Raw genomic sequence first — 57,671 nt, forward strand, 5'->3', positions numbered from 1 at the left:
CTTCGCTACCATCTTCAAGGTGCTCTACGACCGGCCCAACTGGGCGGGCAACCGCCCTGAACACCCACGACGGGTTCAGCCTTCCTGGCCCGCTGTCCGCAGCAGGACGGCGAGCGACCGCGCGCCGACCACCAGCGAGCCGCCGCCCGGGACCGTGCGGGGCGTCGTCAGCTGGTCGCCCGCCACGCCGCCCACGAGGACGTCGCCCACCGACCGGTGGAACACCTCGCCCGTGGTGGAGTCGAGCACCACCGCCCACTCCTCGCCGTACCCACCGCCCGGGACGGTCATCGTGATGTCGTCCTCGTGGGCGTTGAAGCAGAGCAGGAACGAGTCGTCCACGACGCGCTCGCCGCGGGCGTCGAGGTCGGGGATCGCGGTGCCGTTGAGGAAGACCACGATGCTGCGGCCGAAGCCGGCTTCCCAGTCCTGGTCGGTCATCTCGTCGCCGCCCGGGGTGAACCAGGCGATGTCGCGCAGCTCGTCGCCGCGGCGGATCGGCCGGCCGGCGAAGAACCGGCGGCGGCGGAACACCGGGTGCTGCCGCCGGAGGCCGATCACCGCCGAGGTGAACTCGAACAGCTCGCGGTTGTGCTCCAGCAGCGACCAGTCCACCCACGACAGCTCGTTGTCCTGGCAGTAGGCGTTGTTGTTGCCCTGCTGGGTGCGGCCGAGCTCGTCGCCGTGCAGCAGCATCGGCACGCCCTGCGACAGCAGCATCGTGGCGATCATGTTGCGGCGCTGGCGGGCCCGCAGGTCGAGGACCTTCTCGTCTTCGGTCGGGCCCTCCGCGCCGCAGTTCCACGACCGGTTGTCGTCGGCGCCGTCGCGGCCGTCCTCGCCGTTGGCCTCGTTGTGCTTCTCGTTGTAGGACACCAGGTCGTCGAGGGTGAAGCCGTCGTGCGCGGTGACGAAGTTGATCGACGCGAACGGGCGGCGGCCGTCGTTCTGGTAGAGGTCCGACGAGCCGGTGATGCGCGAGGCGAATTCGCCCAGCGTCGCCGGTTCGCCGCGCCAGAAGTCGCGGACGGTGTCGCGGTAGGCGCCGTTCCACTCCGTCCACAGCGGCGGGAAGTTGCCGACCTGGTAGCCGCCCGGGCCGACGTCCCACGGCTCCGCGATCAGCTTCACCTGGCTCACCACGGGGTCCTGCTGCACCAGGTCGAAGAACGTGGCCAGCCGGTCGACGTCGTAGAACTCGCGGGCGAGCGTGGCGGCGAGGTCGAAGCGGAAGCCGTCGACGTGCATCTCGGTCACCCAGTACCGCAGCGAGTCCATGATCAGCTGCAGGGTGTGCGGCTGGCGGACGTTGAGGGAGTTCCCGGTGCCGGTGTAGTCCATGTAGTACTGCGGGTCGTTCTCGACCAGCCGGTAGTAGGCCTGGTTGTCGATGCCGCGCATCGACAGCGTCGGCCCGAGGTGGTTGCCTTCGGCGGTGTGGTTGTAGACGACGTCGAGGATGACTTCGATGCCGGCTTCGTGCAGCGTCCGCACCATCGCCTTGAACTCGTGCACCTCGCTGCCCGGTGTGGCGGGCATGATCGAGGCGGCGTACTCGTTGTGCGGCGCGAAGTAGGCGATCGTGTTGTAGCCCCAGTAGTTCGCGAGGCCGCGCTCGGTGAGGGCGTGGTCGTGCAGGAAGTGGTGGACCGGCATCAGCTCGACGGCCGTGACGCCGAGGGACTTGAGGTACTCGACCATCACCGGGTGCGCCAGCCCGGAGTAGGTGCCCCGCAGCTCCTCGGGGATGTCCGGGTGGAGCTTGGTCAGCCCGCGGACGTGGGCTTCGTAGACCACCGTCTCGTTGTAGGGCACCTTCGGCGGCCGGTCGTTGGCCCAGTCGAAGTACGGGTTGACGACGACCGCGCGGACGGTGTGCGCCGCGGAGTCGTCGTCGTTGCGCTCGCCGGGGCGGTCGAAGCGGTAGCCGAACACGGACTCGTCCCAGTCGACGCGGCCGGTGACGGCCTTGGCGTACGGGTCGAGCAGCAGCTTGGCGGGGTTGCACCGCAGGCCGCGCGCCGGGTCGTGCGGTCCGTGGATCCGGTAGCCGTACTCCTGGCCCGGACCGATCCCGGTCAGGTAGCCGTGGTGGACGAAGCCGTCGACCTCCGGCAGCCGGACCCGGGTCTCGGTTCCGTCCGGGGCGAACAGGCAGAGGTCGACGCGGTCGGCGACCTCCGAGAAGAGCGCGAAGTTGGTGCCGACGCCGTCGTAGTCGGCGCCGAGCGGGTAGGGGGTACCGGGCCAAGGCTGCACAGGGCCTCCACAGTGCGCGAATGAACTCCGCCCGGATACCCGGCCGGCGCTGCTCGTACCCGTGACGTGCCTCTCCTCACCCGGACGGCCGCCCGGCCCGGGACCGCCGTCGCGCGCGGCGGTCCCGGGCCCCGGGTCAGCTCAGCTTCTTCTTGGCGGCCTTCGCCTTCCCCTTGACGGTGCCTTTCGCGTCCTGCAGCGGCGCGTACGTGCTGTAGAGCGCGGGGTCGGGTTTGGGTGCGGTGCCCGGGCCGCCGAGGGGCTCGGGTTCCATCAGGTACTCGATGCCGGCGTCGGTGGTCCAGCTGGAGCCCTTGGCGCCGTCGGGCCCGTCGGAGAGGTGCCAGATGGTGTGGTTGTGGGTCTGGTCCTCCTCGTCGAGCAGCGCATTGGGGGCGATCTCGTCCTCGAGGCCGTCGGCCTTGAGCTCCTCGATCGCGGCCAGCCACTGCTTCTGGTGCACGGTGTCGCGGGCGAGGTTGAACTGCAGCATCGCCTTGACGCCGGGGTCGTCGGTCATGTTGTAGAGCCGGGCGGTCTGCAGCCGGCCCTGCGCTTCGGCGGCGACGTTGGCGCGGAAGTCGGCCAGGAGGTTGCCCGAGGCGATGATGTACTTGCCGTTCCACGGGGTGCCGTTGCTGTCGGCGGGCAGGGCGCCGCCGCCGGCGACGATGGCCTGCTGGACGTCCATGCCGCCGATCATCGCGGCCATCACCGGGTCCTTGACGGCTTCGGCGGTGACGGTCGAGGGGGCGCCTTTGAGCAGCCGCGCGACCATCGTGGCCAGCATTTCGACGTGCCCGATCTCCTCGGTCGCGGTGTCCATGATCAGGTCCTTGTACTTGCCTTCGATGCGGCAGTTCCAGCCCTGGAACAGGTACTGCATCGTCACGGTCATCTCGCCGAAGGCGCCGCCGATGAGCTCCTGGAGCTTGTGGGCGTAGACCGGGTCGGGCTTTTCGGGCTTGGCTTCGAACTGCAGCAGCTTCGTGTGACGGAACACGGGTGTTCCCTTTCGTCCGGGGTGGTGGTCGGACCGGGCTTTCCCGGTAAGGGGACGGTTAACCGCGGAAGGTCCGGCGCGTCGCCCGAGGCGGCGTACGCTCGTCTCGTGCAGATGCCGACCCACGGGCCTCCTCCGGCGGCCTTCGACCACGTGTGCTGGGGCTACCGCGACGTCGGCGAGTTCGTGACGCGCGCCCGGGACTTCCTCGCCGACGGCGTCGCCGCGGGGGAGCGGATCCTCTACGTCGCGTCCGGCGACGAGACGGCCCTGGCCGGGCAGCTGCGCGTGGACGCGCGGCTCGACGAGGCCTTCCGGCGGGGCGCGGTGTAGGTGGTCCCGGTCGAGGCGGCCTACCGCACGGGGACCGCGGTCGACCCCGTCACCCAGGTCGAGCGCTACGCCGCGGCGACGGCCGAGGCGCTGGCCGCCGGGTACACCGGGCTGCGGGTCGCCGCCGACGTGACGTCGCTGGTGCGCACCCCGGCCCAGCTGGACGCCTTCGCCCGCTACGAGCACCGCGTCGACCACTTCATGGCCGCCAACCCGATGTCGGCGCTGTGCGGTTACGACCTCGAGGAGCTGGGCGAGGACGTCGTGGCCCAGCTCGCCTGCCTGCACCCCGCCGCCCACGCGGGCGCGACCCCGTTCCACCTGCACGGCCACGGCCGGCCCGAGAGCAGCGCCGCGCTGGCCGGCGACGTCGACCCGGCGGCCCGGCGGTTGTGGCCGCTGGCGCTGGAGCGCGCCGACCTGCGGGCCGCCGGGGGGACGATCGCGATCGACGCCGCCGGCCTGACCTTCATCGACCACCGCGGCCTGCTCGCCGTGGCCGCCTACGCCGACCGGCGCGACACCACGGTCACCCTGCGGACGCGCCTGGCCGGTCCCGCCCGCCTGCTGGAGCTGCTGGACCTGTCCAGCGTCCGGGTGGAGGCGGCGTGGTGAGCACCGGAACCGCCGCCAGGGGCTACGACCACGCCGCCGTCCACTACGCGTCCGACGACGAACTGCTCGCCGTCGGCGTGCCGTTCCTGACCGGCGGCATCGCCGCGGGCGAGCCGACCGTCGTCTCGCTGGAGCCGGACCGCGCCGAGCTGCTGCGCGCGGCGCTCCCCGCGGACTCGGGCACGCACTTCCTGGCGACCGGCGAGCTCTACGCGCGGCCCCCCGCGGCGATCCGGTCCTACCGCGAGCTGATGGCCGGGTTCGTCGCCGGCGGGGCGGCGGGCATCCGCATCTTCGGCGAGATCCCGCGCGCCGCGATCGACACGTCCTGGGACTGGTGGGCGCGCTACGAGTCCGCGGTCAACCACGCCTACGACGAGTTCCCGCTGCGCAGCATCTGCGCCTACGACACCCGCACGACCCCGCGCCACGTGCTCGACGACGTCGCCCGCACCCACCCGTTCGTCGCCACCCCCGGCGGGCGCCGCGCGAACGACGGCTACGTCGACCCGCTCGCCTTCCTGGCCGGTCCGCGGCCGATGGTGCTTTACCCGATCCAGCGCACCCCGCCGCTGGTCGAGCTCGCCGACCCGCAGCCCCGCGAGGCGCGGCAGGCGGTGCTGGCCGTGAACAAGACCGAGCTGCCCGCCGCGGAGATCGACGACCTCGTCCTCGCGGTCAGCGAGATCGCCGACAACGCCCTGCGCCACGGCCGCCCGCCGGTCACCCTGCGGATCTGGGCCGACCCGGCGTGCATGGTGGTGACCGTGCACGACGCCGGCGACGGCCCCGGCGACCCGTTCGCCGGCCTGCTGCCGGCCGAGCGCGAGGTCGGCGGCCGCGGCCTGTGGATCACGCACCAGGTGTGCAGCCAGGTCACGCTCCACCGCGACCACACGGGGTTCACGGCCCGGCTCACCGCCGGGAACCCCTGGCCGGCCCGCTGACCCGTTCGGGGCAACGGCCGCGCGGTCAGCGGTTCGCGGCACCCACACGATGGTGGCCTGAAGTGGAAAGCGCCCGGAAGGCGAAAGTAGGTTCTGCCGTGCGGGACGGAAACCGCAATTCGCCGATTCGAGGAGTTTTCCCATGCTGAAGAAGGTTGGTTTCGTCGTGGCCACGATGGCCGCCGGCGCGTTCCTGGCCGGCGGGGTCGCCGCCGCCGGCACCCCGGACGGCCACGGGCACCACGGTTACGACCAGAACGACCAGCTCGGCTTGCTGAACCTGAACAACACCGACGCGCTGCACAACGTCAACGCCACGCTCGGCGTGTGCGACAACGACGTCAACGTGCTGGGCGTCCAGGTCCCGGTGCGCAACGCGCTCAACGGAATCGGTGTGCCGATCCTTTCCCCGGGTTCGCACGAGGCCAGTGGCGAATCCCCGTACAACTGCGCGGCGGGCGCCATCGCCGACGGCGGAACGAGCCAGGGCAACTGATTCCCCGGGCCGGCGACGTCCGGCTCGAGCGGGACCGGCCGGAAACGAAAGCCGGTCCCGCTCGAACGCATTCACCCCCCGCCGGAAAAGGCGGGGGGTTTTTGTTTTCCCGCGGCCGCCGCCGGGACCCCCGCCGCTGAGTGCTGCGCGGGCCGCCGACGCGGCATACGCTGTTCGCGCCCGATCCCGATCCGAGGAGTCCGCCCCCGCTTCTGTGTGCCTCGCGAAAGGTCCCCGCCATGTCGCAGCAGGTCAGTCACGAAACCACGGCCGCGGACGGGGTGAACCGGCGCAGCGTGCTCGCCGGGCTCGCCGGCGGCGTCGCCTCGATGGGGCTGCTCGCCCCCGCCGCCACGGCCGCCGCCGCCGAGAACGGCGGGCGGCCGCAGCACGACGAACGCGTCGAAGCGCTGCTCAAGAAGATGACCTTGGCCGAAAAGGTCGGTCAGCTCCAGCTCGTCGGGGACGAGACCACGGCTCGCGCGGCGCTCGCGGACGGGCGGCTCGGCGGCGTCTTCTCCGTCGTCGGCGCGGCCGAGCTCAACGCCCTGCAGCACCTCGCCGTCGAGCGGACGCGGCTGAAGATCCCGCTGATCTTCGGCCTCGACGTGATCCACGGGTACACCACCAACTTCCCGATCCCGCTGGCCCAGGGCGCGAGCTTCGACCCCGCCGTCGCCGGCGCCGACGCGACGGTCTCGGCGAAGGAAGCCCGTGGCAGCGGCATCCACTGGACGTACGCGCCGATGATGGACGTCACCCACGAGCCGCGGTGGGGGCGGATCGCCGAGGGGTACGGCGAAGACCCCTACCTCGCCACGCAGCTCGCCGTCTCGAAGGTGCGCGGCTACCAGGGGCGCGACTACTCCGCGCCGGACCGGCTCGCCGCCTGCGCCAAGCACTTCGTGGCCTACGGCGGGGCCGAAGGCGGGCGCGACTACAACACCGTCGACGTCTCGCTGCAGCGGCTGCACAACTTCTACCTGCCGCCGTTCAAGGCCAGCGTCGAAGCCGGCGTGGCGACCGTGATGGCAAGCTTCAACACCATCAGCGGCGTGCCGGCGCACGGCAACGGTTACGTCCTGCACGACGTCCTCAAGGGCCGCTACGGCTTCGGCGGCTTCGTCGTCAGCGACTACACGGGCATCCAGGAGCTGATCCTGCACGGCCTGGCCGGCGACGGCGCGGACGCCGCGGCGGCCGCCCTGCCCGCCGGTGTCGACATGGAGATGGTCAGCACGAACTACGCCGAGTTCGCGCAGCGGCTGCTGGACCAGCGCCGGATCACCCGCGACCAGATCGACGACGCCGTCCGCCGGATCCTGCTGGTCAAGTTCCGGCTCGGCTTGTTCGACCACCCCTACGTCGACGAGTCCACCGAGGTGAAAGCGCCTTCACCGGCCGCGCTCGCGGCGTCGCGGCAGGCCGCCGGGCGGTGCATGGTGCTGCTCAAGAACGACGGGCCGGTGCTGCCGCTGGCGAAGTCGGTCGGCTCGGTGGCGGTCGTCGGCCCGCTCGGCGCGGCGACCTACGACCTCAACGGCACGTGGTCGGGCCTGGGCACCGGCGCTTCGACGACACCGCCGGTGACGGTGGTCGACGGGATCAAGGCCGCGGCGCCGGGAGCCACGGTGACCTACACCGCCGGCTGCACCGTCGACGGCACCGACACCGGCGGGTTCGCCGCGGCGCAGCAGGCGGCGCGCGCGGCCGACGTGACCGTCGTGGTGGTCGGCGAAACCGCCGCGATGAGCGGCGAAGCGGCGGCGCGCAGCACCATCGACCTCCCGGGTGTGCAGCAGCAGCTGGTGGCCGCGATCAAGGAGACCGGCAAGCCGTTCGTGGTCGTGCTCGTCAACGGCCGGCCGCTGACCATCCCGTACCTGCACGACAACGCGCCCGCCGTGCTCGAGGCGTGGGCGCCGGGCGTGCAGGGCGGCCACGCGATCGCCGACGTCCTGTTCGGCACGGTCAACCCGGGCGGCAAGCTGCCGGTCAGCTTCCCCCGCGCGGTCGGGCAGATCCCGATCTACTACAACCACGAGAACACCGGCCGCCCGGCCGATCCGGCCAACAAGTACACGTCGAAGTACCTCGACCTGGAGTCCGGCCCGCTCTACGAGTTCGGCCACGGCCTGTCGTACACGACGTTCCGCATCGACGGCCTCCGGCTTTCGGACACGCGCCTGCCGGCCCGCGGCGGGCGGATCCAGGTGAGCGTCCGGGTCGCCAACACCGGTTCCCGCGCCGGCGACGAGGTCGTGCAACTTTACTTGCGCGACCCGGTCGCGAGCATCGTCCAGCCGGTCCGCCGGCTGCGCGGCTTCCAGCGGGTGACCCTCGCCGCGGGCGCGTCGACCACGGTGTCGTTCACGCTCACCCCGGACGACGTCGGGTTCTACGACAACGCGGCCGCGTTCCGCGTGGAGCCGGGCAAGATCGAGGTCTACGTCGGCAACAGCTCCGCGGCGACGCTGTCGTCGAGCTTCACCGTCGTCTAGGAGCGGCTCGCCTCAGGAGGAGGCGGCGGAATGTCTACGTCATGTCCGGCCACCGCCCCGCCGATGTGGATAGTGCCGTGGACGGCGCCGGCCTGCATGACTGTTCCGACGACGTCGCCGGTGACCCTGTTGACGACGGATTGCTCGGTCGGTCGTGTCGCGTTGAGTGCTGGGCGGAAGCACGGGTGAATGCAGAACTCGCTCTCCTGCGGCCGGATCGAGGTCTCCGCTGTTCCGGCGTAGACATAACCCTCGCGACGGCGAACTCCGAGGAAGCCGACCGAGAAGAGCAACTCGATGACCGAGTCGGGATCGAGCAAGTGAGTGTAGGCGGGATGCCGGTCCGCCAGCCCTTGCCGGAACGGGCCGAACATCCGCGCTATGGAGGTGCGGGTGAGCTCGTACCCGATGTCCCTGAAAATCGGCAGCAAGGAGCTCAGGAACGGAAACCGCACCCGGTACTCCTTCGCGAGGTCGAGGATCTTCCAGCGCGAGAACACGAGGGTCGCGTCCAGGACGTCGGTCGCGGTGATGAGGTGGTGGCCGTTGCCATGGGCCGTGTCCCGGCACTGGTTCAGGAACTGGATCGCGTCACGAGGCCTCGGCAGGGAACGGGAGAAGAGGTAGTCGGCGGTCGGCTCGCCGAGGATCCGGGGTGGGAAGACCTCGCCCCACAGCTCGTCCGGCGTCAGCCGCCTTCCCAAAGCCACGCCGGCCCGGGTGATCGCGAGCTCGTGGAGCTGGTGGCTGGTCCAGCTGATCCGGACTTCGTCGCTGTGGAACTTGTCGGCGTCGCTGAAGTCCAGGGCGTCGTAGATGTCCGATCGGACGAAGGAAGCACACCGAAGGGCTTTGCCGTACGTGAGTGCCACGTGTTTGCTGGCCAGCAGCAGGCCGATCACGAGTGCGGCGCTTTCCGGCTCGCTCGACCAGATCTGCTCCAGCTGATCGACCAGGATGAGCAGCGGCCCGGTGCGTTCCACCCAGTCGAGGTCGTCGAAAACCTGGCGTACGCCCGCTTCGACGATCTCGAGCTGGCGGGAAGCGCGCACGCCCGCCGGCGCATTGTTCGTGGTGACGGCCAGTTTCGCCCCGAACGCCTCGAGCGAGACGGAAGACACGAGACTGCGGCCCGCCCGCGTGACCCGGTGGTAGAGGCTTTGGTCGTCGAGTTCGCCGTTGTCGCGGAGGAAGCGTTCCAAAACTCCCACCGAAGCGGGTCGTCGTCGCTGCCGGCCCACCGCGCGCGGGTGCCGGACGAGCAACCGGGCAGCGTGGAGCGCGAACACGTATCGCCACAGGAGCGCCTTGGCCGCGGGTGCGGTGAGTCCCTCCAGGGTGAATTCCCGAAGGACCTCACCGGCGGCATCGTCCGGGGTGATCAGGTAGGACCGGTCGGGCCCTGGATCACTCGTCGCCATCCGCATGCAGATGGCGCTCTTCCCGGAACCCTTGCGCCCGACGATCAGGTTCTTGCGCCCGGCGAGGACTTCCTCGTAGACCGTGGTCGCCACGAACCCTTCGCGAAGCAGGCCGTCCGCCATGTCGTGTTCGGCGTCGTCGCGACCGAAGAACAGCGGTTTCACGACGTTGGGGGCGTCCGAGATGACAGCTTCCTCGCCCCGCTCGCCGATTGACGCTGTTACGAGTGCCGGTCGAATCGGCGCGATGCCGTTCGCTGGCGCGGCGAAGTCGTCCGATGGACCCATGGCCGCACGCAGCTCACGGCCGAACGAGGGGTTGCGTTCGGCTTCTTCCTCCAGTGCGAGCAGTGCCCGCGTGCGTGTCCGTTCCGTCACGGCGCCACCGGCTGCCTCCGATATCAGGAGCTGGATCGCCGGGTCGTCACCCAGCGCTCGGGTGACCAGTTCACCGACGCGCGCGTCGGCTGCTGCGGAATCGTGGATGAACTGGGAAGCCCACTGCTCCACCAGCCTGACGACGCGGTACACCGGTCGCCCTCCTCCGTGACGACGGACCTGGACGTGTGCTGAGTCGTCCGAGCGGCCGGGTTTGCTACACCATCGCCCTGATCCTGAGGTCAGGAGCGGCAGAGCAGCGCATCGGGCGTCCGGTTCGACCCGAGCCGGCCCGTATAGGCAACCCCGGCGACGTACTCGCCGGGGTTGCACTGCCCCTTGTAGTTGCCCGACGCGAAATCGCCGCCGAGGTCGCCCGCAGGGCGGTTGTCGCCGCGGTCGAACCAGACCGTGCGGCCGGTACGGCCGAGCGGGGTGGGGGAGCGGCCGCACAGGACCGCGGAAACCGCCGTGCCCTTGACGCTGTAGCCGACGACCGCGTGGTCCGGCGGGCACTGGGCCTTGGTGTAACCGGACGCCCAGTCGGTGTCCACAAAGGACTCGTCGCGGACGGCGGTGTACGCCGTGGGCGTGGGCAGCGTGCCGGTGCAGAGGCCGCGGTTGCCGGTGTGCGCCAGGCCGGTGAGGCGCTGGCCGTCCGGGCAGGAACCCTTGCGCGCGCCCGGATCCCAGTCCGGCTTCGCGCGCATCGTCCGTGACGCCGGGAAGTCGGCGTAGTCCAGGTCGAGCATCGACCAGTGCGCGGCCGGCGGGACCTGCCCGGTGCGCGCGGGCGCGTTCACCAGCCGCTGCCAGGCCGGGCCGCGCCAGTCGGACCCGTCGAGGACGTCGATGCGCCGGCCCGCCGCGTCCCACGCCAGCAGGGACCAGCCGTCGCCGGAGCCGTTGGTCTGGAAGCCGACCGCGGGCCAGTAGGCGAAATCGGTGTCGGTCTCGGCCAGGTAGTCCACGAAGTTCTCGAACCACGCGCGGGAAGCGGCGTCGGTGGTGCCGCGGCCTTCGCCGAACTCGCTGATCCACAGCGGGGCCGTGTAGTGCTTGCCGGTCTCGGCCTCGACGAAGAACGCCTGCCGGTACAGGGTGTCGCGCAGCTGCTGGGGCGTGAGGTCGCGGTAGCGCGGGTCGTGCGTCTCGCCGACGCCGGTGGCGCCGGAGTGGTTCGGCCCGGTGTAGCCGTAGAAGTGCGCCGAATAGACGAGTTTCCCGGAGTCGACGAGCGTGTGCGACAGGGTGCGCGCGGGCTCCAGCGTGGGACGGCCGTGGGCGAAGCCGTCGATGGGCAGACCGGTCCAGTTGATCCCCTCGACGATGATCAGCAGGTCGCGGTTGGCCTCGGTGAGGATCCGGTCGGCGACCTGCTGGCTCGCGCGCTGCCAGTCGGTTCCGTTGCCCCAGCCCCAGTTCGGGTCGTCGAAGGTGTTGCGGCGGACTTCGTTGTACAGGTCGGCGCCGACCACGCGCTTGTTCGCGGCGTAGCGGCGGGCCATGAACAGCCAGTCGTCCTGCCACTGCTGCTCGCTCTGCGCGGTGTTCCAGCGTTCGTTGCCGTCGAGCCCGCAGCACCAGCGCGCCGTCGTGGTGTGGTTGTTGAGGATGACGGCGAACCCGCGCGCGGTGAGCCGGTCGACGACGCGGTCGTACACCTGCAGCGGGGTGAGGCCGTGCAGGCCGGGGTTGGCCGGCAGGTCGGGAACCGCGTTCGGGTCGTGGATCATCGCGTTGGAGAACGGCAGCCGCACACTGTTGAGGCCCAGCTGCGCGAGTCCGTCGATGACGGTGTCGATCGGCGCGCGGTCCAGCCCGAGCGGGGTCTGGTAGGCGATCTCGCCGGCGTGGTGGTTGGCGGGGTCGTTCGTGTCGCCCGAACCGGTCCACGTCCCGCTCGCGCCGTGCCAGTTGGCGGCTTTGAGCTTGAACCGGTCGCCGTTGGCGTCGACGATGTAGCGCCCCCGGGTGCTCAGCGGTCCCACCCACGGCGCCGGCGCCGCGGCTTGCGCGGGCGGGGAAAGGGGAACGACGAAGCCGGCGGCCGACAGCACGGTGAGCGCGACACTGAGGAACCTCACCGGCGGAGGTTAACCAACCACGAGGCCGGGTGTATACGGCCATGCGGTGGCTCAGCGGGGAATCGCGGCCTCGATGTCGGCGAGCTGGGCGGCGATCAGTTCTTCGAACGCCGCGCCGCGCTCCGCGCCGAGGGGACGGACGTCGCGGGCGAAGTGGGCCAGCGCGGGGAAGCGTTCCGGGTCGGCGCCCAGCACCGCGACGCGGAACAGCTCCAGGCTCTGCTCGCGCTCCTCCGGCGTGATGGTGGTGACGCCGGCTTCGGCCGAGATCAGCGCGGCGATCAGGATCGCGAGCCGGTGGTAGCGCGCCGGGATCTCCTCCTCAGGGAGGCCCGCCTCGCGCAACGCCGCCAGGACCTGCTCCATGACCAGCCGGGACCCGTGGCCGCCCGAGGCGTAGCGGCCCCAGATCGCCGCGATCTGCGGTTGCGTGCCGAACGCTTCCCGCAGGCGCCGGGCGAGCGCGGTGAGACGTTCCTTCCAGTCGCCTTCGGGCCGGTAGCCGTCCACGGCGGACACCAGGATGCGGTCGGCGAGCGCGCGCAGCAGCTCCGTCTTGGTGCGGAAGTGCCGGTAGAGACTCGAGGAGTCCGTCCCGAGCGCCGCGGCCAGCTTGCGCACGCTGAACGACTCCGCGTCGCTCGTGCGCAGCAGTTCCGCGGCCGTGTCCAGGATTTCTTCGGTCGTCCAACGCCTGCGGCCCGCCATTTCGCCCCTTTCGACGTCTTCAGCATAGCCTATGCACTTGCTGTTGCACGCACCGCGTGCATAATGAGGACGCAAGGGGCCCGGTCGTCGGGCCCCGGCTCTGGGAGGACACAGTGCTGAATTCTTCCGCGCTCGACGCGGCTCTCGAAGACGTCCACTGCGCCGGCGTACCCGGCCTGTTCGCCGAAGTCCGCGCGGGCGACCACGTCTGGCGCGGCGCCGCCGGGGTCGCCGACGTCGATACCGGGCGGCCGGTCACCGCCGGAATGCGGCACCGCGTCGGCAGCATCACCAAGACCTTCACCGCCGCCGCGGTGCTGGCGCAGGTCGAGCAGGGCCGGATCGAGCTCGACAAGCCGGTGGGGCACTACCTGCCGAATCTGGTGCCCGGCGACGCGATCACGGTCCGGATGCTGATCAACCACACCAGCGGGCTCGCCGAGTACCTGCCCTGCGCTTATCCGTCGCTGCGGGCGTTCCCCGACCTGGCGAAGACGTCGCCGCAGAGCCTGGACGACCACCGGTTCACCCACTTCGACCCCGTCGAGCTGATCGCGCTGGGGGTCGGCGCCCCGGCCGCCGGCGCGCCGGGCAGCACGCCCGGGCTGTACTCGAACACCAATTACCTGCTGCTGTGCGAACTCCTCGAGCACGTGACCGGCACGGCGGCCGAGAAGGTCATCACCCGCGACGTCATCGAGCGCGCCGGGCTCCGCGACACCGAACTGCCCGGCGGCACGCACATCGACGGCCCGCACTCCCGGCTCTACGAGTCCTGGTTCGGGATGATCGACCCGCCGCGCGACTACAGCGTCTACGACATGTCGTGGGTCGGGCCGTCGGCGTCGCTGATCTCGACCGTCGCGGACCTCAACCGCTTCTACGCCCGGCTGCTGGCCGGCGAAGTCGTCAGCCGGGCGTCGCTGGCGGAGATGCAGCGAACCGTGCCGGTGATTTCCCAGGAGGGCAAGGTGATCCCGTACGGGCTCGGCCTGCACCCGGCGGAGGCGCCGGGACAGCCCACGTTCTGGGGCCACGGCGGCACGGTCTGGGGCGGCGGCGCGCTGGCGATGACCCGCGCCGACGGCGGGCGGCAGCTGGCGCTCGCGCTGAACCTGCAGCGGTGGAACGAACTCGACGCCACCGGACGGCCCCAGCCGCACCCGATCGACGCCGCGCTCGCGGCGTTCCAGCAGCTCGCGCTGTACGGCGAGTGAGCCGCGGCGGTCGGCGGTGATCGGCGGTGACGGAAATCAGAGCTGAGGACCACGTGCGTCCGCAGGTCGCAGAACCGCGGCACTGCTCCGGCGAGCCGCTGACGACGTCGGCCACTTCAGCGGCGCTCAGCCGGTCGCGCCAGTCGGCCCAGCCCTGTTCGGCCAGCTCGGGGAGGAGTTCTTCGCGGGATTCGAAGTACCGGCGCAGCGCCGACGGGTGCAGCCCGACCCGCTTCGTCACCTCGGTCAGTGTGACCTCGCGCACACCGCGCTCCACCGCGAGCTCGCGCGCCGCCGTCAGGAGGGCGTTCTTGCGGGCCTCTCTGTCCTGGTCGAGCTGGCGGGGCTGGGAAGAACCATGATCTTCTTCGTCACCGGCGCATCCCGCGGGCGCGGCGACAGGGCGGCGGCCGGATCATCCAGGTCTCGCTGGCCACCGAGGTCGGGCCGCCGGGCATCAAGATCACCGTGCTCGAACCCGGCGGGACGCACACCGGCTGGGCGGGGGCGTCGATGGCGACGCCGCCGACCAGCGAGCCGTACGAGGTGACCGTCGGCGTGTCCGCGCGGGCGATGGCCGACTTCGAAGAGCACGCGAACGGCGACCCGCGGAAGGTGGCCGACCTCGACGACCCGCCGCTGCGCCTGCTGGCCGGCAGCGACGCCTGCGAGTTCGGCCGGGAGGCCTGGCAGCACCGCGTCGCGGCGGGCGAGAAGTGGGAGGAGTCGAGCCGGTCCACCGACCCCGAATCCGCCGGTGGGGCCTGGCGCGGTCAGCGCGGCGCGAGCCTCCCCGACGTGCGGGCGTGACGCCGTCGAGTGGTCGAGGTTCCGGACGGCCCTCCACTGGGTAGCCCACAGGTGTGAGGCTGAGCAGGCTGTGCCTGCGGCGACGAGTGAGAGGTGATCACATGAGCCAGGGCGACGCCCCGGTCGGGCGATCGGTGAAGACGGCGGCGGCCGGCGTTCGGGATCTCGCCGCGGAGGCCGCGCGAGTGGGTGCGGCCGCGGCCGTGCGAGCGGTCGAAATCACCGACCGGAAACTGGCCGAAAGCAAGGACGAGCTGGCCAAGGTCGGCCGCGCGGCGACCAAGGACCTGGACAAGAGCACGCGGTCGTCCCGCCGCGACGTGCTGTCCAACTCCACGGCCGCCCGCGACGAGGTACTGGCCCGTGCGGCGAAGATGCGCGACCCGGGCCGCAAGGCCGCCCTCGCGGTAGCGGCGGTGGTGGGCTCGGCGAACGAGTCCGGCCGGCGCAGGCGCAAGGCGGTGGCCACGGCGAAGCGTGACTTGGCGGTGGCCCTGCAGGAAGCGAAGGGCGTGGCCCGCGGCGAGCGCGGTAAGCGAGCCCGCTGGCCCTGGGTGGTGGCGGCCGCCGCGGTGGCGGGCGCGATCGTCGCGGTGGTGCAGGTCCGACGGCCGAACCCGTTGGCCGACCAGGCCGCGGACCCGGCCACGCTGCCGGCCGACAAGCCGGTGGCGGTGCCGTCGGAGAAGCCGGTCGCCCCGAAGCCGGCTTCGGTTCCGCCTGCGGCGGCCGACAAGCCGGCGGCTCCCCAGGCATCCCCGGCGCCTGCGCCGGCGCCGACTGCGGTGCCGCCGAAGCCCGAGGTGAAGCCTGAGGCGAAGCCGACGGAGAGCGCGAAGAACGGCCGCGAGCCGGTTTCGCGGGGCCAGAACAAGGCCCACTAGTTCTGGTAACCGCTGCCCCGCACCCCCGCGATCGGGGGCGCGGGGCAGCGGCATGCCTTGGGCAGGCGGGAAATGCTTGCCGGTGGGATGGGTGCGGCACGGGGCCGGACTGAGTAGGTCGGCGCGGCAGCTCTGCGGGAGTGGCTGAGCCTGGTGCGGCGGTCGGTGGGGTTTGTGACTATGCGGTGCCGGTGAGTTGGCCGGGTCGCGGCAATCCTGGGGAGTGGCTGAGCCTGGCGCGGCGGATGCTGGGGCTTGTGGCTATGCGTGCCGGTGAGTTGCCCGGGTCGCGGCAATCCCGCGGGAGTGGCTGAGCTTGGTGCGGTGGTCGCTGGGGTTGCGGCTGGGAGGTGTGGGGCACCGAGGAGTGGCAACTCCGCGGGAGTAGCGAGACTGGTGCGGTGGTCGCTGGGGTTGCGGCTGGGAGGTGTGCGGCAGCGGCGAGTTGCGGGTGTTCGGCAATCCTGGGGAGTGGCTGAGTCTGACGCGGCGGTCGCTGGTGTTTGCGGTCGGGAGGTGTGCGGCACCGTGGGTTGGCCAGGGCGCGGCAATTCCGCGGGAGTGGTCGAGCCTGGCGCGGCGGTCGCTGGGGCGCGGTCGGGAGGTGTGCGGCAACCTGCGCGAGTGCCCGAGCCCGGCACGGCGGTCGCCGATGTGAGTGGGCGTTTGCGGCGCCCGAAACAAGCGTAAATGAACCCGCTCCGGTGCGAGTGGCGCACCGGAGCGGGTTTCGCGGCGGTATCGGGGCGCGCCCGGGATGGGCGCCCGGCCAACCGCGGCGCCCGGCCGAAGGGGCAGCCGCCGGCTACTCCTCCTCGGTCACCCTGATCACCGTCTTCCCGCGGGTCCGGTGGGCGAACTCCGCCGGCACCTCCGCGAGCGGCCGCACCGCGCCCACCCGCACCTCGAGACGGCCGTCCCGTACTCGCTGTGCCAAGTCCGTCAGCCGGGCTCGGTCCGGTTCCACCACGAAAAAGACCGCGCGCCCGTCGGCCGGGCGGATCCGGGGCGGCTCGGCGATCGTCACCAGCGTCCCGCCCGCCCGCACCAACGCCGCCGAACGGTCGAGGACCTCGCCGCCCAGGACGTCGAGGACCACGTCGACCTCCGTCAGCTGGTCCAGCTCGAAGAAAGCCGCCGCGCCGAGGCCGAGCACCGTCTCGCGGTCCGAAGGGCGGCCCGTGCCCAGCACCCGGGCTCCCGCCGAGCGTGCCAGCTGGACCGCCAAGGATCCGACGCTGCCCGCGGCGCCGTGGACGAGGACCGTCCGGCCGGACTCCAGGCGGCCGTGGTCGAAGAGGGCCTGCCAGGCCGTCAAACCCGAGATCGGCAACGCCGCGGCCGTCACGTGGTCGATGTCCGCGGGGAGCGGGGCCAGGTTGCGGGCTTCCACCGCCACGTACTCCGCGAGGGTGCCGTCGCGGGTCCAGTCGGCCAGGCCGAACACGCGCTGGCCGATGGTCAGGCCCGTCGTGCCGTAGCCGAGTTCCGTCACCACGCCGGAGAGTTCGTGGCCGGGGACGCTCGGCGCCCGGTCGCGGCCCGCGCGGTCGGTCCACGTGGCCGGCCAGGTGAGCTCGCCGGGCGTGAACGCGGCGGCGTGCACCCGGACGACGACGTCGTTCTCCGCCGCGTGCGGGTGCGGTAGTTTGGTGAGTTCGGGTTCCGCCGTGCGGTCCCGGACGGTGATGGCCTGCATGTGATCAGCCCCGTTCGAGTGGGTTGGCCGCCATCCGGGTGGCGAGGTCGTTGCGGATCGCGGCCGCGGCCGAGCTGTCCGGTTTGCGGCCGGCCTGGTCGCGGAAGCACCGGAGGAACTCGGTGACGAGGTCCAGCCGCGGGTACCGGGTCAGCACGCCGGTGCGGAAGGCACCGGGCAGCTCCGCGACGCCGCGCCCGGCGATGTCGGCCGCGGCGGCCCTCGACAGCAGGAAGCCCTCGGGGTCTTCGGCGGGGTCCACCTCCGCCCACATGTGCCGGACGATCACCTCGGCGAGCCGCTCCCGCCGCGCGGCCGGCCACCCCGCGCCGGCGGCGAACACCCACGCGACGTGGCCGCCGGCGACCTCGAACGGCCTCGTGTGGCTGTCGAACTCCGGGGCCAGCCCGACGTCGTGGAGCATCGCCGCCACGAACAGGAGCTCGGCGTCGAACTCCACCTGGTGCGCCTCGCCGAGCGCCGTCGCCCAGGCGTAGACCCGCATCGCATGGTTCAGCAGTGACGGCGACGAGTACGCCGCCGCCACTTCGGCCGCGGTCGTGCAGGCCGGGCCTTCGGGGAAGGACAGTTCCATGACCCCGAGGGCACGCCTTGCATTACGACCATTACATGTAACGTAACTTACCTCCGGCCGGAGAAGTCGACGTCGCTGCAGAAGTAGTACGACTGGTCGAGGTGGCTCGCCTGCCAGATCGTGTACACGACGTGCCGTCCGGTCCGGGTGCCCGCGTCGACCGCGACCTGGTACTGGCCGGCGGGGGCGAGGCGGCCGGCCTGCGCGACCAGTTCGAGGTTGCCCCAGCCGAGTGATTGCGTCGCCGGGTCGAAACCCTGGCGGGTCACGTAGACACGCAGGTAGTCCGCGCCGTGGTGCGCCTGGTCGGTGACGGTCAGCGTGAACCGGTTGTCCTTCTTCGCCGTCTGCCACGCGCCGACCGTGTCGAGCGCGTTGTACCGTGGGCTCTGGGTGCGGCCGCCGCTGCAGAGCTGCCCGTCGGGGATCGCACCCTGGTGGTTGCCCGCCACGCCCTCGCGGTAGAGCCCGTTCCAGTTCCACATGGCGTTCGGGTCGGCCTGCCAGGCCTGCCAGCACATCGGGTCCTGCGTCGCCATCGCCGGGTTCTGGAAGTCGCTGCCCCAGCGGGCCCAGCAGCCGTAGTTGCGCGACGGCGGATCCGTCGCCGAACCGTGCGCCTCGGCGACGCCGGTGAGCACGCCGCCCAGCAGTACCGCGGCGGCCAGGGAAAACCAGGTCTTGCGTCCGGGAACCACGTTGTCCTCCTTCGTCCGGGGCCGGTCGGGGAGCGCTCCCACGAGTTCGACGCCAGACCCTACACCGGACGGGTAAAGGGTTCCGGCGAGAGAAAGCGCTTTCCGGAGCGGCCACGAACTGAACGGTTCCTGAACGGCTGCGCGCCGGGACGCGGGTTTCCCCGGCGGGACCGGCGGTCGGGGACGCAGCGTGAACGTGTGACCCGCCGGCTGCTCCGGCCGGGTGCATTCGGAAAAAGTCCGACAGCCACACTGTCCACAAAGGACAAAGGTCGCCCCCGCCGTTCGGGACACGGCGGGGGCGGCCTGCGCCACGGGCCGGGATCAGCTCCCGGGACGCTCGACGTCGCCGCGCCAAGCGCCGGTCTCGTGGCCGTCGCGGTCCTCGATGAACGTCTTGAAGCGACCCAGGTCGCCCTTGACGCGGCGGTCGAGGATGCCCAGCTTGTCGGCGACGTTTTCGACGAAGCCCTCCGGGTCGATGTCCAGCTGCGCGGTCACGCGGGTGTGCCGGTCGTCGAGGCGGTGGAACGTGACGACGCCGGCGTGCGTCGGGCCGGAGTCCGACTTCCACGCGACGCGCTCGTCGGGGTGCTGCTCGGTGATCGTCGCGTCGAATTCCCTGGTCTGCCCGCCGACGCTGATCTTCCAGTGCGTGCGGGTGTCGTCGAGCTGCCGGATCTCGTCCACGCCCTCCATGAACCGCGGGAAGGATTCGAACTGCGTCCACTGGTTGTAGGCGGTGGCGACGTCGGTCTCGACGTCGACGGATTCGGTGACGGTGCTCATCGTGGCCGTGTCCTTTCGTGTGCCGGGGTCGTCCTCGAGGCGTGGTTACCCGGCAAATCGATGACAAAACGATGCAGCCGCTCTAAGGTCGGGCACGACAGGAAGGACGCCCCCGTGCCCGAGGACAGCCCGCCCGCTCTGACGGTGCGCGTGCGCACCGTGCCCGAAGCCGTCGTCGTCGCGGCGGAAGGAGACCTCGACCTGGTCAGCGCGCCGGTGCTGCGCGCCCGGGCCGCCGCCGCGCTGGACGGGCGGCCGGAGGCGCTCGTCGTCGACCTCGGCGGGATCGCCTTCTGCGGTTCGGCGGGCCTGCAGGTCATCGCCGAGCTCGTCGCGGCGACCACGGCCGCCGACGTGCCGTTCGCGCTGGTCACCGACCGGCGCCCGGTGCTGCGCGCGCTGCAGATCACGCAGCTGGACACCACCTTCGCCCTGCACCCGACCCTGGCCGGCGCCCGCGCGTGGCTGCGGGAGCGGGCGTGAACGGGCTGGCGGCCGTGAGGTTCGAGCACAGGTTGCCTTCGGCTGAATCGTTGCGCAAAGCGCTACGGGGGCCCGCCACTTTCGGGTGCGAGCCGGGCGCTAGGCCCGGGCCTTGACGAGCGGGGCGTCCCGGGACAGCTCCCGGAAGCCGACGCCGTAATACAGCTCACGCGCCCCGGGGTGCCCCGGTGCGCCCAGGCAGGCGACCGTCATGTGGCGGGCGCCGGCGTCGCGCGCCAGCCGCATGCCGTGCAAGAGCATCGCGCGGGCCAGGCCGCGGCGCCGGAAGCCCGGGTGCGTCCCGACCGGCTCGAATTCGGCCGTCCGGTTGGCTTCGTCGAGCCACATGATCGCCGAGCACGCCATCGTCCCGTCCGGGGCTTCGACGAGGAGGTGCAGGTCGGCGCGGTACGCGGGTGCGTGCCGGACGCCTTCGTAGCTCTGGGCGGTGTACGCCGTGGGCGCCCAGGCGTCGACGTGGGCCTGGACCGCGGCGGCCGGCCCGGCCTCGGCGGCGGTGCGGAAGCGGAACCCGGCGGGCAGGACCGGGTCGGCGACGTCGCCGAGGTCGCGCTCGTTGAGCTGGGTCCAGGAGCCGGTGTCGCCGAGCGCGTCCGGGTCGGTCTCGTAGCCGTGCGCCTTCCAGCGCGCCAAGCCGAATTCGTCGGCGACGCCCGGCAGCGCCGAGCGGTCGACCTCGCCCGCCGTGGCTTCGTACCAGGCGATCACCTCGTCCACGAGCCCGGCGTGGCCGGGGTGGACCTGGTGCGCCAGCGAAGCGCCGGTGACGTCCTTGACCGTGCCGTCGCCGCGCCGCACCCGGTGGGGCAGGCGCGCCCAGGCCCACGCCACCAGGTCGCCGCCGTCGAACCACAGCTCCCGGCGCCAGCTCGCGCCGAAGGCGGCGTGGTCCTTGCCCCAGTTCCACGCCAGTTCGCCGTAGGCGGCGTCGCCGTTGACCAGCTCCGGGCGGGCGGCGGTGACCCGCTGCGCCAGGCCCTGCATGAGCCGCAGGTCTTCGACGGTCAGCTCGGTGATCATGGAACGCCACTGTGTCAGCGCCGGGCCGGGCCGTCGAATCGTTTTCAGCGGGACAGCAGACCCCGCACGGCGGCCAGCGCCGGTTCCGCGCCGATGGCGGAGAGGGACGTCTCGGCCGCCAGCCAGCAGTCGCGCGCCGCGGCGGGGTCGCCGAGCCGCGCGCGGGCCTTGCCGAGCACCACCAGCGCGTACGCTTCGCCCAGCCGGTGCCCGGTGGCGCGGAAGCCGTCGACCGCTTGTGCGGCCAGGGTTTCCGCTTCCGCCGGCCGGTCCATCGAGAGGTTCGCCAGGCTGGTCCTGGCCTGGTCGGCGAGGAGCCGGAAGCCGCCTCGTTCGGCGTCGCGCAACGCGGTTCCGGCGTGCCGGGCCGGGTCGGCGTCTACAGTGGACAGACCGATCCGGGTACCGATCAGGCCGCGCAGGTAGCCGATCTTTTCCGCCAGCCGGTGGGCGTCCGAGTAGTCGGCCAGTGCCGCCGCCGCGTCGCCGGTCTGGCGGTGGAGGTCGCCGAGCGTGGCGAGCGCGTCCACTTCGAACCGCTGGTTGCCCGCCTCGCGCGCCACCGACACGGCGAGCCGCGCGGCGGGCCACGCCCGGTCGAGGTCGCCGGTGACCCGGTGCACGGCCGCGAGCCGCACGAGCGCGTCGGCTTCGTCGTCGCGGGATCCCAGTTCCCGCAACGCTTCCAGTGCTTCGGTGAGCACGGCCAGCGCGCGGGGGAAGTCGCCCGAGACGCGGTAGCCGTACCCGAGGTTGCACAGCGCGATCGCGGCCGCGTGCGGCGAGCCGAGCCGGCGGCAGAGGTCGAGCGCCCGTTCGTTGTGTTCGACGCCCTCGGCGAGACGGCCGTGTTCGATGAGCACCGCGCCGAGGTTGATCAGCCCGTTCGCGGCGCGGATCGAGGTGCCGCGCCGGAGCGTGCCGTCGAGGGCGGCCGTGAAGTGCTCGATCGCCCGGTCGAGCCGGCCCAGGTCCAGGTGCACGACGCCGAGGGCGTGCAGGACGGAGTCGGCGCCGTCGAGGGCACCGGCGGCCCGGTAGGAGTCCTGCGCGGCTTCGAGTTCGCCCAGCGCGGCCTCGAGATCGCCGCGGCTCCAGGCGAGCGCGCCGAGACTGTGCCGCATCGCCCCGGTGGCGCGTTCGTCCGCGGCCGACCGTGCGGCGGCGAGCCCGGCGGTCGCGGCGGCCTGCCATTCGGCGTCAAGCCGGTGCGAGTGGAAGAACCCGCGCAGGAGGTCGGCGGCCCGCCAGGCGAACGGCCCCGGCTCGTGCCGCGCGCACCACCGGATGGCGGCCAGGATGTTCCCGTGCTCGGCCAGCAACCACCGGCGCGCCTCGGCGGGCTCGACGGCTTCGTCGGGCTCGGGCGCGTCGGGCAGCCGCTGCAGGTCGGGGTAGAGCGCGGTGGCGGCACTCGCGGCGGCCCGGAGGTAGTGCTCGAAGAGCCGGTTCCTCGCGGTGGTGCGATCGGCGGGCGACAGGTCGTCGCGGGCACGGCCGGCGGCGTAGGCGCGGAGGAGGTCGTGGAGGCCGAAACGGCCGTCGCCGCGGGGCTGGATCAGGTGGCTCGTGGCCAGTTCGCGCAGGAGGCCGGCGGTGCCGGGCAGCCCGGCCAGCGCGGCGGCGCCGGCGAGGTCGATGTCGGCTCCGGGGAGCAGGCCGAGGAGCCGGAAGAACCGGGCGGCGGCGGGGGAGAGGGTGTCGAAGGAGAGGTCGAAGGCCCGGCGGACCCCGAGCTGTTCGGCACCGGGTACGGCCAAGCGGGCGACGAGATCCGGCCCGGGGCCGGACCGCTCCCCGTCGGGGGCCGCCAGCTCCGCGAGGTACCCGCGCACCGAACGGTCCGGCCACAGGGCCAGGTTCGCGCCCGCGATCCGCAACGCCAGCGGCAGCCCCGCGCACAACCGCACCAGTTCGCGGGCCGCGTCCTCCTCCGCCGCCACCCGCCCCTCGCCCGCCACCGACGCCAGCAACGCGAGCGACTCGTCCGCAGGTAGCTCGGCCAGCTCCAGCAACCGGGTGTCGACCGTGGCCGCCAAGCCGCCGAGGCGGTCTCGGCTCGTGATCAGGACCGCGCAGCCCGGGGCGGCCGGGAGCAGGGCGCGGACCTGCTCCGCGCCGGCCACGTTGTCCAGCACGATCAGGACTCGCCGGTCGGCCAGGACCGAGCGGTACAGGGCCGCCGCGTCGGCCAGGTCGGTCGGGACACCGCCCGGGCGGACGCCGAGGGCGTGCGCGAAGCGGGTCAGGACCGCCAGCCGGTCCAGGGCCGGGACGTCCGCGTAGCCCTGGAGGTCGGCGAAGAGCTGGCCGTCCGGGAAGTGGGCGGCCGCGCGGTGGGCCCAGTGGACCGCCGCCGTCGTCTTGCCCACGCCCGCCGGGCCGACCACCAGCGCGATCGGCGAGTGCGTCGACGGCGGGCGGTCCGGGCCGAGCGTGGCGTCCAAAGTGGACAGCAGGTCGGTCCGGCCGACCAGCGTCGCGACGTCCGGGGGCAGCTGGCGGGGGCGGAACTCCGGGACGGCGGGCTCGTCGGCGAGGACGTCCTGGTGCGCCTGCCGCAGCCGGTCGCCGGGGCCGACGCCCAGTTCGTCGGCGAAGCGCCGGTGGATCGCGCGGTAGGCCTCGAGGGCGTCGGCGCGCCGGCCCGAGCGGTGCAGCGCCCGCAGGTAGGACACCCAGAACGCTTCCCGCCACGGGTGTTCGCGCGTCAGCCGGCCCAGCTCGGTCGTGATCTCGCCGGCGTGGCCGAGATCCAGGCTGACCGCGAAGTACCGCTCCTGCGCCAGCAGCCGCTCCTCGGTGAGTTCGGCGAGGTCGTCCTCGCTCAGGACCTCGGCCGGGACGTCGGCGAGCACCGGGCCGCGCCAGCAGGCGAGCGCGCCGGCGAGCAGGTCGCGTTCGGCGTCCGGCCGGTCCTCCGTCCGCGCCGCGGCGGTGAGTTCGCGGAAGCGCAGCAGGTCGTGCTGCTCGGGCCGCACGCGCAGCAGGTAGCCGGTCGGCTGCGTCTCGACGACGCCGTCGCCGAGCGCGCGCCGCAGCCGGACCGCGTGGACCTGGATGCTCTTGCGCGCGGTGTCCGGCGGGGCGCCGCCCCACAGCAGCTCGGTGAGCCGGTCCAGGGACACCGGGGTGTTCGGCCGCATCAGCAACGCCGCCAGCAGCGCGCGCACCTTGGGCCCGGTGACGGCGACGGGCACGCCGTCCCGCTCGACCCGCAGCGGTCCGAGCACCCCGAAGCCGAGCATGTCCTCCCCACCCCCGCGGACCGGGCAAACCGGTCATCGCCGGTGAGCGTAGCGGGACGGGTTCAGCGCGTGAGCACGGGCCGCACGACCGGCGGGGCCAGCAGCGAGCCGAACACCGGCTCGGGCTCGACGATCCGCAGGCCGACGTCGTCGAGCGCGGCCCAGCAGTCCAGCACCGCCGCGCTCGCCCGGCTGACGAACCGCGAGCCGACGCAGGCGGCGCCGCCGAAGCCGTAGGGCAGGTAACGCGCCTTGTGGCCCGCGGGCGGCCGCGCCCAGCGCGACGGGCGGTATTCGCCGGGCTCGTCCCAGCCGTCCGGGTCCCGGTGGAGCAGGTACGTACACAGGTAGAGCCGGTCGCCGGGGACCAGCGGGACGCCGCCCAGCTCGGTGGCCGCGGTGACCTTGCGCGAGAGCAGCCAGGCGACCGGCCACAGCCGCAGCGCTTCGCTGACGCGGTGGGCGGCGGGCTCGGTGACGTCGGCCGGGGGCAGCGTGGTGCCCGCCGGCGTGCCGGGCCGCCAGCCCCGGTCCAGCAGCGCGGTCCAGGCGAACACCATCGACGCGGCCCGGCAGACCGCGCCGACCAGGCCGTGCAGGGCGAGGGCGACGTCGTCGGCCGAGCCGAGCGCGGCCCGCATGGCCTCCGGCAGGGGCCCGGTGCGCTCGGCCGCCCAGCGGTGGAGCGCGGCGTCGGCGCGGCTGTGCGCGAGCCGACCCCGCAGCCGCCGCAGCGTCGTGGACGTCCGGTCGAGCCCGTCGGACGCGGCGAGGGCGTCCTGCAGGGCTTGCCGTGCCTTCGCCGGCAGGCCGGGGAAGAGCTGCTCGCCGAAGAGCTTGAGGTAGCACCCGGAAAGGGCGCCCGGCCAGGTCTTGCCGGCTTCGGCGGACCGCCGCAGCTCGGCGGTGATGCGATCGGGCGGGACGGCCTGCCAGGCCCGGTCCAGCTCCCGCGCCAGCGCGGCGTTGACCGGGCGGCTGCGTTCGGAGCCGGGCACCCAGCCGGCGACGGCGCCGAAGGTCGCCGCCTTGGCCTCGAACGGCGTCGTCGTCCCGGCCAGCGCGGTGCGGACGAGTTCGGCGCCGGACACGAGGTACCGGCCGGGTTCGAACCGGCGGATCGCGATCCCGTCCCCGGCCCACCCCGCGAGGGCGGTCAGCGGATCGGTGCGGAACGCGTCCGGTTCGGCGAGTGTCTGGCGCACGGAGGTCTCCCGGGGAAGCACCGCGGCCGGGGTCGGCGAGACCCCGGCCGCGGTGGTGATCAGTAGATCTCGTAGTAGAGGCGCCAGGCGGCGCCCAGTTCGCGGGTCCGGATGCTGCGCACCACGGAGCGGGCGAAGAAGCGGATCGTCGTCATGCGGTTTCTCCTTCTTTTGTGGGGTTTTCGTTCACCAGCGGAGGCCGATGTTCGACGGGCCCGCGGGTCCGCCGACGGTGGCCTCGAGCGTTTGCGCCGGCACGTTGCGGCAGATCCACGACGACGGCGGGGCTTCGGCGGCGAACCCGGTGCGGCACACGACGCCGTTCGGGCCGCGGACGATCCACTCCGCCGGGCCGCTGCCGTGCACGTCGGCGTCGACCGAGAGGGTGCCGCCCGGGAACCAGACCGGGTCGGTCTGGCAGAAACCGCTGCTCTGGCACGTGTTCGAGGTGCCGCCCTGCTCGGTGGCCAGTGCGGACGGCGCGGCGAGCGCCGTCGCGCCGGCGGCGAGCGCCGCCACGACGGCCGCCCGTTTCACTGCTCGGTTCATGTTTCCCCTCTTTCCCCTGCGGTGACGGAAGGGGCGGGCGCCACGGACCCCCAAGTCCGCGGCGCGCGTCACGATCGACGCGAGAAATGTGCCCCCTGGTGCCAGACGACCGGTCCCGTGCACCGGCACCCCCCTGCCGGTGCGCTCCGGACCCCAGCCCCCAGGCTCCGGCCGTCTGGCTCGGTCGATCTTGCCCGACGGCGGCTAAAGCCCGGCAAAACCCGCATACTCGCCCGGGAGGAGGTGGCGCTTGACCGGGACCGTGATCGTCCGGGTGCTGTCGGCGGCCGCGCTGGTCGTGGTGCTCGTGCTGGGGCTGGTCTGGGTCTTCCAGCGGCGGCTGGTCTACCTGCCGGACACCACGCCGGTGCCGGCCGCCGCGAGCGTGCTGCCCGGCGCCGAGGACGTCCGGCTCCGCACCGGCGACGGCCTCGAGCTGGGTGCCTGGTTCGTCCGGCCGCGCGAGCCGTCGGCGACCGTGCTGGTGGCCGGCGGCAACGGCGGCAACCGGGCCGGGCGCGCCCCGCTGGCGGCGAAGCTGGTGGAGGCGGGGCTGGCGGTGCTCCTGGTCGACTACCGCGGCTACGGCGGCAATCCGGGCGACCCGAGCGAAGCCGGCCTGGCGCTCGACGTCCGCGCGGCGCACCGGTTCCTGACCGAGGAGCGGCGAGTCCCGCCGGAGCGCCTGCTGTACCTCGGCGAGAGCCTCGGGTGCGCCGTCGTGACCGAGCTGGCCACCGCGCACCCGCCGGCCGGACTGCTCCTGCGTTCGCCGTTCACCGACCTCGCGGCGGTGGGCGCCGAGGTCTACCCGTACCTGCCCGTGCGCCTGCTGCTGCGCGACCGGTTCCCGGTCGAGGAGCAGGTCGCCCGCGTGCGGGTGCCGACGACGGTGGTCCTGGGCGGCGCGGACTCGATCGTCCCGCCTTCGCAGAGCCGCGCGGTGGCGGCCGCGGCGGCGGCGCGGGTGGTGGAGATCCCCGGCGCCGACCACAACGACCCGGCCCTGCTGGACGGCCCGGAGCTGATCGACGCGGTCCGGGCGCTGGTGCCGCGCTGACTGGTCCTGCCCGACCCGGGGTGCTGCGGCTCGCCACCGTGCCCACCCCCGAACCCGGCCCCGGCGAGGTCTCCATCGACGTCACGCACGCCGGCGCGAACTTCGCCGAAGTCCGCTACCGGCAGGGCCTCGTGGGCGTCCCGCTGCCCTTCGTCCCCGGCATCGAGGTCGCGGCCGGATCCGCGCGCTCGGCGCGGGTACGCCGAGGTCGTCACGACCGCCGCCGCCCTCGTCGCGCCGCTGCCCGGCGGCGGGTTCGAGCGCGCGGCCGCGGTGCCCTCCGACAGTCACGGCCGCCGCGGCCGGCGAGCTGGTGCCGCGCGTGCGGTGGACCGCGTCACCGCCCCATCTTCTTCAGCAGCTCCGCCTCGTCGACGACCTGGTCGGCGGGCGGGACCGGGATGTCGACCGGCTTGCCCCAGTCGCGGTAGTCGGTGGTGCCCTTGACCGGCGTCGGGCCGCCGGCGAAGTCGACGGCGAACCGGACCGGCCGGGACCCCGCGTCGAGCCACAGCTCGGCGGGCAGCTTGGCCGCACCCGGCCGGGGTGCGAGCTCGGGGAACAGCTCCGGCGCCTTCGCCGGGTCGAGCTCGAGCCGGTAGTGGTTGACCGGCACGTCGGCGAGCTTGGTCTGCCCGGCCGAGACGATGCGGCCGGTCCGTTCGATCTCGGTCAGCGCCCGGCCGAGGTCCGGCAGCTTGACGACCACCGGGACCCCGGCGCCGAGCGCCTGCGCGACCGGGTCGGCGCTGTCGGGGTCGGTGCCGACCCACGGCTTGCCGGGGACCGCCTCCCGCGGCGCCCGCGTGAAGGTCCGCTTGCCGATCACCCGCGTCTCGCTGCCGTCGAGGACCAGCGACAGGGACGTCGCCCCGCCGTCGATGCGCAGCGACCCGGTGAGCTCCTTGGTGTCGGGGCCGAGCACGGCGGTCGTCGTGAAGCCGGCGGACGGCCCGCGGCCGATCCCCGTCCAGGCCGTCCGCACCAGGCCGGCGACGTCGGTGGCCGGGGGTGCGAGCGCGGCCGGGGCCGGCGGCGGCACCGGGGCCGGGTCGCAGGCGGCCGACGCCAGTGCCGCCACGGCGATGGTCAGGGCGAACTTGCGCACCGGGGCCCCCTCGAAGTCTCGTTCCGGGGGAAGGTAGCGGGGGAAGGTCACATTCCGGGCAGGGTGTGCGCGATGCCCTCATCGCGCATAATGGGCCACTGACCGACTGCTTGGTATGTGCCGGGCACCACACGAAGGAGACACACTGCCGTGAACTCGTTCAAGGATCGCGTCGCGATCGTCACCGGGGCCAGCCGGGGCATCGGCCTCGGGATCGCGAAGACGCTCGTCGAACGCGGCGCCAAGGTGTGCATCACCGCGCGCAAGCCGGAGGCCCTCGAAGAGGCCGTGAACTCCCTCGGCGGCCCGGACGTCGCCATGTTCGTGCCCGGCAAGTCCGACGACACCGACCACCAGGACGAGGCCGTCGCCAAGACGATCGAGACCTTCGGCCGGCTCGACTACCTGGTCAACAACACCGGCATCAACCCGGTCTACGGGCCGACCCTGGACATCGACCCCGCAGCCGCGGCCAAGATCCTCGGCGTCAACGTGCTCGCGCCGCTGGGCTGGACCAAGCGCGCCCGCGACGCGTGGATGGGCGAGCACGGCGGTGCCGTCGTCAACGTCGCGTCCGTCGCCGGCCTCGGCGCTTCGCCGGGCATCGGCATGTACGGCGTCAGCAAGGCCGCCCTGATCCGGCTGACCGTCGAGCTCGGCGCCGAGCTGGGCCCGAAGATCCGCGTCAACGCCGTCGCCCCGGCCGTGGTCAAGACGAAGTTCGCGACCGCGCTCTACGAGGGCCGCGAAGAGGAGGTCGCCTCGGCCTACCCGATGAAGCGGCTCGGCGTGCCGGCCGACATCGCGGGCGCGGTCGCCTTCCTGCTGTCCGACGACGCGGGCTGGATCACCGGCCAGACGATGGTCCTCGACGGCGGCGTGACCCTGGGCGGTGGCCTGTGACCGGCGTCGTCGTCACCGGCGGTGGCGGCGGCATCGGTGCCGCGCTGGCCCGCCGCTTCGCCGCCGGCGGCGCCCAGGTCGTCGTGGCCGACCTCGACGGGGACAAGGCCGCCGAGATCGCGAAGGAGGTCGGCGGCACGGCGTTCGCCGGCGACGTCGCGAGCGTCGACGGTGTCGCGAAGCTGATCGAGAGCGCCCGCGAGACGCTCGGCGAGATCGACGTCTACTGCGCCAACGCGGGCATCGCGCCCTTCGGCGGCGCGGAAAGCCCCGAGGAGGTCTGGGCGCGCACCTGGGACGTCAACGTCATGGCGCACGTGCGCGCGGCCAACCAGCTGCTGCCCGCGTGGCTCGAACGCGGCGAGGGGCACTTCATTGCGACCGTGTCCGCCGCCGGCCTGCTGACCAGCCTCGGCTCGGCGCCGTACTCGGTGACCAAGCACGGCGCGCTCGCGTTCGCCGAGTACCTGTCGGCGACCTACCGGCACCGCGGGATCACCGTGCAGGCCATCTGCCCGCAGGGCGTGCGCACGGCGATGCTGGAGAGCACCGGCACCGCCGGTCAGCTGCTGATGGGCGCGTCGGCGATCGAACCCGAGCAGGTCGCGGACGCGCTGTTCGCGGCGATGGAGTCGAAGCAGTTCCTGGTCCTGCCGCACCCGGAGGTCGCGGACTACTACGCGGCGCGCGCGACGCAGACCGACCGCTGGCTCGGCGGGATGAACAAGCTGCAGCGCAAGGTCGAAGCGGCGCTCGAGGCGGAATGAGCTGGCAGCCGGAGGTCGACGAGCTGGCCCGGCGGCGCGAGCTGGCCGAGCGCATGGGCGGGCCGGAGAAGGTGGCCCGCCAGCACGCCGCCGGGCGCTCGACGGTCCGCGAGCGGATCGCGGCGCTCGCCGACCCCGGCAGCTTCGACGAGATCGGCGCGCTGGCCGGCACGGCGTCCTATGTGGACGGAACGCTGGAGTCGTTCACCCCGGCCAACTTCGTCATCGGCACCGCCCGGCTCGACGGCAGGCGGGTGGCGCTCGGCGGCGACGACTTCACCGTCCGCGGGGGCGCCGCCGACGCCGCCATCATGGAGAAGCAGGTCCACGCCGAACGCCTGGCCCACGAGCTGCGGCTGCCGCTGGTGCGGCTGATCGAGGGCACCGGGGGCGGCGGCAGCGTCAAGATGCTGGAGCAGCACGGCTTCACCTACGTCCCGGTCAACCCGGGCTGGGACTGGGTCGTGGCCAACCTTTCGACGGTTCCTGTGATCGCGCTCTGCCTCGGCCCGGTGGCCGGGCTCGGCGCCGCGCGGGCGGTGATGTCGCACCTGAACGTCCTGGTCGAAGGCGCCGGGCAGCTGTTCGTCGCCGGACCGCCGGTGGTGAAGCACGCGACGGGGGAGGATCTCACCAAGGAGGAGCTCGGCGGCGCCGACGTCCACCGGCGCAGCGGCGCGGTCGACCGGATCGTGGCGTCCGAAGCCGAAGCTTTCTCGGTGGCGAAACAGTTCCTGTCGTACTTGCCGTCCTCTGTGGACTCCCTGCCGCCGGTGACGTCCACATCGGACCCGGTGGACCGTGCCGACGAGGGGCTGCTTTCGCTGGTGCCGCGCAACCGGCGTCAGCCCTACCGCTTGCGGCCGTTGCTGGACGGCGTCTTCGACGCGGGCTCGGTGTTCGACTACGCGGTGTCGGGCGGCTCGGCGTACGCGGGATTGGCGCGGCTGAAGGGGCACCCGGTCGGCGTCCTGGCCACCGACCCGTACCGCGGCGCGACGCTGACCCCCGAGGGTGCCGACGTCATGACCCGGCTGGTCGACCTCTGCGAGACTTTCCACCTCCCGCTGGTGTCGCTGACCGACCAGGCGGGCATGGTGATCGGCGCGGCGGCCGAGCGCGCCGGGGCGATCCGCCACGGCGCCCGCGCGGTGACGGCGGTCTACCAGGCACGGGTGCCGATGGCCGAGGTGATCGTCCGGCGCGTGTTCGGCGTCGGTGGCGCGGGCCAGGTCAACCGCCACCGCCTGGTCCGCCGCTGGGCCTGGCCCTCGGGCGACTGGGGATCGTTGCCGGTCGAAGGCGGCATCGAGGCGGCCTACCGCGCGGAACTGGACGCGGCCGACGACCGGGCGGCGCGGATCGAGGAGATCCGCGCACGCCTGGACGCGGTGCGGTCGCCGTTCCGGACGGCCGAGCACTTCTCGGTCGAGGACGTCATCGACCCGCGCGAAACCCGGGCCCGCCTGTGCGACTGGATCGGCGACGCGTACGCGGTGCTGCCGAGGCTGGCGGGCCCGCCGTCGTTCGGGATGCGGCCCTAGCGGACGCGGTACCAGTGCGGCCGGAGCAGTTCGAGCGCGACCGGCTCGCCGCCGGGCCGGTCGAACATCCGGACGCCGTCGCCGAGGAGCACCGGGACGGGCAGGGCGAGGATCTCGTCCAGCAGCCCGGCTTCGAGGCACTGCCGGGCGACGTCGGCCCCGAGGACGTTGACGTACTGGTCCCCGGCGGCGTCCTTGGCCTTGGCGACGGCTTCGTGCAGGTCACCGACGAAGGTGACCCCGGGCGCCGGGTCCGCGGGCCGGTGGGTGAGCACGAACTGCGGCCCGTCCCAGCCCCCGCCGAACGCCTTGCCCTCGCCCTCGGTGCCGCGGTGCGGGTCGTCACCGCCGTAGGTCCGGCGCCCGACGAGCAGGGCACCGATCCGCGGGATGAGCTCGTCGACGGTGGCATCGGGCCCGAGGTGGGGCGTCAGCCAGGACATGTCCCCACCCGGGCCGGCGATGAACCCGTCGAGGGAGGTGCTGAAGGCGTAGAGCAGCTTGGCCATGGGACCTGCTTCCGTCGTGGTGCCGGACGGGAGTACTGACCGGATGGGCCGCGGAAACTCATCGGTCCGGCCGCGAGGGCGGCAGCAGGAAGAGCGGGAGGTTTCGAACTGTCGCCCGCGGGTTCCCCGTGGCCCGAGCGCCGGTCACGAGGCCGGGTGGTCCGGGAACTTCGGGGTACGGCGCTCGTTCCAGCTGGCCAGCCCCTCGGCCAGCTCGGGCCGCCCGAACGACTCGATCATCAGCGCCGTGGCTTCGCGCGCGGCCTCCTCGAGCGTCAGGGAAGCCTCCCGCTCGAACTGCCGCTTCATCACGGCCATCGAGCGGGGCGCGCTGTAGGTCGCCAGCTCGGTCGCGTAGGCGTGCGCGCGCAGCGGGAGCTCCTCGGCCGGGACTACCTCCTGGACCAGGCCGTAGTCCAGCGCCTGCTCCGCGGTGAACGTGCGGCCCGAAAGCAGCAGGTCGCGGGCCCGGCCCTGGCCGACGAGCTCCGGCAGCAGCTTCGCGACGCCGTACTCGGCGATCAGCCCGCGCCGGGCGAACGCCGTGGTGAACTTCGCTCCGGCGGCGGCGAAACGGACGTCCGCCGAGCAGGCGATGACGAACCCCAGGCCGGCGCAGCCGCCGTTGATCGCGGCGACCACCGGCACCCCGACCGACGACGCGGCGAGGACGTCCCGGAAGTTCTCGTGCCCGCCGCCGCCGGCCGGGGGAGCGGCGGCGATGTCGTCCAGCAACCCCAGGTCGGCGCCGGGGCAGAACGCCTTGCCCGCCCCGGTGACGACGACCGCGCGGACGGCGGCGTCCGCGTCGGCCTGCCGCAGCAGGGCGCCGTAGCGGACCTGCATCGGGACGTCCATCGCGTTGCTGCGCTCGGGTTTGTCGAACGTGAGCGTCGCGACCGCGCCGTCCGCCGCGTACCGGACACCATCCACAGTGGACAAGGCCGCCTCCTCGGGGTCGGTCACCATACTAAGCGGTCGCTTCGGTGGTGACCAGGCCTCGGGCTCAGGCGCCCGGCCGGTTGCCCGACGGGATCGTGATCGGCGTCGTCGTAGGTGAATTGGCCTTGTTCAGGAACAGCATCGCGATCGCCCGGATGAACTGGTCGAACAGGTAGAACCCCGCCGGGGCGATGGGGAGCAGGCCCTCGCGGAACGCGATGTACGCCGGCCAGCCGGTGCGGACCAGGGCGGCCGCCGCGTAGTCGCGGGGGAGGCCGAGCCAGTCGCCGACCGCGTCGCTGAGGACGTAGCGGACGAATTCGTTCAAGAAGCCACGGGTGACGCCCAGGTCGATCTGCGCCGTCAGGCCGAGCAGGTCCTGCGCCAGCTCCTTGCCCTCCGTCGTCGGGGCCAGGAGCGGGGTGAGCACCCGCGTCGACTGCGCGTCGGCCTCGGCCCACGTCTTGGGGATGAACTCGTCGCGGACGCCGAGCAGGTGGATGGCGACCTGCCACTGGTGCAGGAAGGCCTCCTCGTCCGCCGCCGACATCGGCACGCGCCATTCGAGCAGCTTGCGGTGCACGTAGGTGCCGAGGCTGTGGAAGGTCACCAGGATGTCGCCGTTGCTGATCGGGATCTGCTCGTCGGCGACCGCGCGCCAGTGCGCCGACTGCGGCAGCAGGTGGCGCACGGCGGCGTGCACCAGGCGCGTCTTGTTGGCCGTGACCACGAACTGGCCCGTCGGCTGGAACGCGTTGAGGTCGCTCAGGTCGTAGCCGAAGGTGAACGTCTTCGCTGCGCGGTCCTGCATGTTCGCCCCGCCCGCGGACCAGTAGACCGACTTGGCCTCCCGCGGGATCACCGTGCTCATGATGCCGCTGCCCAGGCCGTAGAGCATGAACAGGTAGGTGTCCTTGCGCCGGTTGAAGTCCGCGGCGCGGCGCAGCTTGGCCGCGTCGGCCCAGGACGGCAGCCGGTTGGCCTGCTGGAGGTGGGTGGCGAGGCCGGCGGGCAGGCCGGTCGGCAGCGCGTCGCCGTTGTTCACCCACGGCCGCAGGGCGGCGTTGACCGCGGGCACCTGGCCGGTGTCGAGGATGCCCGCCATGAGGCGGTCGACCTCGTCGTCCCACGCCCACCACGGATCCGTGCCCGCGGCTTGGGCGCCACCCGTCGACGCCCAGGCCGGGACGGCGCTCGCCGCGCTCACCAGCCCGAGTGCGACACCGAGCGAAAGAACGTTCCTCCGGCTGAGATTACTCATTTACTTACCTAGCTTCCTCGGTAGGCAGTACCTGGGCAAAGCTTCGACAATCGACGAGTCGCGCCACGCGTTCAGGGAGAGATTCTCCATTAACATAGCGAGGCGGGTCGGCGGTCGGCAAGAGCCGGGCCGGCCTGAATCGGTCCGTCGCCCGGCACCCGGTCCGGTTCGTGGTTGACTGGCACGCATGGCCCCGCTCCCGCGCACCCCCGCCCGGCGGCCGCGGTGACGGCCGGCCCGGCCGCGGCGGCGCGGCCGCGCAACCGCAAGCAGCTCATCGTCGGGGCCGCGGCCACCGTGTTCAGCGAGCGCGGCTACCACTCGGCGTCCATGGAGGAGATCGCGGCCGCCGTCGGCATCACCGCGGCCGCCCTCTACCGGCACTTCCCGAACAAGTACGCGCTGTTCGCCGAGTGCGCGAACGTCATGGTGGACCGGCTCGTCGCGGCGCTCGCGGAGGTGCCGTCGGACGGCGCTCTCGCCGACGTCCTGGCCGCCGTCACGCGAGTCACCGTCGCCCACCGCGGGGCCGGCGGCGTGTACCGGTGGGAGGCCCGCTACCTCGAGCGCGAAGACCGCCGCGTGCTCAAGGCGAAGTTCGCGCACGTCGTCGGCCGGGTGGCGGACGTGGTCCGGCGTGAGCACCCGGCGCCCGACGAGCACCTGCGTGCGGTGGCGGCGCTGGGCGCGATCGGGTCCATCACGATGCACCACAACACGATCGGCCGCCGGCGCGTCGAAGACCTCCTGCTGGCTTCCGCGCTGCGGGTGGCCGCGACCGACACCCGGCAGGCGCTCGCGGGCGCGCCCCTCGTCGAACTGCCCGCCGCGCCCCAGCCGCGCACCCGGCGTTCGGAAATCCTCGCGGCCGCCGTCCCGCTGTTCGAACGGGCCGGGTTCGCCGCGGTCACCAACGGCATGATCGCCGAAGCCGTGGGACTGGTGCCTTCGGGGCTGTACCGGTACTTCCCCGGCAAGGCCGACATCCTGGCGGCGGCCTGCCTGCAGGCGGCCGGCCTGCTGGCCCAGGCGGTCGAACACAACCTGCGCGGCGCGCCCGACGCCCTGCTCGCGCTGACGGCGACCTACGTGGCCTACAGCTTCGAGCACCACGCCCTCACCAGCGTGGCCGACGCCGAGATCGTCGGCCTGCCCGCCGCTTTGCGCCGTCCGCTGGTGGCCGCGCAGCGCGAGCACATCGCCGTCTGGGAGCAGCACCTGCGCCAGGCCCGCCCGGACCTCGACGCCCGCCAGGCGCGGGTGCTGGTGCACGCCGGGTTCGGCGTGGTGGTCGAGGCCGGGCGCCGCCTGCGCTGGCGGGACACCCCGGAGCACCGCGCCGCCGTGGCCGCGTTGTTCGTGGGTGCCCTGGACCTGTGACGCCGGTTCGTTGCGCCGTTCGGGTGGTGGCGCGGCCGTCGCACAAACTCCCCGGGGCCACCGGGCGTGGTGGGGGAGACGGCCGACTTCCGGGGGGAACCATGCTCAAGCGAACTCTCGTGCTCGTAGCGGTGCTCGGCGCCGCCCTCGTGCCCGGCGCGCGGCCCGCGGTGGCGGCGGGCTGCACCTGGGCGATGACGCCGCTGGCCATGCCGGCGCCGTATACCGGCAGTGAGGTCTACGCGGCGGCGGAAGGCGGCTGGTTCGTCGGTTCGCTGCGCGGCCCCAACGCGTACTCGGCCGTGCGGTGGCACGGTGCCCAGGTCGAGGCGATGTCCCCGTTGGCCGAGGTGCGCGACATCAACTCCGCCGGAGCCGTCGTGGGGGACGGCGGAACCGGCGAGTGGTGGGCGGCCAAGCCCGTCGTCAACCGCGGCGGCCAGACCGTGAACCTGGCCATGCCGCGAGGGTTCCGGTCCGCGAAGGCCACGCACATCAACAACAGCGGGGACGTCGTCGGCGTCGCCTACGGCGAGTTCGGCGACGTCCACCCGGTGCTGTGGGCCGCCGCGCGGCCGGGGACCGCCGAGGTGCTGAACCCGGATCCGCAGCACCTGTACGACACCTACCCGGTCGACGTCGACGAGCAGGGCCGCGTCCTGCTCTACACCGACATCGGCGAGCGCTCGGGCGAGGTGTTCGTCCGAGCCACCGACGGCGGCTACCGGCAGCTGCCCCCGCTGTACCCGGGCGGCGCGGTCTACCTCGAGGCCTTCGACGGCGGCCGCATCGCCGCTTCGGTCTTCACGCCCGAGTCGACGATGGTCGCCATCGAGGCGGACCTGGACGGGAACGTGGTGCACACGACCACCGAAGCGGCCGAGACCCTGTTCCTCGACGCCGGCACGACGATGGCGGGCGTGGCCCACACCTTCGGTCCCGAGAACTACGAACTCCGCATCTGGGAGAACGGCGAACCGGCTGCGGACCTGGCCGGCAACGCCGACTTCAACGCGGCACCGCAACCGGCGGGGCTCACCGACGACGGGACGCTGGCCGCGACGATCAGGTTGCCGGGCACGACGCAGCCGCGGGCAGTGGCGTACCACCGCGGCTGCTGACGGCGCTGGCTTCACCTGCTGGGCCCGCGGCCCTTGCCGGCGACGGCACGTTGGCTGCGACCAGCACCTGGCTCGGCGGGGCCGCGGGCGCTGGCGTCACCTGGCCGCGCGCCGTGCTCTCGCCGGTGGCGCGGGACGTTGGTTGCGACCAGCACCTGGCCCGGCGCAACGGCAGGCGGTGGCCTATCACCGCGCCCGAGCATGGCCTGGCGGCCAACCGCGGCCTCGCCGGTGGCGGGGCGCCGGCCGTGACCGGCACCTGGCCCGGTGCAGCCGCGGGCGGTGGCCTGCGACCGCGGTTGCTGACGGCGCTGGCGTCACGCGGCTGGGCATTGCGGCCCGCGGTCCTCGCCGACGGCACGTTGGCTGCGACCAGCACCTGGCCCCGTGCAGCCGCGGGCAGTGGCCTAGCACCGCGGGCGCTGACCGCGGCCGAGCATCACCTGGCGGCCAACCGCGGCCCTCGCCGGTGCCGGGGCGCCGGCCGTGACCGGCACCTGACCCCGTGCAGCCGCGGGCAGTGGCCTACCACCGCGGCTGCTGGCCGCGGCCGAGCATCGCCTGGCAGTCAACCGCGGTCCCCGCCGGTGCCGGGGCGCCGGCCGTGACCAGCACCTGGCCCCGTGCAGCCGCGGGCAGTGGCCTAGCACCGCGGGCGCTGGCCGCGGCTGAGCATCGCCTGGCAGTCAACCGCGGTCCCCGCCGGTGCCGGGGCGCTGGCCGTGACCAGCACCTGGCCCCGTGCAGCCGCGGGCAGTGGCCTAGCACCGCGGCTGCTGGCCGCGGCTGAGCATCGCCTGGCAGTCAACCGCGGTCCCCGCCGGTGCCGGGGCGCTGGGCCGTAACCAGCACCTGGCCCGGCGCAGCGGCGGGCGCTGACCGCGCTGGCGCAACGCGGCCGGACATCGGCGCCTGCGGCCCTCGCCGGTGCCGGGGCGCTGGCCGTGACCAGCACCTGGCCCGGCGCAGCCGCGGGCGGTGACCCATCACCGCGGCTGCCGACCGCGCCAGCCGTCACGCCTCCTTCAACCGGCTGCCCCGCCGCCAGATCGCGCGTGTGTTGAGCGTGTCGCCGATCGTCGACGTCGGGTCGCCGTCGACCAGGAGCAAATCGGCGCGGAGCCCTTCCGCGATGCGGCCGCGGTCGGCCAGGCCGAAGCGGCGGGCCGTGGTCGCCGTCGCGGCGCGCAGGGCCTGGGCCGGGGTCAGGCCCGCCGCCACCAGGTACTGGAGTTCCTGGTGCAGGCTGGCGCCGTGGGCCAGGCCGCCGAAGAAGGTCTCCGCCATGGACGCGTCGGTGCCCGCCAGGATGTCCACGCCCGCGTCGGCCAGGGCCCGGACCGACGCCAGCACGTCCTCGAGCTTCCCCTGCGGGTAGCGGTCGTAGCTCGACCGCAGGGTCTCGTCCCACTTACCGTCGAGGCGGCGCGCCACCCGCGGGTCGTCGGCGAGCTCGGCGCCCGTGATGCCCATCATCGACGCGTCGAGGCAGACGCACGGCACGACGAACATCCCCGCTTCGGCCACCAGGTCCACGATCTCCGCGGTGTGCGGCCGGTCCATGAACAAGTGGACGACGCCGTCGATGCCGGCTTCGGCGGCCATCCGGGTGGCGTCGAGGGTCAGCGTGTGGGCCACCGTGAGGGCGCCGTACTTCTTGGCCTCCGCGACGCCGGCGTCGAGCGTGGCCTGGTCGAGCATCGGCAGCCCGGGGTGCCCTTCGACGCTGCCGTCGTCGATCATGAACTTGATGTAGTCCGAGCCCCGCGCGAGCAGCTGCGGGACGAACGCGGCGGCCTGCTCCGGCGTCGTCGAAAACGGCATCAGCGGCATGACCGGGGGCAGGTCGCCGGCCGGGCGGAAGCCTTCCGGCATCAGCTCGCTGGGGTGCCCGCCGGGCGGGGTGATGGCGAAGCCGGACGACCGGATGTCGGCCACCGTGTCGTCCTCGGTGAGGTGTGCCCGGTTTTCGCGGGTGTTCAGGCCCTGCATCTCCAGCTCGGTGGTGACGCCGAACCGCAGGGCCAGCGCCTGGGAGCCGGGCGCGGAGTGGACGTGCGCGTCGATCAGCCCGGGCAGCAGGGTTGCGCCCCGGCCGTCGACGACCTCGGCGCCCTCGGGCACTTCGCCGCCGACCTGGCGGATCTTCCGGCCGTCGACGACGACGGTCCGCACTCCCAGCGTCTTCTCGCCGTCGAAGACCTGGGCTCCGGTGATGGCGGTGGTGGCCATGGTGGCCTCGCTTCCTCGTTCGCAGTTACATACCCAATGCTATGCAATTAGCTCTTGGCATGCAAATGCCGGGGGTACTACGATCCGAGGGTGAGCACCGCGCGTTCCGCCGATGACCTGCTGCTGGACCGGATCGGCCCGGCGCTGTCCCGGCTGCGCCGGCGCGTCCCGGCCTCGGGCCGCGACCTCTCCCGCAACCTGGTGCTGAACGTCGTCGCCGAGGCCCCCGGCGAGATGACCGTCGGTGGCCTCGCCACCGAGATGGGCGTGGCCCAGCCGGTGGCCAGCCGGACGGTCGCGGCCTGCATCGCCGACGGCTTGGTGCGGCGCGCGGCTTCCCAGGCCGACGGCCGCCGCACCGTGCTGGAGCTCACCGAACGCGGCGAAGCGGAGCGAGACCGCTTCGCCGCCGAGCAGCGCGAAGTGTTCGAAGCCATCACGGCCGGCTGGCCGGCGGAAGACCGCGTCCAGTTCGCGCGGCTGCTCGTCCGGTACACCACCGACGCCGGCGCCTGGTCCCGAGGCCGCTGACCAGTTGTCCACTGTGGACAACACCCCGGTCGGGCGACACCCGCCGGAGCGGAAGCGAGCGGCTCCTAGAGTTGCGGTGGTGAAATCCTTCTTCGTCGCGCTGAGCGTGACCGCGGCCGTCACCGCTTGTTCGCCCGCCGGACAGCCGGCCGCGGTCACCCCGGCGCCGCCGTCCGCCGTGCGGCTGCCGCCGGTGAAGGCGGGCTTTGACTACCAGCTCGGCGGCGCCTACCCCCCGCCGTCCGGCGTCGAGGTCGTCAGCCGCGACCACGGCGCCGCGCCGGCCGCCGGGCGCTACAACATCTGCTACGTCAACGCTTTCCAGGCCCAGCCGGGTGCCGAGGGGGAGTGGGGCGACCTGGTGCTCCGGGACGCGAACGGCGAGCCGGTGATCGACGAGGACTGGCACGAGGCGCTGCTCGACCTGCGCACGCCGGACAAGCGCGAGCGCGCCGCGGCGAAGGTGAACGCCTGGACCGACGAGTGCGCGGCCAAGGGCTTCCAGGCGATCGAGCCCGACAACTACGACAGCTACACGCGCTCGCACAGCCTCCTCTCCGACGTCGCCGCCCAGGCCTTCGTGCGCCTGCTGTCCGCGCACGCGCACGAAAAGGGCCTGGCCATTGCGCAGAAGAACACCTCCGAGCTGGCGGGGCGGCGCCAGGAGAACGGGCTCGACTTCGCCGTGGCCGAAGAATGCGGCGAGCAGGAGAACTGCGACGAGTACACGGCCGCGTTCGGCGACCACGTCGTCGTGATCGAGTACACCGACGAGGGCCTCTCGACCTCCTGCACGCGCTGGGGCGGCTCGCTCAGCATCGTCCGCCGCGACCGGGACGTGGTTCCCGAAGGCGCGGCCGGGTACGTCCGGCGGACGTGCTGAGGTCGAAATGATCGAAGCCTTTGATCGATCGGAAACCCTTGTGCGATAGTGCTTTCCGCCCGTCAGTGCTGCCGCCGGAAGGGACTCTCCCATGCCGAACTCGCCGCGACCGAGCCGACGCCTGGTGCTGGGCGGGGCCGGTGCCGCCGTCGTCACCTCCGCGTTCGCGCCGGTCGCCAGGGCCGCCGAGGCGCTGACCCGGCCGGACCTCGCGATCACCGGGCGGAGCACCGACCTCGGCACCGGCTGGCGGTTCGCACTGGCCAACCCCGACGGGGTCACCGACCCGGACGGCCGCTTCGCCCACGCCGCGGAGCCCGGTTTCGACGATGCGGCGTGGCAGGCCGTCGACGTCCCGCACGACTGGAGCATCGAGCTCGCGCCGACCGAGCGGGGCGGCACTAGCAGCGCGTCCGGCTTCTTCCGCGGCGGCCTCGGCTGGTACCGCCGGACGTTCACCGTGGCGCCGTCGCTCGGCGGCAAGCGCGTGTCGGTCGAATTCGACGGCGTCTATTCGGACGCGCACGTCCACCTCAACGGCGAGCTGCTCGGCAACCACCCGTACGCCTACACCGGGTTCGCCTTCGACCTCACCGGCAAGCTGCACACCGACGGCCGGACACCGAACGTCCTGGCCGTGCGGGCGGTGAACCCGCTGCCCAGCAGCCGCTGGTACTCGGGCAGCGGCATCTACCGCCGCGTCCGGCTGGTCGTGACCGAGCCGGTGCACGTCGCCCGGCACGGCACGTTCGTCACCACCCCCGACATCGCCGCCGGCCGGGGGACCGTGCGGGTGGCCACGGACGTCGCCAACGACTCCGCCGCCGCGGTGGCGGCCGAGGTGCGCACGACGGTCACCGACCCGGCGGGCCGGGTGGTGGCGACCGGCTCGGCGACCGTGGCGCTGCCCGCCGGGCGGACGGTCACGGCGGTCACCACGGGGTCCGTGGCCGATCCGCGGCTGTGGTCGACCGGGCGGCCTTCGCTGTACCGGGTGCGCACCGACGTCGTCCTGGCCGGGCGGGTGGCCGACACGACGAGCACGAGCTTCGGCTTCCGCCACTTCGCGTTCCACCCGGACGACGGGTTTTCGCTCAACGGCGTGCCGATGAAGCTGCGCGGGGTCAACCTGCACGCGTCGCAGGGCGCGCTCGGCGCGGTGGTCGACGAGGCCGCGCTGGAGCACCAGCTGCGGCTGGTGCTGGCGATGGGCGTCAACGCGCTGCGGACCGCGCACAACCCGCCCGACCCGCGGCTGGTGGCGGTCTGCGACCGGCTCGGGATCCTGATGATGGTCGAGGCGTTCGACTGCTGGCGCACCGGCAAGGTCGAGTTCGACTACCACCGCGACTTCGACGCGTGGAGCGGGCGCGACATCGCGGAAATGGTGCACGCGGCCAAGAACTCGCCGTCGGTCGTGCTGTGGTCGATCGGCAACGAGGTGCCGGACGCGTCGATGGCGGGCGGCCCGGCCATCGCGGCGGGCCTGATCGCCGCGGTCCGGGCGATCGACCCGACCCGGCCGGTGATCATGGGGTCCGACCGCTACCGGAGCGTGCCCGCGCCGGGTTCGCCGCAGGACCTGATCCTGCGGCAGCTCGACGGTCTCGGCGTCAACTACAACACCGCCCAGTCGATCGACGGGCTGCACGCGGCGTACCCGGACAAGTTCTTCTTCGAGTCGGAATCGTCGTCGGAGACCTCGACGCGCGGGGTGTACCAGGACCCGGACCTGCTCAACACCGGCGAGAACCACACGCCGGGCAAGCGGGCGACGTCGTCCTACGACAACAACCTGGCCTCGTGGACCTTCAGCGGCGAGTACTCGCTGAAGAAGGACCGGGACCGGAAGTTCTGCCAGGGCCAGTTCCTCTGGGCCGGGCAGGACTACCTCGGCGAGCCGACGCCGTACGACGTCTTCCCGGTCAAGACGTCGTTCTTCGGCGCGATCGACAGCGCGGGCCTGCCGAAGGACGCCTTCCACCTCTTCCGCAGCCAGTGGACGGCCGGGCCGATGGTGCACCTGGTGCCGGGGGACTGGACCGGGCACCGGCCGGGCGAACCGGTCGCGGTGTGGGTCTACTCCACTGTGGACACCGTCGAGCTGGTGCTCAACGGCCGTTCCCTGGGTGTCAAGAAGTTCACGCACAAGACCACTGTGGACGGACGGCCGTACCTGGAGACGACCGAGCCGGTCGGTGACGACAAGAACGACCCCTCGGGCAGTTACACCAGTCCCCAGGGCAGCTCCGGCAAGCTGCACCTGACGTGGACGGTGCCGTTCGAGCCCGGCACGCTGACCGCGATCGCCCGCGAGGGTGGCCGTGAGGTGGCCCGCGACCGGGTCGTCACGGCCGGTCCGGCACGCGCGATCACCCTGACCGCACCGGATCGGGGCGAGAACGGGGCGATGGCGTTCGTGACGGGGTCCGTCGTGGACGCACACGGCGTCGTCGTGCCCGGCGGCGAACCGGTGCTGCGGTTCGCCGTCCAAGGCCCGGGGCGGGTGGCCGGCGTGGACAACGGCAGGCAAGAGCTGGCCCAGAGCTACCAGCAGCCCACGATCCCCGCGTTCAAGGGCCAGGCGGTGGCGGTGATCGCGGCGACGGGCGGCCGCGGCCCGATCACGGTGACGGCGTCCGCGCCGGGGCTGGCGTCCGGCCGGATCACCTTGCCGGGCACCGGTCTCGGGCAGCGCAACGGGCCCGGGGCGCGGGCCGTGGAGTCACGGGTTCCGGTGGTGGTGCCGGCGGCCGACGCGAGTTACTCGGGCGCGCCGGACACGCTGCCGACGGCGATGCTGGACGGCGACCCGGCCACCGGCTGGTCGAACTCCTCCGTCAAGCCGGCGACCGCGACGCTGCCCGCGGTGAGCCGGCCGCGGGCGCGGGACTGGGTGTCGCTGGCCTGGCCCGCGGCCCGGCGGATCAGCGCGCTCACCGCCCGGTTCGTCGTCGATCCGAAGCACGCGCTGCCGTCGGCGGCCGAGGTCGCCGTCCGCACCGCGCGGGGCTGGGAGCCGGTGCGGGACCTGCGGATCACGTGGGGGAGCGGCTCGAACGACCCGACGACGCTCGAGTTCGCCCCCGTGGTGACCACGGAAGTCCGGCTGACGATGACCGCGACCGCCTTCCTCCGCATCAGCACGCTCGTGAGTGGGAAACAGGGTTAGAACACTGTTTCCCACTCACGACCGCGTCAGCGGGTGCAGGGGGCCAGTGCGTCGAGGCCCTGGGGTTTTGCCGCGTTGCGGCCGATCGCCGTGGCGATGCGGTTGATCGTCGCGACGCGTTTGTCTTCGAGCGGGCCGAGGATCGCGTTCTGGACGAAGTTCGGGCCGCCTTCGCCCGCGCTCGTGACGAGGCGGTTGTTGGCCTCGGCGATCTGGGTGTCCAGCAGGTCGAGGTTGCGCTGGACCTCGGCCTGGGCCTGCGCGGGGATCGCCGGGAGGCGGCTTTCCACGTCCGGGCAGCTGATCTGGCCGGCGGCCGCGGTGTTCTGGGCGGGTGCCGGGGCCGGTGCCTGCGACGAAGCCGCCCCGGAGCCGGACTGCCCGCCCAGGGAGCACGCCGCCAAACCGCCCAGGTTCTGGGGTTTCTCGCCCTGGCGGCCGATGGCGATGGCGATCCGGTCGATCGTCGACGCACGTTTGTCCTGCAGCGGGCCGAGGATCGCGTTCTGCACGAAGTTGGGGCCGCCCTGGCCCGCGGTCGTGACGAGGCGGTTGTTGGCTTCGGAAAGCTGCGTGTTCAGCAGCTGGAGGTTGCGCTGGACCTCGGCTTGCGCCTGGGCCGGGATCGCCGGGAGCCGGCTCGCGACGTCCGGGCAGCTGATCTGCCCACCTGAGGCCGCGTTGGCGGCGCCGGGGTCGCCGACGGTCGTCGCGATCACCAGTGCTCCCGCCGCGATGCCGAGGCCGAGGGCCGCCGTCGCGATCTTCGTCCGCCGCGAGAGGCGGTGCCGTCCACCGGTAGCAGGCATGAATCACTCCAAGTTAGCGTGAACAGAGAGGGTCCACACGGGCAGCGCGCGGTTGTTCCGAATGGCGCGGCCGACTGGGCCGCGAAGGTCATCGTGGCGGCTCCAGCAGGGATTTGTCCAGTGTGAAAAGGAAAACGGGGAGATGCTGAACCATTCCGAACCGGGGTACGTGTGAATCGGTGAAAGGCGGCTTGTGCGATTCCGCGAAAGCCGGGTCTTGACGTGGCCGCCGTCGCCTCCTAGCGTCGGCATACCGACCGGTCGGTGTCCAAAGGAGGTCACTGGATGAGCTGGTACGACGCGAAGCCCTGGCTCGCGAGCTACGACGAGCGGGTGCGGGACGCGGGTCCGGCGAAGCCGACGACCCTGCCCGAGACGTTCCGCCGCGCCGCGGACCACGTCCCCGACCGGGCGGCGATCGCGTACTTCGACGCGCGGCTGAGCTACCGGGAGCTGGACGAGCTCTCCGACGGCGTCGCGCGGTACCTGACCCGCAACGGCTTCGCCCGCGGCGACCGGCTCGCCCTGGTGCTGCAGAACATCCCGCAGTTCGTGATCGCGCTGCTGGGCGCGTGGAAGGCCGGCGGGATCGTCGTCCCGGTCAACCCGATGTACCGCGAGCGCGAGCTCACCCACGTGCTCACCGACGCCGGCGTCAAGGCGATCGTCTGCTCGCAGCGCGGCTGGAACGCCTACATCGCGAAGACCGTCGAAGGCAGCGCCGTCGAAATCTCGCTCACCACCAGCGAACTCGAGTTCCAGACCCGCGACGACGAGCGCGTGCTGGCGAAGGTCGAGAAGGAGGAGACGCCGGGCGCCACCGAACTCCTCGAAGCCGCGAACACCCCGGGCCCGAAGCCGCCGGAACCCGCCTTCGCGCTCGACGACACCGCGCTGATCAGCTACACCTCCGGCACCAGCGGCACGCCGAAGGGGGCCACCAACACGCACGGCAACATCGGCACCAACGCCGCCGGGCTCGGCTCGTTCAGCGGGCTCCCGGCCGGCTCGACGCTGTTCGGGCTCGCGCCGCTGTTCCACATCACCGGCATGGTCTGCGAAGTCGGCTCCGCGATCGACATCGAGGGCACCCTCGCGCTGGCCTACCGCTTCGACGCCGGGGTCGTGCTCGACGCCTTCCTGGAGCACCGGCCGTCATACACGGTCGGGCCGTCCACGGCGTACATGGCACTGATGGCCCACCCGTCGTTCAGCCGCGACCACTTCACCTCCTTCGCGCTGCTGTACTCCGGCGGCGCCGCGCTGCCGCCCGCCGTCGTCGAGGCGTTCCGTGCGAAAACCGGGCACTACATCCACAACGGCTACGGCCTCACCGAGACCACCGCGGGCTGCGTCGTCGTCCCCGGCACCCTCGAAGCGCCGATCGACCCGGCGTCCGGCACCATCTCGATCGGCCTGCCGGTGCCGGACACGATCGTCCGGATCCTCGGCGAGAACGGCGAAGAGCTGCCGTTCGGGCAGCCGGGCGAGATCGCCGTCGAAGGCCCGATGGTCGTCTCCGGCTACTGGAACCGGCCGGACGCCACCGCGGAGGCGTTGCCGGGCGGACGGCTGCTCACCGGCGACATCGGGTTCATGGACGAGCGCGGCTGGGTCTACGTCGTCGACCGCAAGAAGGACATGATCAACGCGTCGGGCTTCAAGGTCTGGCCGCGCGAGGTCGAAGACGTCCTCTACACGCACCCGGCCGTCCGCGAAGCCGCCGTCGTCGGGATCGCCGACGAATACCGCGGCGAAACCGTCAAGGCGTACGTCAGCCCAGCACCGGGGGTCGCCGCCGATCCGGCGGAACTCGTGGCGTGGTGCAAGGAACGGCTCGCCGCCTACAAGTACCCGCGCACCGTCGTGGTGCTCGACGAACTCCCGAAGACCACCAGCGGCAAGATCCTCCGCCGCGAACTGCGAGCGAGGGGCTGATGGTCGAGACCGCCCGCGGCGCGATCGCGCCGGAAGCGCTGGGCCGGGTGCTCATGCACGAGCACCTCTTCGTGCTCAGCCCGGAATTCGTCCAGAACTACCCGGAACACGAAGGGTTCCGCGAAGACGAGCACGTTCCCGAAGCGATCCGGCGGCTCAAGGAGCTGAAGGACGCGGGGATCGACACGATCGTCGACCCGACGGTGATCGGGCTCGGCCGGTACATCCCGCGCGTGCAGCGGGTCGCCGCCGAGGTCGAGGTCAACATCGTCGTCGCGACCGGGCTCTACACCTACAACGACGTGCCGCACTACCTGCACTTCCGCGGGCCCGGCACGCTGCTGCAGGGCGAGGACCCGCTCGTCGGGATGTTCGTCGGGGACATCCGGGACGGGATCTCGGGTACCGGCGTCAAAGCCGGGCTCCTCAAGTGCGCCACCGACGAACCCGGCGTCACGCCCGGCGTCGAACGCGTACTGCGCGCGGTGGCGAAGGCGCACGCCGAGACCGGCACGCCGATCATGACCCACACGCACGCCGGCACGCGGCGCGGGCTGGAGCAGCAGAACATCTTCGAGGACGAGGGCGTCGACCTGAGCCGGGTGCTGATCGGGCACTCCGGGGACTCGACGGACCTCGGCTACCTGACCGAGCTCGCCGACCGCGGGTCGCTGCTCGGCATGGACCGGTTCGGCCTGGACCTGCTGCTGCCGTTCGAGGAACGGGTGAACACCGTCGCGGCGATGTGCGAACGCGGCTACGCGGGCAGCATGGTGCTTTCGCACGACGCGTCCTGCTACATCGACTGGCTGCCCGCCGAGCAGCTGCCCGCGCTCACGCCGAACTGGCACTACCTGCACATCACCCGGGACGTGCTGCCCGCGCTGCGGGAGCGCGGGGTGTCCGAAACGGACATCACGACGATGCTCGTGGACAATCCCCGGCGGTTCCTGGCCCGGGAGTCCTGAGCCGTTATCCTGGTGCGTCGGATTCGAGAAGGGGGTGCGCGGTGACCCGAGCAAGCACCCGGAAGCCGGGCGAGGCGACGGGCGACGACCAGGCGGCCGTGCCCCGGCGGCTGCTGGAGCACGCCACGAAGCTGTTCGCCAAGAAGGGCTTCGACCGCACGTCCGTCCAGGAGATCGTCGAGGCCGCGGGCGTCACCAAGGGCGCGATGTACCACTACTTCGACTCCAAGGACGACCTGCTCTACGAGATCTACGCCCGCGTCCTGCGCGAGCAGACCCGGCAGCTGGAGAGCGTCGCCGACTCCGGTGCGCCGCTGCGGGAACGGCTCGCCGCCGCCGCGTCCGACGTCGTCGTGTCCAGCATCGACAACCTCGACGACAACACGATCTTCCTGCAGTCCATGCACCAGCTGTCCCCGGACAAGCGCAAGGCGGTGCGCGCCGAGCGCCGCAAGTACCACGAGCGCTTCCGCGGCCTGGTCGAAGAGGGCCAGGCGTCGGGGGAGTTCCGCGCGGACAAGCCGGCCGACGTCGTCGTCGACTTCTTCTTCGGCTCGGTGCACCACCTGGGTTCGTGGTACCGGCGCGGCGGTTCGCTGACCGCCCGTCAGATCGGCGACCACTACGCGGACCTGCTGCTGGCCGCGTTGCGCCCGCCTGGTTGATTGGTGCGGTGACCGATTTCCCGCCGCTGCCCGTGCTCGGCAAGCTGACGCCGGCCGAGCGCGAGCTGATCGAGGCCGCCCGGCGCGGCGACGTGGCGACGCCGGACGCGCCCGTCCGGGCCGAGGTGCTGCGGGAGCTGCTGCTCGGCCGCCGCGGCCCGCTGGACCCGCTGGGCGTGCGCGTCGAGGGCGCCCGGATCGCCGGGACGCTGAACCTGGACCTCGTCGAGTCCGGGACCGGCCTCGCCATGACCGGCTGCGTGGTCGTGAACCCGGTCAGCGTGCGGCGGGCCGGGCTCCCGTGGCTGGACCTGTCCGGCAGCCGGATCGCCGGGTTCGACGGCGACGGCGTCCGGATCGGCCACGACCTGCGCCTCACCGGTGTGCGCGCGACCGGCTCCGGGGAGTTCGGCGCGATCTGCCTGCGGGACGCCCGGGTCGGCGGCCGTGTGTACCTGGGCGACGCCGAGGTGACCAGCGAAGACGGGCCCGCGGTGTACCTCGACGGGCTGGCGTGCGCCGACCTGCGGTGCGCGGGCCTGCGCGCGGCGGGCGACGGCGAGCTGGGCGCGGTCCGCCTGCTCCGCGCGAACGTCACCGGCCAGGTCGTCTTCGACGACGCCGTGCTCACCAACGCCGGCGGGCCCGCGCTGCACGCCGACGGGCTCGAGGCGGCCGGCGACGTGTGGCTGACCTCGGCGAAGATCACCGGGGCCGGCGAAGAGGGGGCACTCCGCCTGATCGGCGCCCGGATCGGCGGCGAAGCCGATTTCACCGACGCCGTGCTGACCAATGAGACCGGTCCCGCGCTCGAGGCCGACCGGCTGCACGCCGGTGACCTGCGGCTCGACGGCGTCACCGCGCTCGCAACCGCCGAAGACGCGGCGATCAGCCTGCTCGGGGCGCGGATCGAGGGCCAGTTCAACGCCGGCGCCGCGGTGGTCGTCAACCGCCGCGGCCGGGGGCTGAGCGCCGACGGCATCCGGGTCGGCGACAGCTTCCACGCCGACGGCCTGAAGGCGCGGGCGTCGGGGGAGTACGGCGCGCTCTGCCTGCTCAGCGCGCACGTGGCCGGCAACCTCTACCTCGACGGCGCCGAGCTGGCCAACGACACCGGGGCGGCGCTGAGCGGCGACCGGCTCGGCGTCGACGGCAACTTCCGCGCCAACCAGCTGACCGCGGAGGGGTCCGGGGAACCGGGCACGATCCGGCTGCTCGGCGCCCGGATCGGCGGCCGGGTGGACCTCGAGGGTGCGAAGCTCACCAACGACGCCAGCCCGGCGCTGTACGCCGACGGCCTGCACGTCGGCGGCAACCTCGCCCTGTCGGGCGCGGAGGCCGCCGGTGCCGGCGAAGAGGGCGCGATCCGGCTGCACGGCACCCAGATCACCGGCCAGCTCCTGCTCGACGGCGTCGAACTGGCCAACGCGTCCGGACCCGCTTTCCTCGCGGACGCCTCGCGCGTGGGGAACTACCTCGACTGCACCGGCCTGAAGGCGACCGGCTCGGCCGGGTGGGCCGCGGTGAGCCTGTCCGGGGTGCGGATCGACGGCCAGGTCACCTTCGACGACGCCGAGATCACGAACGACGCCGGCCCGGCGTTGCAGGCCGACCGCTGCCGGGTGGCGGAAAGCCTGTCACTGAACGGGATCCGGGCCACCGGTGCCGGGGACGATGCGACCGTCCAGCTGGTCGGCGCGCACGTCACCGGCCAGCTGAGTCTCCTCGGCGCCGAACTCGCCCACACCGGCGAAGGGACCCTCCTGAGCCTGGAGGACACCGTCGTCGAGGGCGCGGTCTTCCTCGCCGCCGACGTCGTCTGCGCGAAACCGGTCCGCGGCCCGCACCCGGGGACGATCGAGCTCGACGGGTTCCGCTTCGGCGCGCTCGGCGCGGCCACCTGGCAGGAGTGGCTGCACCTGATCCGGTGGCACACCGCCGTCTACCGGCCCGGTCCGTACCAGCGGCTGGCCGCGGTGGAACGGACGTCGGGGCACGACGGCAACGCCCGGCACGTCCTCATCGCGCAGCAGCGCGACCTCCAGCGGTGGGCGCCCGAGGGGATCGGCGGCTGGCCGGCCCGGCGGTTCCACTGGCTGTGGGGCGCCCTCGCGGGCTACGGCTACCGCGCGCGGCGCACGGCGGCGGTTGCTGCTCGCGGTGCTCGCCGCCGGCGGGCTCGGCCTCTGGGCCGGCCAGGTGGGGGAGGGCGGCCACCACGCCGCCGAGCGCGTCGCGGACTTCGCGGCCCCGGCCGGCACGCGGTGCACGACCGTGGAGCTCATCGGCGTCGGGCTGGACCGCGGGCTGCCGCTGTCGCCGGGGGTGCGCGGCCGGTGCGACCTCAACACCGGCCTCGACGCGGGCCAGGTGTTCACCGTGGCGATCTGGGCGGTCCAGGCCGCGATCTGGGCGCTGGCCACGCTCGCGCTGGTCGGCTACACCGGGCTGGTGCGCAAGACCGGCTAGGGCTGCCGCGGCGGGGCACCGGGGTGGGGCCGCCCGTACCCGGCCAGCCCGGTCTCGGCCAGCCGGGCGGCGCGGCGGACTTCCCGGGTGACGGCGTCGATCGCGTCCGGCAGCGGAACGCCGGGCCGCAGGTGGGTCCGCAGGGCGCGGAACTGAACCCGCCACAGGCCGACGAGGGTGGCCGCGACGATCTGGGGTTCGGGGTCCTCCGGGCGCCGGCCGGTCCGGGTGGCGAGCACTTCGGCGGTGAGGTCGGCGAACCGGTCGGCGACGTCGCTCCGGTACGCGCGCAGCGACGGGGTGTCGCGGATCAGGTCGCCGAACCGCCGGTACTGCGCCAGCGCCCGATCGGGTTCGGCGTCGGCGGCGAGGTTCTCGACGAGGCCGTCCAGTTCGTCGTCGAGGACCGCCAGCATCGCCTCGACCGGCGGGATCGCCGGGTCCGCGAGGCGCGCGCGCATCGCGTCGGCCGTCGCCTCGAGCCGGTCCAGGAGCAGGGCTTCCTTGCTCGGGAAGTAGTTGAAGACGGTCTTCTCGGACACACCGCACGCCTCGCCGACGTCGGCCACGCGCACGGCGTCGAAGCCGCGTTCGAGGAACATCCGCGCGGCGGTGTCGGACAGCTGCTGCCGCATCGCCCGCTTCTTGCGTTCACGCAGGCCGCCGGTCTCGGTGGTCGTCACCTGATCACTGTACTTCAGCCACCCGAAAAGTTCTGCTACATTAATTTTATAGCTGCTGAACTTTCTTGGAGGCCCTCGTGTCGGAGATCCACATCGTCCGCGACTACCCGCACCCGCCCGTGAAGGTCTGGCGTGCGATGACCGACCCGGACCTGATCCCGCACTGGACGTCGACCGGGAAGGGTGCCCGCGCGGTCGGGTTCGAGCCCGAGGTCGGCAACCACTTCCGGTTCGTCGCCAAGCCGATGCCCGGCTGGCGCGGGATCGTCGACTGCGAGGTGCTGGAGGTCCGCGAGCGGGAACTGCTGCGCTACACGTGGGCCGGCGCCGAAGGGGAGCCGCCGAGCGAGGTCCGCTACCTGCTGGAACCCACCCGGCGGGGACCCGCTTCACCTACCACCACACCGGCTTCACCGGCCTCGGCGGGTTCGCCATGGCCAAGCTGCTCGGCGCGGTCCGGCGCCGGATGCTCACCACCGGGCTGCCCGCCTTGCTCGCCGACCTCGACGACACCGGGGCGCTGCGGGTCAGTGCCGCCCGACGTGGTCCAGCAGCAGGGCGATGACCTCGTCCGGGGCCTCCATCGCCATCCACTGGCTCGCGCCCTCGAGGATCTGGAACCGGTACTCGGCGTCGATGTGGTGCACGGTCAGCTCGGCGGCGCTCTGGCCGAGGTAGGGGTCCTCGCGGCCCCAGAGGTAGAGCGTCGGCACGGTGATCCGGCCCGCCGGGATGTCGAAATCGTCGTCGGTGGCGCCGCGGTACCAATTCAGCGTCGCGGTCAGCGCGCCCGGTTCGGAAAGGCGCGCGATCGAGCGTTCGACGATTTCGACCGGAATCCGCCGGCTGTAAACAGCGCGTAATTGCGTGGCTTCGTCGCGTAAGAGGTATTTCTCGGCTTTGCCGACACCGCGCCGGAAGAACCGGATGTACCCGAGGTCGTGGAACTGCCCGTCGTCGGTCGCGGCCGCCCGCCGCAGCGCCGCGGGGTGGGGCGTGGAGAGCACGGTGAGGGACCGCAGCCGCTCCGGGTACGAGGTGGCCAGCGCCCAGGCGATCATGCCACCCCAGTCGCGGGCGACCAGGTGGAACCGCTCGGCGCCCTGGCTGCCGGCGAAGGCGAGGGCGTCCCCGACCAGCTGATCGAGGGTGTAGTGCTCGACCCCGTCCGGCCGCGCCCCGGCCGAGTACCCCCGCTGGTCGACGGCCACGGCCCGGTAACCGGCCTCCCCGAGCGCGTGCAGCTGCTCGGTCCAGGCATCGGCGAACTCGGGCCACCCGTGCAGGAACAGCACGAGCTCCCCGCGTTCAGGCCCGGCCGCAAGCGCACTGTGCCGCCGATCCCCGACGGCGATCGTCAATTCTTCCAGCGCACCCGTCGACGCGACGGCGAATTCCATGGCGCCAGGCTAGAACGGGCCGCCCGGGAGAGCCATGGGGAGAAGGGCACTTTTGCCACCCTTTTGCCTTCCGGGTGGCCTGGCTCACAGAATTTTCGCTCATCTGAGCGAAAATTCCGTGGCCTGGGGGTGGTCAGTTCTTCCAGACCACCGGGGACTTGTCGTAGCCGTCGCCCTTGTCGAACGTCGCCGCTTCCACCGCCGAGCCCTCGCGGGCGCCCTGGAGGGTGCAGGTCTCGAACTTCGCGCCCGCCGTCGTGAAGTCCTTGCCCGCGGTGGCGGACTTGCAGCCGTCGGTGCTGCCGGTGATGATCACGCCGGTCGAGCGGCCGTCGGCGCCGAGGGCGCGCAGGCTCACCGAGGCGTAGGACAGGTCGGCGCCGTCGACGTTCTCGACCGTCGCGCGCAGGTAGAACGGCGTGATGCCCTTCGCCTTGTCGCCGTACTTCGCGAGGTCGGCGTTGGCGCCCTTGTCGATCGCCGTCACGGTGATCGCGATGGTGCCGGACTTGGTCGTGCCGTACTTGAACGGGACCACCGCGCGCTCGCCGAGCTTGAGTTCGGTGCCCGGCTTGGTGACGTCGCCCACCGGCGCGGCGGCAGCCGTCGGCGACGACTCGGGGGAGGCCGACGTGGGGGCCGCCGGGGTCTCGGTCGGGGTGGCGGGCACCGCTTGGCCGGACTCGCTACCGCACGCGGAAAGGAAGAAGGCGGCGGCGAGCAGGGCGGTGGTGCGGACGTGCTTCATGGATCTCCTCGAACAACCCGCCGGACGGGTTCCGGCGGGGCGGAGCCGGAGCGCCGCGGCCGCCCCCAGGACAGTCGCGGCGACCCGGCGGGGTGCCCTCGCGGCTCCGTCAGCGGGACGCTAACCCGCGCGCCGCGCCGCCGGTGTGGGCTGTTCGCACCACACGGAGGTCACAGATCGTCGACGCCGATCAGGCCGTCCTGGATGGCGCGCGCGACGAGCGCGGCCTTGGTCGGCGCCTCGCGGCCGATGCGCGCGTACTTGACGCGGATCCGCTCGAGGTGCGAGTTCACCGTGCTGGCCGAGATCCCGAGCCGGTGCGCGACGAACTCCTTCGACTCGGACTGGAACCATTCGACGAGCACCTCGGCTTCCCGCGCCGACAGCGCCGGCCGCGCCTCCGACCGGTCCCCGGCGAGCGCCCCGGCCAGCGACGGCGGCGTGTACGGCCGGTCCTGCGCCGCCGCCCGCGTCGCCTCCACCAGGTGGTCGGCGCCCTCGGCCTTCGTCAGGTAGCACAGCGCGCCGAGCTCGAGGCACTGCAGGGCGACGTCGTCGTCCGCGCGCATCGAGTAGACGACGACCCGGCGCCCGGCTTCGGCGAGCCGCCGCAGGTCGCCGAACGCCGGGGCGGGGCCGCCCAGGTGCAGGTCGAAGATGACCACGTCGGCGGCCGCGCCCGCGCCCAGCCAAGCGGCCTTGACGTCTTCGCCGTCCGCGACGACGTCGATCGGCGGGTCGCCGGCGGCCAGCCAGTACGCCACGCCGGCGCGCACCGCCGGGTGGTCGTCGACCACGACGGCCGTCACTCGGGTCGCCACCGCGCCTCCATCCAGGTCTGTCCGTCTCGCGAATGGGACGCGACGGGGACCGCCGCCGATCCGCTGAATTCGGAGGTGCCGTCCGCGACGACCGCGACGCGGACCAGTTCGGGCGTCCGCAGCACGCTCACCCGGGCGCGCGTCCGGGCAGCGGCCAGCGCGGTGAGCACGGGCCCGGTCAGCTCCCGCCGCGCGGGCGCCGGCACGTCGACGGGATCCCCGCTGACGGCGAGCGCCACCGCGACCCCGCGCCGCTCGGCGACGTCGAGGCAGGCGGTGACCTCGTGGACGAGCGGATCGGGCACGTCGTCGTTCTCGGCGAAGAGCCGCCGCAGCTGCGCGGCGGCCAGCCCGCACCGGGCGCGCGCTTCGGCCGTGCGGGGGTCGACGGTCCCGTCGGCGAGCCCGGCCAGCAACGGCAGGGTCGCCCCGAGCTGCTCGGCGAACCCGGTCCGCAGCGCCTCCCCGGCCTGCGCGGCAACGGCGGCCCGGGTGGCGAGCCGATCCCGTTCGGCGGCCGCGGCGGAGGCTTCGTTCGAGCGCCGGTCGAGCAACCCGAACAGCCCGGCGACGGCGACCTGGAAGACGGTCACGCCGAACAGCACGATGGCGGCATCCCCGAACTCGGTCCGCGCAACGGGCCCGGCGACCAGGAACTGGGCAACACTGGCCCCGACGTGCAGCGCGAGCGCGGTCAGCAACGCGGGCAGGCGGTCGGCGAGCAGGACGAGCAGGTGCCACCCGACGAGCCCGAACGACCAGTGCGGTTCGCGGAAGAAGGAGTCGGGCGGCAGCGCGGCGGTCGCGACGGAGGAGGCGGCGAGGACGACGAGGGTGCCGACGACGGAAACCGCCAGGGGGAGGGGCTTCCGGCGCAGCACCCACCAGGCACAGGTCACGGTGACGCCGGCGAGGACGAGGAACGCGAGATCCGCGGCGAGGGGCGGCCGGTAGGCGGACTGGTGACGCAGCAGGGGAGCGAGCCCGAGACCGGGCTGGATGACGGCGGTGACCCCGAGCAGGACGATCCGGATGGCAGCGGCAAGCCGGACCGCGGGTTCGGCCGGCCGCCCCGGCGGGGTGGACGCGGCGGCGGGTTCGGGCGGTGCTGTGGCGCTGGGCTGCGTTGGCGGAGTGGGTTTGGTTGGTCGGGTGGGGCTTGGCTGGGTGGCGGGTTCGGGCGGCGTGGCGGCGCCAGGCTGAGGTGGTGTAGCGCTGGTGGGTTCGGCTGGAAGCTGACCCGACCTCGTGCGGGCTGGCCGAGTGGCGGGTTCGGTGGCGTCGCCGGGCTGCTTTGGCGGGGCAGCGCCGGTGGGCTCGGCTGGGAGCTTCCCCGGCCGGGCGGCTGGTTCGGGCGGCGTTGCGGCGGGGAGCCGCTTCGCCGAGGCGGCGCCGGTCGGCTCGGCTGGCGTGTCAGGCATCCGGCCGCCACACATCTGCACGCTTAATCGCTGGTCCGGCGGTCGCAGCGAGCCGTTTGGCGGGTTGAGACATGGGCTCGCTACGTTGCCAGGGCAGGCTGCTGCTTCGGTGCCGAACGGCGGTCGGGGCGGGCTGGGCCGGGGCGCTCGTGGTCGGCCGGATCGCTGGTCCGGTGGCGGCTGCGGCGAACCGGCCGGTGGGTTCAGCCATGGGGCCGCCTCGAAGCCGCAGCATTCGCAGGACAAGCCGATGCCTCGCGGCACCACCTCAGCGTCACCGTCGTTCCCTCGCCCGGCCGCGAAGTGACCTCCGCCGTCCCTCCGGCCGCGCGCATCCGTTCCACCACCGACCCCCGCACGCCCCGGCGGGACAACGGGACCTCCGCCGGGGCGAACCCGACGCCGGCGTCCGCCACCGTCACCTCCACGCCACCGGGCGTCGGCGCCAGGCGCACCGCGACCGACGACGCGCCCGAGTGCCGCTCCGCGTTGCGGAGCGCCTCCTCCGCTGCCCGCACCAGGGCGAGCGCCGCCGCGGCCGGGACCTGCGGGACCTCCTCCCACACCGCCTCCACCCGCAGCGCGCGCCCCGAAGACACCATGCGCAACCCGGCTTCGAGGTCGACCGGACCCTCCCCGCCGGTCAAGATCGCCAGGTCGTGGGCCGCGTAGCCCGCCACCGCCGACGGGTCGGTCGTCGCGCCTGAAGCCACCGCCAGGAACGTCGCCGAAGCCGTGTCGTGCAGGAGGGCCAGGTACTCACGTTCGCGCCGCCGCCGGTCGCGGCTGAGGGCCTCCGCCTGCTCGACCGCCGCCTGTTCCGCGCGGGCCGCGTCGGTGCGGGCGGCCGCTCGGCTCAGGAGGACGTACGCGAGGCGGGCCAGCACCGTCTCCACCACCACTCGCGGCACCACCGGCAGCCACGCGCCGAGGCCCGCGATGGCTCCGACCACGAGCAGCGCCACCAGCGCCGGCCCGGTGAGCCGCGGCGGGTGCTCCCACTGCCACGTGATCGCCGTGATCGTCAGGACGTTGACCGCCCACAGGCTCGCCTCGCCGGGCACCGACGTGAGCCACGGCTGGGCGGCGCACACCGCACCCGCGCGCAGCACGGACAACGCGAACGACGTGCGCCGCCCGGCGAGGACGTCGGCGACGCCCGCGCCGAACGTCAGCGCGAGCAGGGCGAACGCGAGCGGGAGCGCGCCGCCGGGGGTGGCCACGACGCCGAAGACGCCGACGATCCCGGTCGCGACGGCCCGGGCGGGGCCGGCGAACTGGGCGACCGAGGCGCGGAGCTGGGATTCCACCGAGCCGGCCGGGCTGGTGGTCATCGCGCTCCCGGGAACGGCGGAAATCGGTCAGCCCGTTTCTACCAGCTGACGCCGTGAAGGCCACCTCGAGGAACCGGGGTGGCCTTCACGAACGGGGGTCAGGCGGGCAGGTTCACCAGGTCCGCCAGGCGGGCGCGGTGCCGGCCGGGCGTGCCCAGCGCCAGCTCGTCCGCCTTGGCGCGCTTGAGGTACAGGTGCGCCGGGTGCTCCCACGTCATCCCGATGCCGCCGTGCAGCTGGATCGCCTCTTCGACGGCCTTCACCGCGATCGGCGCGTTGCGGGCCTGGGCGACCGCCACCGCGATCGGCACGTCGGTGCCCGTGGCGAGCGCGTCCGCCGCGTTGCGGGCCGTCGCGCGGGCCAGCACCAGGTCCGTGTACAGGTTCGCCAGCCGGTGCTTCAGCGACTGGAACCCGCCGACCGGGCGGCCGAACTGGTAGCGGCCCTTGAGGTAGGCCACCGTCTCCGTCAACGCCCACTCGGCGACGCCCGTCTGCTCCGACGCGAGGATGCCCGCCCCGAACAGCAACGCCTGCTCCAGCGCCGCGGCCGCGTCCGGTCCCGAAGCCACCAGCACCGCCGGCGCGTCCGCAAGCGACACGTCGGCCACGCGCCGGGTCAGGTCGAACGACGTCAGCTCCGACACCGTCGCCGCCGAAGCCTCGACGACGTACAGCGCGGGGCCGTCCGGGCCGGCGGCCGGGACGACGAGCAGGTCCGCCACCGACGCGTCCGCCACCGTGCCGACCCGCCCGCTCAGCGTTCCGGCGGCGGACGCGGTCACCGACGACGGGAAGCCCGCGCCCGGCGCCGTCGTCAGCGGCACGGCCAGCGCGCCGATCGCCTGCCCCGCCGCGAGCTTGCCGACGAACTCGCGGGCGCCGACGGCCACCAGCGCCGTCGTCGCCAGCACCACGCTGCCCAGGAACGGCACCGGCGCCACGCTGCGGCCCAGTTCCTCGGCCACCACGGCGACCTCGCGGGCCGACGCGCCGTGCCCGCCCAGCTCCTCGGGTACCGCCAGCCCGGCCACGC

Annotated in this window: 47 protein-coding genes and 4 pseudogenes (1 of these 51 running past the window's edge); 22 read left to right on the forward strand and 29 right to left on the reverse strand. The window is 73.0% G+C overall.

Annotated elements, in window-relative coordinates; all coding sequences use genetic code 11:
• Positions 1-75: 75 nt before the first annotated feature.
• Positions 76-2,259, reverse strand: a complete 2,184-nt coding sequence (gene glgX, locus AB0B33_RS44635; protein WP_360783697.1) for a glycogen debranching protein GlgX — start codon at positions 2,257-2,259, stop codon at positions 76-78.
• 136 nt (positions 2,260-2,395) lie between these two features.
• Entirely contained in the window at positions 2,396-3,262 is an 867-nt protein-coding gene (locus AB0B33_RS44640) for a manganese catalase family protein (RefSeq protein ID WP_360783700.1), read from the reverse strand.
• 114 nt (positions 3,263-3,376) lie between these two features.
• On the opposite strand from AB0B33_RS44640, the pseudogene AB0B33_RS44645 reads away from it, so the two are divergent.
• From AB0B33_RS44645 to AB0B33_RS44660, 4 genes and pseudogenes are all read left to right on the forward strand, one after another.
• Positions 3,377-4,210, forward strand: a pseudogene (locus AB0B33_RS44645) (MEDS domain-containing protein).
• Positions 4,207-5,157, forward strand: a complete 951-nt coding sequence (locus AB0B33_RS44650; RefSeq protein ID WP_360783703.1) for an anti-sigma factor RsbA family regulatory protein — start codon at positions 4,207-4,209, stop codon at positions 5,155-5,157. The pseudogene AB0B33_RS44645 and the gene AB0B33_RS44650 overlap by 4 nt, the downstream one beginning before the upstream one ends.
• Positions 5,158-5,299: 142 nt before the next feature.
• Complete coding sequence (locus AB0B33_RS44655; protein ID WP_247024544.1) at positions 5,300-5,653, forward strand: hypothetical protein; 354 nt, start codon at positions 5,300-5,302, stop codon at positions 5,651-5,653.
• A 239-nt stretch (positions 5,654-5,892) separates the two neighbouring features.
• Entirely contained in the window at positions 5,893-8,154 is a 2,262-nt protein-coding gene (locus tag AB0B33_RS44660) for a glycoside hydrolase family 3 N-terminal domain-containing protein (protein ID WP_360783707.1), read from the forward strand.
• Here AB0B33_RS44660 and AB0B33_RS44665 read toward each other — a convergent pair.
• The 3 genes from AB0B33_RS44665 to AB0B33_RS44675 form a co-directional block, all read right to left on the reverse strand.
• Positions 8,151-10,106, reverse strand: coding sequence for a hypothetical protein (locus AB0B33_RS44665; RefSeq protein WP_360783710.1), 1,956 nt, complete (start codon positions 10,104-10,106; stop codon positions 8,151-8,153). The genes AB0B33_RS44660 and AB0B33_RS44665 overlap by 4 nt on opposite strands.
• Before the next feature lie 89 nt (positions 10,107-10,195).
• On the reverse strand, positions 10,196-12,013 hold the full coding sequence (locus tag AB0B33_RS44670) for a cellulase family glycosylhydrolase (RefSeq protein ID WP_360783826.1): 1,818 nt from the start codon (positions 12,011-12,013) through the stop codon (positions 10,196-10,198).
• 78 nt (positions 12,014-12,091) lie between these two features.
• On the reverse strand, positions 12,092-12,748 hold the full coding sequence (locus AB0B33_RS44675; protein ID WP_360783713.1) for a TetR/AcrR family transcriptional regulator: 657 nt from the start codon (positions 12,746-12,748) through the stop codon (positions 12,092-12,094).
• Positions 12,749-12,861: 113 nt separating this feature from the next.
• Here AB0B33_RS44675 and AB0B33_RS44680 point away from each other — a divergent pair, with 113 nt between their 5' ends.
• A complete protein-coding gene (locus tag AB0B33_RS44680; protein ID WP_360783715.1) occupies positions 12,862-13,965 on the forward strand; it encodes a serine hydrolase domain-containing protein in 1,104 nt (367 codons plus the stop codon).
• Between the two features lie 178 nt (positions 13,966-14,143).
• Here AB0B33_RS44680 and AB0B33_RS44685 read toward each other — a convergent pair.
• Positions 14,144-14,266, reverse strand: a pseudogene (locus AB0B33_RS44685) (TetR family transcriptional regulator); the annotation flags it as partial.
• Positions 14,267-14,433: 167 nt separating this feature from the next.
• On the opposite strand from AB0B33_RS44685, the gene AB0B33_RS44690 reads away from it, so the two are divergent.
• Positions 14,434-14,775, forward strand: coding sequence for a hypothetical protein (locus AB0B33_RS44690; protein ID WP_360783718.1), 342 nt, complete (start codon positions 14,434-14,436; stop codon positions 14,773-14,775).
• A gap of 101 nt (positions 14,776-14,876) precedes the next feature.
• Complete coding sequence (locus AB0B33_RS44695; RefSeq protein ID WP_360783721.1) at positions 14,877-15,659, forward strand: hypothetical protein; 783 nt, start codon at positions 14,877-14,879, stop codon at positions 15,657-15,659.
• Positions 15,660-16,464: 805 nt separating this feature from the next.
• Here AB0B33_RS44695 and AB0B33_RS44700 read toward each other — a convergent pair.
• The 4 genes from AB0B33_RS44700 to AB0B33_RS44715 form a co-directional block, all read right to left on the reverse strand.
• A complete protein-coding gene (locus AB0B33_RS44700; RefSeq protein WP_360783724.1) occupies positions 16,465-17,358 on the reverse strand; it encodes an NADP-dependent oxidoreductase in 894 nt (297 codons plus the stop codon).
• Between the two features lie 4 nt (positions 17,359-17,362).
• Positions 17,363-17,953 carry an HD domain-containing protein gene (locus AB0B33_RS44705; protein WP_360783727.1) on the reverse strand — a complete coding sequence of 197 codons (591 nt, stop codon included), beginning with the start codon at positions 17,951-17,953 and terminating at the stop codon, positions 17,363-17,365.
• 47 nt (positions 17,954-18,000) lie between these two features.
• Positions 18,001-18,651 (reverse strand): lytic polysaccharide monooxygenase, encoded by a 651-nt coding sequence (locus tag AB0B33_RS44710; protein ID WP_360783730.1) that lies wholly within the window; start codon positions 18,649-18,651, stop codon positions 18,001-18,003.
• 324 nt (positions 18,652-18,975) lie between these two features.
• A complete protein-coding gene (locus tag AB0B33_RS44715; RefSeq protein ID WP_360783733.1) occupies positions 18,976-19,440 on the reverse strand; it encodes an SRPBCC family protein in 465 nt (154 codons plus the stop codon).
• Positions 19,441-19,554: 114 nt separating this feature from the next.
• Here AB0B33_RS44715 and AB0B33_RS44720 point away from each other — a divergent pair, with 114 nt between their 5' ends.
• Entirely contained in the window at positions 19,555-19,923 is a 369-nt protein-coding gene (locus tag AB0B33_RS44720) for an STAS domain-containing protein (RefSeq protein ID WP_360783735.1), read from the forward strand.
• Positions 19,924-20,022: 99 nt separating this feature from the next.
• Here AB0B33_RS44720 and AB0B33_RS44725 read toward each other — a convergent pair whose 3' ends face one another.
• The 4 genes from AB0B33_RS44725 to AB0B33_RS44740 all read right to left on the reverse strand — a co-directional run bounded on the left by AB0B33_RS44725 (position 20,023) and on the right by AB0B33_RS44740 (position 25,966).
• On the reverse strand, positions 20,023-20,964 hold the full coding sequence (locus AB0B33_RS44725) for a GNAT family N-acetyltransferase (protein ID WP_360783738.1): 942 nt from the start codon (positions 20,962-20,964) through the stop codon (positions 20,023-20,025).
• A 44-nt stretch (positions 20,965-21,008) separates the two neighbouring features.
• Complete coding sequence (locus AB0B33_RS44730) at positions 21,009-24,212, reverse strand: BTAD domain-containing putative transcriptional regulator (protein WP_360783741.1); 3,204 nt, start codon at positions 24,210-24,212, stop codon at positions 21,009-21,011.
• A 62-nt stretch (positions 24,213-24,274) separates the two neighbouring features.
• Positions 24,275-25,417 carry a cytochrome P450 gene (locus AB0B33_RS44735; protein ID WP_360783743.1) on the reverse strand — a complete coding sequence of 381 codons (1,143 nt, stop codon included), beginning with the start codon at positions 25,415-25,417 and terminating at the stop codon, positions 24,275-24,277.
• A gap of 186 nt (positions 25,418-25,603) precedes the next feature.
• Positions 25,604-25,966, reverse strand: a complete 363-nt coding sequence (locus AB0B33_RS44740) for a hypothetical protein (RefSeq protein ID WP_360783745.1) — start codon at positions 25,964-25,966, stop codon at positions 25,604-25,606.
• 250 nt (positions 25,967-26,216) lie between these two features.
• Here AB0B33_RS44740 and AB0B33_RS44745 point away from each other — a divergent pair, with 250 nt between their 5' ends.
• Complete coding sequence (locus AB0B33_RS44745) at positions 26,217-27,026, forward strand: alpha/beta hydrolase (RefSeq protein WP_360783748.1); 810 nt, start codon at positions 26,217-26,219, stop codon at positions 27,024-27,026.
• Between the two features lie 337 nt (positions 27,027-27,363).
• On the opposite strand, the gene AB0B33_RS44750 is transcribed toward AB0B33_RS44745, so the two are convergent.
• Positions 27,364-28,134, reverse strand: coding sequence for a hypothetical protein (locus AB0B33_RS44750; RefSeq protein WP_360783750.1), 771 nt, complete (start codon positions 28,132-28,134; stop codon positions 27,364-27,366).
• A 150-nt stretch (positions 28,135-28,284) separates the two neighbouring features.
• On the opposite strand from AB0B33_RS44750, the gene AB0B33_RS44755 reads away from it, so the two are divergent.
• From AB0B33_RS44755 to AB0B33_RS44765, 3 genes are read left to right on the forward strand one after another with little or no spacing between them, the layout of a single operon-like run.
• Positions 28,285-29,037 carry an SDR family oxidoreductase gene (locus tag AB0B33_RS44755; RefSeq protein WP_360783753.1) on the forward strand — a complete coding sequence of 251 codons (753 nt, stop codon included), beginning with the start codon at positions 28,285-28,287 and terminating at the stop codon, positions 29,035-29,037.
• Positions 29,034-29,804: an SDR family oxidoreductase gene (locus AB0B33_RS44760; protein WP_360783756.1), complete on the forward strand. Its 771-nt coding sequence runs from the start codon at positions 29,034-29,036 to the stop codon at positions 29,802-29,804. The genes AB0B33_RS44755 and AB0B33_RS44760 overlap by 4 nt, the downstream gene beginning before the upstream one ends.
• The gene (locus AB0B33_RS44765; RefSeq protein ID WP_360783759.1) at positions 29,801-31,348 is read left to right on the forward strand and encodes a carboxyl transferase domain-containing protein; all 1,548 of its coding nucleotides are present in this window, start codon (positions 29,801-29,803) and stop codon (positions 31,346-31,348) included. Before AB0B33_RS44760 ends, AB0B33_RS44765 begins: the two co-directional genes overlap by 4 nt.
• Here the strand turns inward: AB0B33_RS44765 and AB0B33_RS44770 are convergent.
• From AB0B33_RS44770 to AB0B33_RS44780, 3 genes are all read right to left on the reverse strand, one after another.
• Entirely contained in the window at positions 31,345-31,857 is a 513-nt protein-coding gene (locus tag AB0B33_RS44770) for a dihydrofolate reductase family protein (RefSeq protein WP_247024523.1), read from the reverse strand. The two genes, AB0B33_RS44765 and AB0B33_RS44770, sit on opposite strands and share 4 nt — an antisense overlap.
• A 144-nt stretch (positions 31,858-32,001) precedes the next feature.
• Entirely contained in the window at positions 32,002-32,826 is an 825-nt protein-coding gene (locus tag AB0B33_RS44775; RefSeq protein WP_360783762.1) for an enoyl-CoA hydratase-related protein, read from the reverse strand.
• A 37-nt stretch (positions 32,827-32,863) separates the two neighbouring features.
• Positions 32,864-34,060 (reverse strand): oxygenase MpaB family protein, encoded by a 1,197-nt coding sequence (locus AB0B33_RS44780; protein WP_360783765.1) that lies wholly within the window; start codon positions 34,058-34,060, stop codon positions 32,864-32,866.
• A 225-nt stretch (positions 34,061-34,285) separates the two neighbouring features.
• On the opposite strand from AB0B33_RS44780, the gene AB0B33_RS44785 reads away from it, so the two are divergent.
• Positions 34,286-35,440 carry a TetR/AcrR family transcriptional regulator gene (locus AB0B33_RS44785; protein WP_360783829.1) on the forward strand — a complete coding sequence of 385 codons (1,155 nt, stop codon included), beginning with the start codon at positions 34,286-34,288 and terminating at the stop codon, positions 35,438-35,440.
• 101 nt (positions 35,441-35,541) lie between these two features.
• Positions 35,542-36,561: a hypothetical protein gene (locus tag AB0B33_RS44790; RefSeq protein WP_360783768.1), complete on the forward strand. Its 1,020-nt coding sequence runs from the start codon at positions 35,542-35,544 to the stop codon at positions 36,559-36,561.
• A 1,014-nt stretch (positions 36,562-37,575) separates the two neighbouring features.
• Here the strand turns inward: AB0B33_RS44790 and AB0B33_RS44795 are convergent.
• Positions 37,576-38,793 carry an amidohydrolase family protein gene (locus AB0B33_RS44795; RefSeq protein WP_360783771.1) on the reverse strand — a complete coding sequence of 406 codons (1,218 nt, stop codon included), beginning with the start codon at positions 38,791-38,793 and terminating at the stop codon, positions 37,576-37,578.
• A gap of 90 nt (positions 38,794-38,883) precedes the next feature.
• Between AB0B33_RS44795 and AB0B33_RS44800 the strand changes: the two genes are divergently transcribed.
• The 3 genes from AB0B33_RS44800 to AB0B33_RS44810 all read left to right on the forward strand — a co-directional run bounded on the left by AB0B33_RS44800 (position 38,884) and on the right by AB0B33_RS44810 (position 43,379).
• Complete coding sequence (locus tag AB0B33_RS44800) at positions 38,884-39,324, forward strand: MarR family winged helix-turn-helix transcriptional regulator (protein WP_247024518.1); 441 nt, start codon at positions 38,884-38,886, stop codon at positions 39,322-39,324.
• A 79-nt stretch (positions 39,325-39,403) separates the two neighbouring features.
• Positions 39,404-40,207 (forward strand): endo alpha-1,4 polygalactosaminidase, encoded by an 804-nt coding sequence (locus tag AB0B33_RS44805; protein WP_360783774.1) that lies wholly within the window; start codon positions 39,404-39,406, stop codon positions 40,205-40,207.
• A 91-nt stretch (positions 40,208-40,298) separates the two neighbouring features.
• On the forward strand, positions 40,299-43,379 hold the full coding sequence (locus AB0B33_RS44810; RefSeq protein ID WP_360783777.1) for a glycoside hydrolase family 2 TIM barrel-domain containing protein: 3,081 nt from the start codon (positions 40,299-40,301) through the stop codon (positions 43,377-43,379).
• A gap of 26 nt (positions 43,380-43,405) precedes the next feature.
• Here the strand turns inward: AB0B33_RS44810 and AB0B33_RS44815 are convergent, their stop codons facing one another.
• Positions 43,406-44,188, reverse strand: coding sequence for a hypothetical protein (locus tag AB0B33_RS44815; RefSeq protein ID WP_360783780.1), 783 nt, complete (start codon positions 44,186-44,188; stop codon positions 43,406-43,408).
• A gap of 285 nt (positions 44,189-44,473) precedes the next feature.
• Between AB0B33_RS44815 and AB0B33_RS44820 the strand changes: the two genes are divergently transcribed.
• The 3 genes and pseudogenes from AB0B33_RS44820 to AB0B33_RS44830 all read left to right on the forward strand — a co-directional run bounded on the left by AB0B33_RS44820 (position 44,474) and on the right by AB0B33_RS44830 (position 47,759).
• A complete protein-coding gene (locus AB0B33_RS44820; protein ID WP_360783783.1) occupies positions 44,474-46,126 on the forward strand; it encodes an AMP-binding protein in 1,653 nt (550 codons plus the stop codon).
• Positions 46,126-47,114 (forward strand): annotated as a pseudogene (locus AB0B33_RS44825) (phosphotriesterase-related protein); the annotation flags it as partial. The gene AB0B33_RS44820 and the pseudogene AB0B33_RS44825, both read left to right, overlap by 1 nt.
• A 21-nt stretch (positions 47,115-47,135) precedes the next feature.
• Entirely contained in the window at positions 47,136-47,759 is a 624-nt protein-coding gene (locus tag AB0B33_RS44830) for a TetR/AcrR family transcriptional regulator (protein ID WP_247024512.1), read from the forward strand.
• Here AB0B33_RS44830 and AB0B33_RS44835 read toward each other — a convergent pair.
• Together AB0B33_RS44835 and AB0B33_RS44840 are read right to left on the reverse strand one after the other, a co-directional pair.
• Positions 47,717-49,135, reverse strand: a complete 1,419-nt coding sequence (locus tag AB0B33_RS44835; RefSeq protein WP_360783786.1) for a hypothetical protein — start codon at positions 49,133-49,135, stop codon at positions 47,717-47,719. The two genes, AB0B33_RS44830 and AB0B33_RS44835, sit on opposite strands and share 43 nt — an antisense overlap.
• Positions 49,136-49,396: 261 nt before the next feature.
• Complete coding sequence (locus tag AB0B33_RS44840) at positions 49,397-49,852, reverse strand: hypothetical protein (RefSeq protein ID WP_360783789.1); 456 nt, start codon at positions 49,850-49,852, stop codon at positions 49,397-49,399.
• A 55-nt stretch (positions 49,853-49,907) separates the two neighbouring features.
• Between AB0B33_RS44840 and AB0B33_RS44845 the strand changes: the two genes are divergently transcribed.
• Positions 49,908-50,228 (forward strand): hypothetical protein, encoded by a 321-nt coding sequence (locus tag AB0B33_RS44845; RefSeq protein WP_360783792.1) that lies wholly within the window; start codon positions 49,908-49,910, stop codon positions 50,226-50,228.
• On the opposite strand, the gene AB0B33_RS44850 is transcribed toward AB0B33_RS44845, so the two are convergent.
• Positions 50,225-50,863 (reverse strand): TetR family transcriptional regulator, encoded by a 639-nt coding sequence (locus AB0B33_RS44850; RefSeq protein ID WP_360783833.1) that lies wholly within the window; start codon positions 50,861-50,863, stop codon positions 50,225-50,227. The genes AB0B33_RS44845 and AB0B33_RS44850 overlap by 4 nt on opposite strands.
• 185 nt (positions 50,864-51,048) lie before the next feature.
• On the opposite strand from AB0B33_RS44850, the pseudogene AB0B33_RS44855 reads away from it, so the two are divergent.
• Positions 51,049-51,231: pseudogene (locus AB0B33_RS44855) on the forward strand (SRPBCC domain-containing protein); the annotation flags it as partial.
• Positions 51,232-51,438: 207 nt separating this feature from the next.
• Here the strand turns inward: AB0B33_RS44855 and AB0B33_RS44860 are convergent.
• The 6 genes from AB0B33_RS44860 to AB0B33_RS44885 all read right to left on the reverse strand — a co-directional run.
• Positions 51,439-52,311 (reverse strand): alpha/beta hydrolase, encoded by an 873-nt coding sequence (locus AB0B33_RS44860; RefSeq protein ID WP_360783795.1) that lies wholly within the window; start codon positions 52,309-52,311, stop codon positions 51,439-51,441.
• A gap of 133 nt (positions 52,312-52,444) precedes the next feature.
• Positions 52,445-53,059 (reverse strand): hypothetical protein, encoded by a 615-nt coding sequence (locus tag AB0B33_RS44865; RefSeq protein ID WP_360783798.1) that lies wholly within the window; start codon positions 53,057-53,059, stop codon positions 52,445-52,447.
• A gap of 170 nt (positions 53,060-53,229) precedes the next feature.
• Positions 53,230-53,880, reverse strand: coding sequence for a response regulator transcription factor (locus AB0B33_RS44870; protein ID WP_360783801.1), 651 nt, complete (start codon positions 53,878-53,880; stop codon positions 53,230-53,232).
• Entirely contained in the window at positions 53,865-54,779 is a 915-nt protein-coding gene (locus AB0B33_RS44875; RefSeq protein ID WP_360783804.1) for a hypothetical protein, read from the reverse strand. The genes AB0B33_RS44870 and AB0B33_RS44875 overlap by 16 nt, the downstream gene beginning before the upstream one ends.
• A 725-nt stretch (positions 54,780-55,504) precedes the next feature.
• Positions 55,505-56,635 (reverse strand): ATP-binding protein, encoded by a 1,131-nt coding sequence (locus AB0B33_RS44880; RefSeq protein ID WP_360783807.1) that lies wholly within the window; start codon positions 56,633-56,635, stop codon positions 55,505-55,507.
• Between the two features lie 98 nt (positions 56,636-56,733).
• Positions 56,734-57,671, reverse strand: partial view of an acyl-CoA dehydrogenase family protein gene (locus tag AB0B33_RS44885; RefSeq protein WP_360783810.1) — the 3' portion only. Its footprint extends 157 nt past the window's final position; 938 of the gene's 1,095 nt are visible here — the last part of the coding sequence; its start codon lies beyond the right edge, outside the window; it ends in the stop codon at positions 56,734-56,736.

The organism is Amycolatopsis sp. NPDC049159 (assembly GCF_040648295.1).
In the GTDB taxonomy this organism is placed as follows: Bacteria; Actinomycetota; Actinomycetes; order Mycobacteriales; family Pseudonocardiaceae; genus Amycolatopsis; species Amycolatopsis pretoriensis_A.

Bases quoted from the DNA above. Each gene is read 5' to 3' on its own strand.
- AB0B33_RS44795 (WP_360783771.1), bottom strand. From the start codon at position 38,793: ATGGCCACCACCGCCATCACCGGAGCCCAGGTCTTCGACGGCGAGAAG.
- AB0B33_RS44675 (WP_360783713.1), bottom strand. From the start codon at position 12,748: ATGGCGGGCCGCAGGCGTTGGACGACCGAAGAAATCCTGGACACGGCC.
- AB0B33_RS44775 (WP_360783762.1), bottom strand. From the start codon at position 32,826: ATGGTGACCGACCCCGAGGAGGCGGCCTTGTCCACTGTGGATGGTGTC.
- AB0B33_RS44780 (WP_360783765.1), bottom strand. From the start codon at position 34,060: ATGAGTAATCTCAGCCGGAGGAACGTTCTTTCGCTCGGTGTCGCACTC.
- AB0B33_RS44705 (WP_360783727.1), bottom strand. From the start codon at position 17,953: ATGGAACTGTCCTTCCCCGAAGGCCCGGCCTGCACGACCGCGGCCGAA.
- AB0B33_RS44695 (WP_360783721.1), top strand. From the start codon at position 14,877: ATGAGCCAGGGCGACGCCCCGGTCGGGCGATCGGTGAAGACGGCGGCG.
- AB0B33_RS44660 (WP_360783707.1), top strand. From the start codon at position 5,893: ATGTCGCAGCAGGTCAGTCACGAAACCACGGCCGCGGACGGGGTGAAC.
- AB0B33_RS44725 (WP_360783738.1), bottom strand. From the start codon at position 20,964: ATGATCACCGAGCTGACCGTCGAAGACCTGCGGCTCATGCAGGGCCTG.
- AB0B33_RS44700 (WP_360783724.1), bottom strand. From the start codon at position 17,358: ATGCAGGCCATCACCGTCCGGGACCGCACGGCGGAACCCGAACTCACC.
- AB0B33_RS44815 (WP_360783780.1), bottom strand. From the start codon at position 44,188: ATGCCTGCTACCGGTGGACGGCACCGCCTCTCGCGGCGGACGAAGATC.
- AB0B33_RS44740 (WP_360783745.1), bottom strand. From the start codon at position 25,966: ATGAACCGAGCAGTGAAACGGGCGGCCGTCGTGGCGGCGCTCGCCGCC.
- AB0B33_RS44765 (WP_360783759.1), top strand. From the start codon at position 29,801: ATGAGCTGGCAGCCGGAGGTCGACGAGCTGGCCCGGCGGCGCGAGCTG.
- AB0B33_RS44820 (WP_360783783.1), top strand. From the start codon at position 44,474: ATGAGCTGGTACGACGCGAAGCCCTGGCTCGCGAGCTACGACGAGCGG.
- AB0B33_RS44730 (WP_360783741.1), bottom strand. From the start codon at position 24,212: ATGCTCGGCTTCGGGGTGCTCGGACCGCTGCGGGTCGAGCGGGACGGC.
- AB0B33_RS44655 (WP_247024544.1), top strand. From the start codon at position 5,300: ATGCTGAAGAAGGTTGGTTTCGTCGTGGCCACGATGGCCGCCGGCGCG.
- AB0B33_RS44860 (WP_360783795.1), bottom strand. From the start codon at position 52,311: ATGGAATTCGCCGTCGCGTCGACGGGTGCGCTGGAAGAATTGACGATC.
- AB0B33_RS44850 (WP_360783833.1), bottom strand. From the start codon at position 50,863: ATGCGGCAGCAGCTGTCCGACACCGCCGCGCGGATGTTCCTCGAACGC.
- AB0B33_RS44715 (WP_360783733.1), bottom strand. From the start codon at position 19,440: ATGAGCACCGTCACCGAATCCGTCGACGTCGAGACCGACGTCGCCACC.
- AB0B33_RS44810 (WP_360783777.1), top strand. From the start codon at position 40,299: ATGCCGAACTCGCCGCGACCGAGCCGACGCCTGGTGCTGGGCGGGGCC.
- AB0B33_RS44790 (WP_360783768.1), top strand. From the start codon at position 35,542: ATGCTCAAGCGAACTCTCGTGCTCGTAGCGGTGCTCGGCGCCGCCCTC.
- AB0B33_RS44880 (WP_360783807.1), bottom strand. From the start codon at position 56,635: ATGACCACCAGCCCGGCCGGCTCGGTGGAATCCCAGCTCCGCGCCTCG.
- AB0B33_RS44770 (WP_247024523.1), bottom strand. From the start codon at position 31,857: ATGGCCAAGCTGCTCTACGCCTTCAGCACCTCCCTCGACGGGTTCATC.
- AB0B33_RS44865 (WP_360783798.1), bottom strand. From the start codon at position 53,059: ATGAAGCACGTCCGCACCACCGCCCTGCTCGCCGCCGCCTTCTTCCTT.